Source organism: Mesorhizobium sp. WSM2561, assembly GCF_000513915.1.
Lineage (GTDB): Bacteria > Pseudomonadota > Alphaproteobacteria > Rhizobiales > Rhizobiaceae > Mesorhizobium > Mesorhizobium muleiense.
Genome location: NZ_AZUX01000052.1, coordinates 1 through 41,408, shown reverse-complemented (window position 1 = coordinate 41,408; position 41,408 = coordinate 1). Strand labels below are relative to the sequence as shown.

The window sequence follows — 41,408 nt, the reverse complement described above, 5'->3', positions numbered from 1 at the left end:
TCTGGTATCGGTCGCCGGAGGCTGGAAGCATCTGACCCGCCCGGCCTATGCCGATGCCATCCGCTGTGCAGTCGGCGGTAACGAGCGCGCGGCAGACCTCACGCAATCTGAAGTGCTGGTGCTGATGTGCATCGCCTACTTCCAGCCGATCACCCGCGCCGAGTTGTCGTCTTTCTTCGGCAAGGAGATCAGTCGCGATTTTATTGGTCATCTGCGCGGTGCCGGCCTGATCGCTTCCGGTCCGCGTAGCCCGACGCCGGGGGCTCCCTACACTTACGTCACCACGAAAGAATTCCTGCTGGAGTTCGAGCTCGACACGTTGCGCGACCTGCCGGACTTCGAGGCGCTCGAAGATGCAGGGCTGCTGTCGAAGGAGAAATTGCTGGGCGGTGACATCATGCCAGACTTTTCCGCCGGACAATAGGGTATCGGAGAAGAGGCGGGCGAATAGCCGCGCTGCGTTTGCCTATGATCAATAGATGAGTCGCGCGATATGCCGTGGGGATCCAGCAGACTCGGCCCAGATCATGTGCTGCTCGTAGTCATTATACATACAAAGCGGAGAACTTGCGTGACCCGCACGATAGCTCGTTTGATCATCGCTTGTAGGCGAACCGAGGGGTCCAGCTCTCTTCGAGGGCAGCATCCTCGTCCTCCTCTTCGCCGGGATCATCCGGCAAGAGTTCGCTGCTGAGCACCGTTAGAGTGTAGCCATATTTTCCAAGCCCGATGACTTCTTCATCAAGGGTCAACCGCCTCGGGCAATCGAACCAATCCTTGAGGTTTGTCTCTGCATTGGCACGCCGTGCATGCAGGACATTTGCGGGGCTCCTATTGAAGCGCAATGTCTCGCTGTCGGGCAAAGGCATCCCTTTTCGCAAGAAGGAAAGCTTGTCCAGATCCTTGAAGGTGTTCGACATAAAAGCGTAGGCAATGTGCTCGCCCTGCGAGACGATCACTGCGAGCGGATAAGCGCTGCATTCGGCGGCTCGGATTGCGGCAGCGGTGCATGAGCATCCGGCTTCATCCGCCAGCTTCAGAATGCCGTCTAGGCCGACCTGATTATTCGATAGAAATTTCCGTGTCAGCGCCGTCGGCATAAGCAAGCCGCTCGCGAAATGATCCGCTTCAAGCTCGATTGACGTATTCTGCGTGAAGTCAGCACGGGACAGATGCGCCCCGCCCATCGCTATGATCTCTTCCGGGTGACCTGGTAAAAAATAATGGCCCAGTTCATGGCCGAGGGAGAAATGTTCGAAACCGGCGTTCTCATACTCATTCGAGTAAATGATGGTCACCTTGTCGTTCGCAAAAATAATCGCGCCCGATACGCCTTTCACATCGGCAGGCTTGGCCTGCACTGCAATTTCTTTTTGCCGTGTGATGTCGAACGGATCGACCGGAAACTGATGAAAGCCGAACTCGGCGGCGATTTGTTCGCCGAGCTGTGTTGCCATCTTTAGCCGGAAGCCTGCCACGGATCCTACTTCTTGTCGCCGATCATCGTGTCGATGATGTTCTGGATAAAATTGCGATCCTTTGCGGACAACTTTTCTTCGTCGCGGAAGGCCGTTGTGGTCGTCTTGGTGCCGAGCAGATAGTCAGCGGTGACCTTCAGGGCCTTTGCGAGTGCGCGAACATTATCGAAAGATGGCTTGCGCCTGCCCGCCTCGAAGTGGGCTATGGCCGAAGGCTGCATCCCGGCCTCACGGGCAAGCTCGGATTGGCTCAGTTCTCTTTTCTCACGGATGTCACGCAGGCGGGCGGCGAAGGTGGATGGGATGCTTGACTCGGTCATGACAGATCGTATAGGCTTCCTTACCTAGATCGTCAGCCCCTAAAGGGACTTTTTTTGGGCTCTGCCTATGACAGAACGTACAGAATGATATTACCATTTGCGAATCAGGTCAAGGAAGAAGAAGAGTAGCATGGCTGGTAAAAATCAGCACGTCATCCCCCGTGACAATGCATGGGCTGTCCGGGGAGCCGGGAACCAAAGGGTAACATCCACGCACGGCACCCAGGCGGATGCCGAACGCGCAGCGCGTGAGATCGCAATCAATCAGAGAAGCGAAGTCGTGATCCATCGCCCCAACGGTGAAATTCGCGATCGTAATTCATATGGGAATGACCCGTATCCGCCGAAGGGATGACAATGCCGACGCTGGATGAGAAAACCTCGGAGCCGATCCGCCGGATATTGTGTATCGACGGCGGCGGTATCATGGGGACTCAACCAGCGTCGTTCCTGGCTACGCTGGAAGAAGATATCGGCCGACCAATCGGCGAGTATTTTGATCTCATTGCCGGCACTTCGACCGGTGGCATTCTGGCAATCGGTCTTGCGTTGGGGTTGCCCGCGAAGCGGCTCCTCGATCTCTACGTTCATCGTGGCCCCCATATCTTCGGGCAGGCCGGCGGCTCCATCTGGACCCGCATCGGTGACCTGTTGAGAGAGGTTCGCCACGTCACCGCGCCAAAGCATGACGCGGAATTGCTGCGCGCCGAGCTAGACGGTGTGCTTGAGGGCAAGCGCATTGGCGATGCCAAGACGCGGCTCTTGGTCCCTGCATGGGATGCCGACCTGCGCAGTGTCTATATCTACAAGACGGCGCATCATCGCCGATTGAAGACGGACTATAAGAAGTCTGCTCTTGATGCGGCGATGGCCACGGCGGCGGCCCCCACCTATTTCAAGCGGCATCGTACTGCAGACGATGTCGGCCTGCTTGACGGCGGCACGTGGTGCAACAACCCGATCGCAATGGCAGTCGTTGAAGCCATCACCTTGCTGGGTTGGCCTTCGACAAGCCTGCGGGTGCTCAGCCTTGGCTGTGTGAATGAAGTTTACATGATCGGTGAGGCGCCCGGCTGGGGCGTCCTTGGTTCTGATGTCATCCGTTTATTTATGGACGGTCAATCGCGCAGTGCCATGGGGATGGCAAAGTTGCTCACGGGTCACGAATATGAGCGCGAGGCGCTATTTCGATTCTGCCCGGATGTGCCAAAAAAGTTCTTCAAGCTCGATGACACCCGCAAAATTACTCAGTTGAAGGGGATGGGCGCGGCAGCGGCTCGCCGCGACCGGGCGCGCATCGAACCCGTGTTTCTGACGGAACCGGCAGAGCCGTTTGTGCCATGCTACCAACTGAGCGAGGTGATGAAATGAACGAGCTTGCCAGAAGCCTCGTGCCGCAACGTGTCTTGCTGCGCAAATCCGAGATCTATTCGATATTGGACGAGATCTGTCAGGATCTCGAACTGACCACCGCGCAAATGCAGGCCGCCAAGGCGAGCTATGAGGCGGTCGCAGATTGGTTGTCCTCGTCGGACAATTCTGTTTTGCAGCACATCGATGTTTACCCGCATGGATCGGCGGGGCTTGGCACCTCCGTGAAGCCACTCGGCCGCGAGGATTTTGATGTTGATGTTATCTGCCTTGTTTTCCGATTTGCGTCGGTGCGCCCGCCAGCTGAGCTGAAGAAGATCGTTGGCGACCGACTTCGCGAAAATGCACGCTATGCCGCTATGCTTGAGGAGAAAAAGCGGTGCTGGCGTCTGAACTACGCCCGCGAATTCCATCTGGATGTTTCACCGACAATTGTGAACCCTGGCTGCAACAATGGTGGCGAGTTGGTACCGGACAAGAGCCTGAGCGAATTCAAGCCCACCAACCCAAAGGGATATCGGGCACTGTTCGAGAAACGCGCCTTAATGCGGCCCCGCCTCAAGGTTCAAAAGGCCATCGCATCTGACCGACAGGCAAATATCGAGCCCTTTCCTGTTCACATGAGGGTCAAGGGCATTTTGCGCCGCACGGTTCAGCTGCTGAAGCGCCACCGCGATATCTATTTCTTCGACATTGAGGCAGACATCGCACCAATCTCCATCGTCATTACGACGCTGGCAGCGCAAGCCTACGAGTGTTGCGTGAACACGTTCACCTTTGACTCCGAACTTGATGTCGTCATCGCTACGATCCGGATGATGCCTCACTTCATCGATCGGCCGTTTGTTAACGGCCAGCGGATGTATGTTGTCGCCAACGAAACGACCATCGGTGAGAATTTTGCCGAGCGCTGGAACAAGGAACCTGCGCGGGCCACGGCTTTTTATGCGTGGCACGCCAAGGCGCTCGCCGACTTCGAGAACCTCGCTGAACTCGAAGGCCTCGATCGTATCACCAAGAAACTCGGCGATTCCTACGGCAAGACCGTCGTGGCGCGCGTCATGGATGCCCGCACGGAACAGATTTCAGGCGCGCGTGCGGCGCAAAAGCTTTTTGTTGCGCCGATGATCGGTCTTACGTTGACCAACAGCGCCGCGGCGACCGCTGTGCCGAAGAACACGTATTTCGGTGATTAATGAGCTGGTCAACCCGTCCTGATCTCACGCCCGCACAGCAATTCTTGTTCCTGCGAGCGAACCCGATTTGTGCGGGCGATGGTGCGTTGAATGCAAAAGGCTTGACCTGGGAATATCATGTTCGTCCCACGCCGTTGAGTCGGGACTATCGCGTCCGTCTGAGCTATGAGCGAGGCGGATCAGCGAAAGCTGTCGTGCTGAAACCGGACATTCAGCTTCTTGGTGGCGAGAGGAAATTGCCCCACGTCTACCGTGATCCACTCCGACTCTGCCTGCACCTGCCCAAAGCGCATGAGTGGGTGGGGTCGATGCGCCTGGACCAGACCTTCATTCCATGGATTGCGACATGGCTATTCTACTTTGAAGAATGGCTGGTTTCTGATGAATGGAAAGGCGGTGGCGAGCACCCCGATCCAGATTCGGGCGAAGTCATCCGCCGGGCCGTTCGCCGGGCAACGCGGTAGCAAGGGGAGAAGGCAAACAAGGCCTCACTTTTCGGTATCGGTGCGCGGTGGCAGGGTACCTGCGCGTGCGTGGCGATGAAGCGCAGCAGCCGGTCGACGGGCTCTCAACCTCATCGGGTCAAGGACGATAGTGGCACAAGGTGTCATCTGACCTTTAGCCATGTTTCTGGGCGCGCTTCTCGTACAAGAGCGTTGTCAGATACCTCAAATGCGTTGAACGTGACGGTGTGATCTATGCGGACGGAGAGCGAGATGGGGCTGATAAACCTAAGTCACCGCGAGAAGCAGGCCATCGGCGCGATTAACAGCGGCGAGCTTCATGACTTGGTTAATCAGGCCATCAGTTCAGAGCACCTCGGAAAACTCAGCAGCCTACCACTCTACGACTGCGGAGAGTACGCGGCCACCAAGCTTCGGTACTTCGATCGAGCGCTTGCGGCGTATAGGATCGCGAAGTCGGCCAAGAAGCGCGAAGAGACGCTATATTCCGCTCACAAGGCCGGCAGTGATCTGACTTTTGCGTTCGCCCAGATAAAGCAACGCATGGAGGTCGAGGAACGCGAGAGCCAGCTATTTTTTGTCTACGATCCGACGATGCCTCCATTTGGGCTGACCCAGAACATGAAGGTTCGCGTCAGCTACCGGTGGCGCCGGGCGACCGGGGATGAATGGACTTCCGGGTCCATTGTCTTCAAGCACAAAGTCCGGCCCCGTTTGGACTATCTTGCACTCGCTCAGCCGAAGCCTAAGCGAAAGCCGAGCGCCAGGAAGCTTGCGGAGAACCGTGAGAGTGACCTGCTTTACGAATGGGAGTACTTTGAGCGGTTGGCTCATTGGTCAGTGCGCGACTATTTCCGGGCGGGCCGTGACGGAGCGGGCATTCCAGGTCAGTTTGAGGTTAGGCTCGGTGACGATGACCGGCTGAACAATTTCAGCGCTGATTTCTGGGGGCGCAACGTGAGCTCCTGACGACTAGTCGCCCGCTATCGCCTTCTGCTGAAAATTCGCGGGCTCTCCAGCTGCTATGAACGATCCGGTTGTTTGCAAGAAAGAACTCACCGAGCCCGTCGCGGTCGCCATGGGTTGGAATGCGATGAACCGCCCACGGTCGCGACCTTAGGCGGCCGTCAGGGCCTCTTCGAGCGCCATGCCTTGGTTAATCATGGGCGCGGCGACTTTCCCACACGCTCGCCGAGCGCAAGCTCGACGCGGGAAAACTTCGGCAATCGATCGGGTGCTGCCGGGAGGAGGGCTTGCGCTGCATGAGGTCGCGGGCGCTAACGGGGCCATCGACGGCGCGGCCGCCGCGTTGTGGGCGGCCGGTGTCGCGCCCGAAAGCGCGGCCGGAAGTGCCGACGCAAGGGGTTGATAAACGCCGAGCTTTTCACCCGGTCGGCCTGGAACTGGAGGGCATCCGCTTCCGGCGCCTGGTCGAGATCAGATGGGAGAGAAGGGTGATATGGCGGGATGAGTAGCGGGATGCCTACTCGTCACTGTCCTCGTTGTCGTTTTCATCATCGGACTGGTTGCTCCAACTTGCATCATCCGCTTGCTCTTCAACGTACGCCTGTCAACCCTCGTTGAAAGACCGGCTATCTCCGTCACAATCCCGTTCGTCGGTGATGCCGTTCCTTGCCGCCCAATCATACCCGGCCTCGTGGCCCGAGCAGTCATCGGTGCAATCGTAGCCGTGGAAAGTCTCTTGCGCGTTTGCTGGGGCGGCAAGCAGTCCGGCCAGCGCAAGGGCGCCGGCGGCGGCAAGAATCTTGATCGTCACAAAAATACTCCAATCGAAGCCCCGGTGTCGGGTATTTTGTGACCTTGGCAAAGATGAGGCTCCCGACTCTAGTCCCAATCCTGATCAGGTGTAGCGGGACGGCGATTCCAGCTTCTAACGGCTTCGCCTCAGGCAGTTGTCGAACTCGTTCCCAACGTTCCGAAGCTGCTCAGCCGTCGTGATAGGAACCAGAGCACCCACCTGGTCAAACGGCGGGTCACCGTGGAGGACCTCGAAAACCCAGAAGACGCACACGCGCGCTCAACTGGCTCCAGGAGCGGACAAATGCCTTTATAAACGCACTTCGGTCGCGCATCCGATCGGCGCTTCGCGATTTAGTGGAGGACTGAACTTTGGCGCGCGGCAAGACATTCAGGGATGTGAAGAATCCATTTCGCACTGGGAGGCATGCTCATCGCACCTTAGCAAATTCCTGACGCAAGGCGACGCACGCTTCCACGGGTGAACGGCAGCTTTGCGCCCTCATGTCGGCCGTTGCTGAAGGCGTAGCGAAATGCCAAAGATGACGCTGCCGGCAGAAATCGAAGACGTCGCCATAGTGCCGGTCAGTGTCCTATCGAAGAAGACACTCCAACGGCTGCCAGTATCCAGATTTTCTTGTATAACGGGATAGTGCAGTAGCGTAACTCTCGCGCTTTCCTTAAATTGCAAAAAACGTCATATAAAAACAGGTCTTATGCATACCGCACCTCCTCCAAAAAAAGCGCTTAATGCTTGGCTGAGCGAATATCCGAGCGAGTTCGGAAACTACGGTCACTTGCTTCTTGAAGAGAGGCAAGCGTCAGACGCCAATCTCCAAAGAGATTTCGTCCCTTATTTCGAATCGGCCCATCTGGACGCGAGGGGTTGCTTTCACAAATTGGCTCGCATCAGCCTCCATCCGGACGCGAGCGATGCCGGCTGCGACGCCCAATATCCTGCGTCACTGCCTTTGACCGCTCGTAAAGGTCTCTTCGGCGAGGTGATGTCGGGGATGATGTCGGAGACCTACGACTTCGTTGGCAAACACGAATACCTGATCCCCGTCTTCCTCTTCCGTAATCATGAGGACGCAGGTCAATATATCTACACTCTCAGCCGAGACCCGACACGCACACGCGAGGTCCTTGGGCGCAAAGGCGACGATTTCATCGCGATTGTGGTCGATGAAGAAGACAACATCACGCGCTTCATTGCGGGCGAAGCCAAGTGGCGCGGGATTTGGTCCCCATCGGTCGTGAACACCGTCATGCTCGGCGAGAAGATTGACGATCCGGCTGACAAGACGAAGAGAATCCACAATGGCAAGGGTGTTTGGTACGAGGTCAATCGGGCGCTTCCCGTGCCGCTCGGCTTGGAGCAACTCCACGCCATCTTGGAGGAATGCGAGCCCGATAAGTTCGCCAAGGTTATTGCCTCGCTCGATCGCATCCTTGCGCGGCGCAATCCCAATCCCGTCGAGCGCACCGACATGATCCTTCTCGTCGGCGGCCCCGCCGCCAGCCGAAGCCCCGGTCAGGCGCTCCTCCCCTGGGAGACGGTGCCGGACGAGTATAAGGCTGGCCGCGACCTTCAAGTAGTCGAATTGCTCATCGCGGAAGGTGACGGTTTGATCAACGCGATCTATGCAGGCCTCTGGGCAGAGGAGGCGGCTCTTGCCTGAGTTCGATCAGGACCGGCTCGACCTTGCCCGCGCCATCCAGAACGACCTTGCTCTGGAAAGGACGCTCAGTGCTTTGCAGGCGAGATCATTTGTCCGGTGCCTGCAAACGGATTGGGATGTTGAGACTATTCAATGGAGTGAGAACGATTCCGATACGATCCTCCAGCAGGCGCGGTTCCTGATCCGCGCTGGCAAGGTGCTTTCGACCGTCGGCGAAGGAAGTCCCGAGGAAGCGACACTCGCGTACCGAAGGGCCGGCGAGTTGCTGGAGTGGCTCGCACGAGCGAGAGACAAGATCGGCGAAGAAATTCCGACCGCATTGCTTGCGGCTGGTTGCTACCAGCTTGGTGGCCTGCCGGCGATGGCCTCGGGACTGCTGCGTCAAGTCGTCCCAGACGACCGGGGATCGCGGCTCTTTGCCGATTTTCTCAAGGCCGATTTCGACGCCGTGCTCCGCCGCGTTGCGGGGTTCTGGAACGATAACCGCGACCTGACGCTGCGAGGCGTTGACGAGAGGTTCTTCGGTGAAGGCACCGAAGAAAGCGTCACATGGTTCGGCACCATCGAGCTTGTTCGTTGCATCGGCCTTGCAGCGCAGACTTTGCGGCGGGGCGATACAGCAAGGTTCTCGGTTGCACTCGATCGCTTGCGAGATGTCGAGCGCCTTCTCGTTCGAACGTCGCCCGATGATGTCGCGCTGCTCGCGTTCTTTCTGCGCTCTGCCTGCGAGCGGTTCGGCACGTCCACGATCTACGAACCCTTGCGGCAACTGGGCTTGCTCAACCCCGAAAGGCTGCTCGATGTAAACCAGTTTGCAAGGCGGCAGTATGCGCGTGGCCGAGGCATTCTCTGGCAGTCGCAAAAGCAGGGTATAGAACGGCTCCTCGACAACTCGTCCTTCGCCCTTTGCACGCCGACGGGCTCGGGCAAGACGCTTGTCGCCAACCTGGCGATCCTCAAGGAGCTGCTAATCCTGCGGGACGATCAGGAGGGCCTTGCACCGCTTGGGCTCTATATCGTGCCATCGCGCGCACTTGCGGGCGAAGTCGAAGCGAAACTCACTGGCGAGCTGGGCCGGGACTTCGTGGTGACTGGGCTCTACGGCGGTTCCGACTGGGGAATCACCGATGCATGGCTGACGTCTGACTCACCGACTGTTCTCATCGCGACAGTCGAGAAGGCGGATGCCCTCATGCGCTATCTGGGTCCGATGCTGCTAGCGCGCCTCAAACTACTCATCGTCGATGAGGCCCATCAGGTCGTTCTTGAAGACAATGAGCGCGAGCGCAATGCTCTTGCCGAACATATGAATCGAGCGATCCGGCTCGAAAGCTTTATCTCTCGCCTGCTGCTGCGCAAACCGAATATCGTCCGCATTGCGCTGACAGCCGTTGCAGGGGGCGCTGCTGCACCCGTTGCCCGCTGGATAGAATCTGATCCCGACGCGCAGCCGGTCGGGTCGAACTATCGCAGTACTCGCCAGGCTATCGGCGTGCTCGAGGTGAGCAAGGGATCGCCGCGCATCGAGTTGCACCTGGTCAACGACCATCGGCTCGGCGTGCGGGGCCGCGGCGACGTTTATATTCCGCTTAAGATTGATCCGATGCCGGAGCCGCTTTCAGGCATCCGCAACAGCCTGAATCATTTTACGCAGAATAGCATTCTGTGGACGGCGCTGCACCTCGCAGGCGATGACCGTCGCATCCTAATCTCGATCTCGCAGCGTCCCGAACAGACAATGGGCTGGTACGCCGAGGCGTTCGATTTGGCTGGTTGGGAGGACATCCCGGCTTTCGTCCCTCCCTCAGAGGGTGATGATGCCGCGCTCTTTGCCGACGCGCGCACGGTCTGCATCGATTATTGCGGCGAGAACTCCCACGAACTCCGCCTTCTTAATCGTGGCATTGCAACCAATCATGGCCAGATGCCGCAGCGGCTACGGCGGCTGATGGTAGCTCTCATTGATCGCTCCATCTGCCCGATCACTGTCGCAACAGCGACCCTCACCGAGGGCGTCAACCTGCCCTTCGATATGATTTTTCTTCCCGTCCTGAAGCGAACAATATTTGACGTCGCAACGCAAACTCCGACCGAGTATCCGATGTCGGCGGCGGAGTTCCGCAATCTCTCAGGCCGGGCCGGCCGGCCGGGCGCCGCGAAAGGAATGGAAGGGCTTACACTCGTCGCTCTGCCGATAGCACCATCCACGACAGCCGCAGGGCAACTTGGCACGCATCGAAGGCAAGTGCGCGAACGGCGCAATGAGTACGACAGCCTCATCGCAAGACTGAGGGCGGACGCCGCGGGCGACGGAAATACAAAAAGTCCGCTTGCTGTCTTGCTCCGCGCTATTCGGCAACAGGCGCTGCGTCTGCCTGGTGTCAACGACAACGAAGATTTCCTTCGCTGGCTGGAAGTGACTGCCCCTGCGACCGTTTCAGCCGATGCCGGCCAAGCGCGCGCGACGCCTGCAGCGCGGCTTGCTGATCGGCTCGACGAACTCGACACGATGATCTTGGCGGCCGTCGAGGAGACTGAGGCGATCAGTGCGGTCGCAGCAACCCCGGCCAATGCCGAGGCAATGCTTGCGCAACTTTGGCAACTAACATTCACGCAAGTCGCGCAAGCGACCGAAGAGTGGATGGAGCAGGCCTTTATCAAGCGAGGGCGGGGGATGGTGGAGACGATCTATCCTGATGCGGGAGAGCGAAAGCGCCTCTACGACTACGGCTACGCTCCCCACGTCGGCAGACGCTTCGAGCTGGTCGCACGGACCATTCTCGAGCAACTACAGCAGACTGTAGGCTACGGCACGATGCGCCCACAAGCGCGCCTTGCCGTCTTTATCGCGCTCGGGGAAGCGGTTGCCGATGATGGCGGTTATGGATTCTCCATCCGCGACACAGAAATGGGCCGCACTCTCTACGCCAACTGGCACGAAGTGCTCAGTTGGTGGATGGCGGTGCCGGGCGCTGTGGGGCCGGAGCCGAAAGATCTTCGTGCCTGGCAGATTTTCACCTCAGACAATTTCGAGTTTCGTTTGGGCGTTGCCATCGGCGCTGTTGTCGCGCGGGCGTGGTCGCAAGGGACCGATGATCCGCTCGATACACCTACGATCGACACTTGGAAGGACGTCACCGGACTTCCATGGTACGCCTTTTGGGCAAAAGAGCTGCTGCGCTGGGGGACGCTCGATCCGTTTGTCGCCTTTGCACTCTCGCTCGGCATCGCAAAATCGCGACCCGAAGCTGAAGGCATGCGCGGGCAATATCTCGCATGGCTTGAGGAAGAGATCGAAGATCTGAGCAGCGAGGACCAAATCGATCCAAGCAATTTACTGGCATGGTCTAAGACTCTGAGGACCGCCGAAGCCGCTGCAGCGAGGCGTGCCCCGATCGTTGCAGATCTCTCTGGGACTGACGGCCGGGCGGGGCGCTACCCGGTAATTCCCGTGCGCTCCGAACTGCGCATCCGCTGGCTCGATGCATCGGGCTTCAGGCTCGCGGTGTCGCCGATCCCCAAGGACTTCCCGACCGGGTTCAGGCAGCCTAACGACTATGATCTTCTCATCGAGAACGGCGAACTCTCTGTGGTCAGGACCTATTAGCGACGAATCTAGCGGGACTGGCCGATGAGAGAGCCTGACAGACGGTGGCGGTCGGCTCAATTGCTCGTACAGCCACGATCATGGGACTTTCACATTATGTTCCGGTGTCGCGGGAGCGATGTGCGAACTGAGGGGCAATCATTAATGCAAAGCGATCCGTCCGTTCTTGAGCTGCCATTCGAGAATGGCGACACCGATTCAATCCTATCTTGTCTAACCAAACGAAGGCGGAAACCATTTACGACTTACATCGCTCGCGCCGCATCCTTGGGACGACGTTCGTGAACATCGGTCCGAAGGCTCCGATATCAACCTTGAACGTCCCAGACTGTGGACCTCCCGTCAGCCCTTTTGCTATGCGGGGAGTTTCACAGTTTGGTCCCGCGGTGCAGGAACGTCGGGCTTGGAAATGCGGACAAAAAGGTCGGCGCGAAGTAGACTGATGCTTCCGCCCGCTTCAACCGCCAGGTCCCTTCTTCTGCCTCGCCTTTGCCGCACCGATGGCTAGGCTGCTTCTGAGAGCGAATCATCGCTCGATCATGGAATGGGCCTGAGGAAGCCAACACAATGAACGACGCGGCGTCTCAGATCGCGGCCTCGCTTGCCATCGACCTTGACGCGGGAACGCCGGGCCGGCGCGCGATCGCCGGCTTTCTCGTGCAGATCTTGCGGAGCGTTCACCTCGGCCTCGAGACGAGCATCGCGCTTTCGCCTGTGAACGGCAGCGCCCAGATGATTTTGCATCTCGAACCCTCCGACGGCGGGGACCACAGGCTTCTTCGCGGACCACGCGACATCGTCGAACAGGTGAAGATGCGCACCCGTCGGGGTAAATGGTCCAGCAGTGAGGTCGCCTCAAAGGTGTTTCCCGACTTGCTGCGTGCGGCTCATATCGCTGCCGACCAGACATTTCGCTTCGTCACCAACAACGGGGCCGGCCTTGCTACGCTTCAGGGCTACATCGCGTCGCGCGGGCGGGCTACTGGCAAACCACATCGATGGGGCTCTGAACGCCTGACGACGGCAGAGTTTGAGCGACGCCTCGCGAAATTTGCTGGCCTAGACCAGGTTACCGCTGAGTTGCGCCATCTGCTCGATCGGCTTGAAATCCACGTATTCAATCCAGCGGCGGCCCAAGACGAGATCGACAAGGTGCTTACCCCGCTCATCGAGCCCGGCGAACACGTGAGTGACAAGCGCCATCAGTTGATTGGCCAATTGATGATGCTCGCAACGAATGGGGCAAAGCTGTCGTCCGCAGACCTGCTCGCCCTGGTTAGTCCGCGAGCGCACCGCCTGCTTGCACATATCCAGTCCTTGCCGACGCTGCTCGGCCATCATCTGCAAGAGGACGCCCGCCTCATCGGCTACGCCGTTGAACTACAGGTGCGTCGAGCTCTGCCCGATGTCGTGGCCGATCTCGCCGTCCTCTCGGGCGAGTCCGGACAGGGTAAGACTTGGTCACTCGCACAACTCGCCTTCGAGCAGATCGATCGCGGCGAGCTCGCTATCCTCATGCGCGCGCCCGCGACAATCGAGGAGGTTCTCGACTTCATCGCGGAGCGGATCTGGCAACCGGCGCATCCGGATCGCGCGCCGATCGCGGTCATGGCCAAAAGCCTGCGCGAGGCGCTCCGTCGCGCCGATGGGACGTGGCTCACCCTCTATGTCGATGACGTGCAGGATCGGACCTTCGCGGAGCGGCTCGCGCGAGCCAGGTGGCACGAACATGGTGTGCGCATCGTCATCTCGGCCCAGCCGCGCATTACCGAGGCAATCCGCTCGGTTCGCCAAGATTTGCAGATCATTGAGATCGGCAATTTCCGGAGTGCCGAACTGCGCCGCTTCCTAACCGTACATGGGCATGCCACGGCGCTGGAGACCACGCCCGACGATGTTTTCGAACTGCTTCTGAAGCCGGTGCACGCTAGCATTATTGTTCAGTTACCCAAACGCGATGCTTGGGCGGGCGTATCAGAGTATCAGCTGTTCAACGCCTATTGGGACTACGCGAGCCTGGATGCCCGCGAGCAATTCGACCATCCCAGCGACCGACACTGCCTGAGGTCGCTGGCCGGCCAACTCCTGAGAGGGCAAAGCCACTATCCTTGGCGTATCGGCGAGATGCGGGCCGCGGGGCTCGACGATCCCGCAATCCTGCGCCTTGAGCAGGTCGGGCTTTTACGGCGCGTGGTTGCCGACCGCATCGCTTTCGCCGCGGACCGAATGCTCAACTGGGCGGTCGCGGAATCTTTGGTCGAAGCAATACTGGAGGATGGATTGTCTCCGACGGAAGCCGAGGCCCGTTTTGCCTCGATCGACGTTCTGCGAACCAAGAGTGGCGAAGCGATCGGCACGCGTCTTGGCTATGTCTACTTCGACGCATTGTGGCTGCTCGCTGGCCAGAGCGAGCCCGAGTTCGTTGCCATGCTCATCCGTGAGCATATCGCGCGGATGCACCCGGAAGACCATGCCGAGGATCAGTGGACAAACGGCTTCGGCAGCCTGGGCCCGCGCATCCTTCCCGCCCTGGAATATCTCGCCGCCCACGAGCTCGGTGAAGAGGGTGATACGGAAATCCTGAGGAATCTTCCATTCGCCCTCGCCAGCATCGCAGTCGCGGATGCCCAGCCCGTCGAGGACCTGATCGAGCGCCAGATCACGTCGGGCGTCGAGCGCCTCGTCGACATCGGACTGCGGGCGGCCCGCATGGTGCCGGCTCCGAGAGCGCTTGACTCGATCTGGGGCGAGCACCTTGCGCGCACGGCCGCCTACGACGAGGCCGCAACCACATCGGATGTCGAGGCACGGTCGCTCGCGATTATCCGGCGGGAGTTGAGTTCCGATGCGCTGCGCATCGCCGTTGCCGCAGCTCCGGAGTGGCTCGACAAGAAGCTGGCCGCCGAAACGGACGTGACGGCGATCGACCAGCTGTTGTGGCGGCTCAAGGATGAGAAATCGGTTGACGGAGATACGGCGTCAGCGATTTGGAACAGGCATCGCGAGCGGTTGGTGGCCCTAATGACGTCCTCGAGCGCAGCGCTCGTAGAGGCAATAGGCCATTTCCGCGAAACGTCCTTGAGTACGGTACTTGACGCAGCCGGGACCGGTGCGCAGGAGTGTATGCCAGAGCGCATCTTGCGAAGCCGCGCACGGCTAGCGCCAAGCGATGCCATGCGGCAGCTGGCGGAGGGCAGCGACCTCTACGGCTGGAAAGCCTCCAATTGGTGGTTCGACTTACTGGCAGCGGCCGATCCAAAGGGCCTCGCTGACGCGATCCGCATGCGTGCGAGCAGGAGCGACGATCCACCGACCGAGCTCATCTTCTATTACCGCAACAGACCCGAGGCGATGAATGCCGAAACGCTCGACGAAGTTCTCGACGCTTTCACCGAAAGACTCCGTGTCTTCAACGGGACCGGAAATCCCAACCGGGAGGAGGGGCGACTGCATCACCCCTTGGACTTCCTCCCTCGCCTCTGTGAACCTTGGCAATTCGACAGACTGAGAAGTCGTGCCGGCACGGCGCTCGAGGCCGAATTGCTGACGTTCGCTGCACGGCGTCGCGGCCGCATCGATATGACGCGCGATGTGACCGGCGGCCATTGCGAACGCATTCTGGCGATGATCGCTGGGCCGGGGTTCGATGACTTGGTGGTGGCCGAGCTCGCAAGACCCAATACCTTTGGTCGCCAGGATGGCTTCATCGCCGCCCGCTGGTCTGAGGCACACGCCGTCACGAGGTCGCTGTCGGCAGCCCTGGTGGACCCCGACGCCCAATCCGTTGGCCAGGTCCTGTACATGGAAGCGCTCGCCGTACACGGTTGCGACGCGCACATCGAAAGCATGGTTCGAACCGGCTCCCCCATCTATTTGAATGCTGCGAAGATGCGCTCGTCGAACGGCCGGGACACCTCGGCGCTCCGCCTCCGCATCACGAACCTTCTCGCAGCTGGCGACGCACAATCTCTCGACACTGCCGCAGCTCTGACGGGCTTCCTCCGAGCCGCGGAGGATGCGTCCCGCCTAGTCGCAACCTTCCTGGAACCAGGGACCTCCCGCCAAATCAGAATCAGGATACTGGCGTCGTTTCGGGCGCTGGGCTTCTACACGCCCAGAGTGCTTCCGCTGGCGCGCGAGGTGATTGCCGGGCAGATCCACCAGGAGGCACACCTCGTCGCGACCTACCTCGGCGAACACGGAGACGAAGATGCCCGGCGCGCCGTTATTGACTGGCTCTCGGAGCAGGACATAGGGAGTTCATCATGGTCGGGCCAAGGTTACCTGCGCCCGCTCATCGACCACCCCGAGGGCAGGGCTGCGGTCGTCAGCTTCTTGCGGCGCTCGCGGACCAACGGGCACCTGATCGTTGACGGCGGGCTTATGCGACTGCTGGCCGAGGCGGGCGACAGCCGGGCTCGAGACGAGCTGCTGCGCGCGGCTTACCGCCACTCGGGGTTTGACCGCGGGAACGCGATCGCGGCCATTCGCTATTTGCGGAATGAGGATCCGGACGAAGCCTATTTCGCCGCGCAGCGCTTGCTCACTCGCCACGAGGTACCAGCTTCGGCCGACCTGATGCTTGAGATCGACCCAGATCGCGCCGGCTCGGAACTCCTACTCCGCTACCGAGACGCAAAGCCTTCCCTTCGATTGGAACTCGAGCGGCGTCTTCGGGTGCATCTGGGGGGCGATAGGCTGGCAGCGCTACTCGCCCCGCTGGCGAACTCGCAGCGCTCAAAGGACCGAGTCTTGGCGGCTCAGGTAGCCACCGTCATCCCTTCAGCTGTGATGGTACCTTGGCTTGATCAACTCGCAGCCGAAACTCTGCCGGCCGTAAGTGATGCCGCCCGCGTGGCGCTCCGTCAACGTCACCTTGAAACGGCCGCGTTATTGCATCGCGATCGGCTGCTCGATTCGCCGAAACCTATCCAATGGGCTCGCTTGGTAAAAATCATGGAAATCGTCGATCCTTATTATCTCTGGGCGCGCAACGATCCGGTCAGCCTCAAGGGCGTCTTTGAGACGCTCCCCTATGAGTTTGTCGTCGAGGCCCGCCAGCTCCGTACGCGACTTCTCAAGGACCGAGAGAACGCGGCCTCCAGATCGGACAAGGATCGTTGACGCGCCGCGAGCACAGTTGTGTGCAGCTCGGCTAAGATTGGTTCGATGTCTGGACCCAGATGGAATAAATAGAGACCACTTGGTCAGGTCTGGTTTGTGCTGGTTCAAGCCTTCGCTGCCCGTCACGGGTCAGGTAAGATAAGGCTCGTGGCGACCTCAGAGTCCGCTATTGCCTATTCGAAGTCCACTTCCGGGCAGCAAGGCAGCCGGCTGCAAAGCGCCTCATCTCGGCCTTTCTCACCTGTTTTCAACGAAGCCATAACCTGCCGACCGTTCAGGTGAACTAGAACAAAGTGTTGTGCCCACTTGATCGGGAGGACGACTCCCTGCAAATCATCTCAATGGAGGAACAGGAGTCCAGCTCCGAAATCGCGCGCGGTTCGAGCCCAGCATCGCGGGGGCCAGCCGGTGCCTATATCGAAGGTGAGCTCGGCGCGCTATATCTGCTTGCGCTGCTGACGGGCAATCGGGCACCGGGCTTGCCTGACGCCCGGGTCGTCAGCGTTCGGTTCCAGGGCACGGAGCAGGGATTCAAGCTCGATGACCTGATAGTTTCGGGCGTGGGATCGGCGGGCGACTTCATCCTCGAAATCCAGTCGAAGCGGGATATTACCTTCTCGCCTGGCGATAGCGTCTATCAGGACGTCGCGTCGCAAATTGCGCTGAGCACGGTGGGTCCTGTCCCGGAGGACCGGCATCTTCTCGGCATCGCGACCCAACGGACCAGCCGCAAGATTTCGGGCGCCTATCAGGATGTGCTCAAATGGGCGCGAACTGCGGATAGCGCGACAGCGTTCTTCAACCGCATCGACGCCAAGGGCGTCGCGAGCAAGGACATGCGCGACTTCGTCGCGACGACGCGAAAGCATTTGATCGCCGGCGGTATCGCTGACAATGACCAGGCGATCTGGTTGCTTTTGCGGCGAATGCTCATCCTCGAGTTCGATTTCGAAGCGATGGCGCCGATTGCCCGGGCCCATGGTCTGGCGCTCGCGCGGGTGGCGCTGGCAGACGAGGATGTCGCCCGTGCCGAGGCGCTATGGAGCCGGCTGACCGACCTGTCGATCAAGACCGGAACCACTGGCGGTAACATTGATCGAGATAGGCTCAGGGCCGATCTTGCGGAGGCAGGGTTCCGGCTTGCCGGGGACCGCGATTATGGGCCAGCACGCGCCAGGATCGCCGAGCTCGCACAGAATACGCTTGCCCATATGGGGACGAGCGTGGCGGGTGTGACCTTGCCGCGATTGGAAGCTGTCGCTGCAGTGGACGATGCATCCGAAGTGCACCGGTTCATTGAAATCCGCGGAGATTCCGGTGTCGGCAAATCCTGGGTTCTTCGGCATCTCGCCGAACGCGTGGCGCGTCAGGCGCCGATCATCGTGCTTGACCGCGACGCGACGCCGGCAGGCGGCTGGCTGCCGTTTTCCCACGCGCTCGGCATCCCGGGTTCGGCGGTCGAGTTCCTGACCGATCTGGCCGCGAGCGGCGGCCCGACGCTCTTTATCGACGGCATCGACATGTTCGACGATGGCGGGCGCCAGCGAACGATCATCGAGCTCATGCGGGCGGCGAGCGCGATCGCTGGCTTCAAGGTAATCGCAACCATGCGCGCGGTCGGACATGGCGATGTCGAATCCTGGCTCGACGAAGGGATAGTTGCTGTACTGGGCGGCGCGCACCGCGTAAGCGTCGGGCCCCTGTCAGAAGATGAAGTTGCGATCCTAGTCGATCAGGCGCCGGATCTGCGGTTGCTGCTCGACCCCAAGCACCCCGCCGCCGGTCTTGCTCGTAATCTTTATCGGCTATCCCGGCTGCTGACGGTGCCCAGCGCGACCGAGGTTCGCACCGAAGCGGCAATGGCTGACCTATGGTGGAAGACAGCGGACGGCACGGCTGCCCCCGAGGTGCGCGCAGCGCAGCGGTTGCTGGCCGCACTCGCTGCCAGTGCCTTGAAGGGAAAAGACGGCATCGACCTGACCACGGATTCTTCTGCTCGGTCGCATCTACTCAGGACCCTGACGCTCAAGGAAGTGCGTCGCGACCGGCTCGATTTCTATCACGACGTGCTGCGCGACTGGGCGATCGGGAACTACATCGCAGAGGATCCGAGCCGTCTGACCGAGCTCGATCTGAGTGTGCCGACATCGCCGCGCGTTGCGCGCGGTATCGAGTTTGCCGGCCGCCTCGCGCTCGAGAAAGGGAAAAATTTCAGCGCCTGGACCGATCTGCTCGCGCACCTGTCCCCGCAAGGGGCACACGGATCATGGCGTCGCCAGGCTATCCTCGCCTTGCCCCGGTCGGAGGCCGGCTTCGAACTGCTCGAAACGTGCAGCGCTGGTCTATTGGCAGACGGCGCAGCTCTCCTTATCGAATTGTGCACGGCGATCGCGGCGGCCGAGACCGTGGCGACGGCCGACTTGATCACGATGCCGGACGGCTCCAAGGTCAATCTGCCGCGCTCGTATCGTACAAATATTACCGGGTCGGCAGTTCTAGTCCTGCGCTGGGTGGTGGCGCACGCTGCCGAGATTCCAATGTCGGCGATCGGCGCGGTGGTCGAGCTGGTCCAAATACAGGTCTATTTCCTCAAGCACCTTCGACCGTTCGCCGAGCAGACGGCCATCATGCTGTTTGGCTGGCTGCGTCAGTTTGATGTTCGCGACGCCGAGGTGACGATCCCCGGAGAGCGAAGCCTCGGCCGGGCGGCGAGCGACGCGTCGCGTAGCACGATAGAGCAGTTGCGCCTGATTGCGGTCTTGCTTGGCGAATTCGCGCCTGATCAACTGAAGACTTATTTAAGGGAGCTCGGCGCCGAGAAGGACAGCTACAAGGTCAAGGCGATCCGGCCATTTTCCAAGACTATTGCGCCGGTTGCGCCGGCCGAGCTTGCGGACCTCGTGCTGTCGAGCCTCATTGAGAAGCGGGATCGGCGCGGCCGCCGTGACCGCTCGATGGGGCGAGCGTTCACCTTCGCAGACAGCGACTATCTGCCGGCCTCGCCAGCGCAGCCGCCATTCCTCGATCTGTTGGAGACCGGCGCGACCGAAGGGTTGAGACTGATTCGGACGCTGGTCGCGGAAGCGATTGCGTTCAACACCAACGGGCTTGTGTCGGAAGACGACGGCTACACCGTCGATCTCGGCCATGGCCCGCGCTTCTTTCCCTGGACTTCGAGCTACTTGTGGTCTCGCGATCAGAGCCACGAATATTCGGCGGCCTCCGGACTGAAGGCCCTCGAGGCGTGGAGCCAGCAGCGCCTCGACGACGGTGTCCCTGTCGATGAAGTGCTCACCGACATCCTTGGACCCGAGGGCAGCTGTGCAGCCTATCTGCTGGTCGCAATCGACGTGCTGCTGTCGCATTTCGGTGTAGGCCGTGATGTTCTCGCTCCTTTTATCGCGGCCTCGGAGCTGCTGGCTGCCGACCGTGCGCGTCAGACCCATGATCATATCGGTTCGGGAATCGATTTCCCTATCGGGAAAGAGCCGGATGGAAAGGTCAAACTCGCCGACTTGAAAGCCCGCCCGTCACGGGGTGCGTCCTTGTTTGACATCGTCCCGAATTATATGGGCGACGATAGCATTGCGAACCGTCTGCGTGAGCAGATGAGCGCTGCGGTCGAGAACCTGGACCCCTATGAGCCTTATTCGAACTGGGGAGATGCCCGGTTCATCGCACGCGTTGCCAACAACATGCTCCAGCGGTCGAACTGGACAGACATCGGGGGCGGGGAGTTGGCCTATCAATCGCCGGCGGACGAGGCCGCTCATCTTGCAGCGATGGAGAAGATGCGGGGTGAGTTTGTCCGATCGAGCGAACTCGAGGCGCGCATCAGTTTGGCTATGGGCGGAGAAGGCGAACACGCCACTGCTTCAACGGCACGCGATGCGGTCGAATACGCAGAGGGTGGTCTCCCCGACGACAGTGACACCGATGCTCTCAAATCGCGCTCGACGAGGCTGATCAAGACTGCCTTGCTGGTGGCACGCGATGGGGATGACGAGTTGCTCGCAACGCACGAGAGATGGGTTCGTCAGGTCATCTCGATCGCGTTGGAAGAGCAGTCCGATCGCGGAGGTGGTTCGCAGGATACGCTGCGCTTCAACCGCCCGGCGATCGCGACGCTTGGACTGATTCATCTCTGGGAGCGCAAGGGGAGCAACGCGGACCGAGATGCGCTGATCCGGCTCGCGACCCGCAAGGACCGCAGCGCCGCGCCGGCCTTTTCCGCCGGCCTTGCGCGGATCCTCGAGATCGAGCCCAGGCTCTTCAAAGCGGCGATGCACGTAGCCTTCTCAAGCATGACTTGGCGCTGGAAGAGCTATCAGGAGGAGGACGACGCCGAGCATGCGCGTTTCGAAGCAGAGCGGGCCGCGGCTATCGATGCCGCGGTCGCGGCCGAGATCGCGTGGCTGGATGGCGGCGCCGAACCTGGATGGCCGATTTGGCCCAGGGCGCGTCCACATCTACGCCGCGGCTCGCGCATCCGAGTTCCCGGACCAGTCACACCGAGAGAGTTCGACGATGACGAGGCGATCGAGATCGTCCACGTCGACAGCTCGGCTGCGGCGCAGTGGCTGGCGATGATCCAGGCCGCGCCAAAGGGATCGATCGGCTGGCGGCAGGAGGTGGTCGCGGCCTATGCCGACTGGACCGCGCGAATGAACGGATTGGGGCTATCGGTTGATATCGAGATCGACCGCGATCCCCACGACTGGAACCTGCACTATTATGCGCTGTTCGCCGAGCGACTACTCGACGGCACGCCCGCGTCATTCCATACCGATCTAAAGCTTGTGACCGACTTGCCAGACGAGCCCTTCAGCGACGTTGCGCAGGCGGTCATGCATGCGGCCGACGCGCTCTATTTCAATGATCCCCAACGCCCCGCCTCTCGGCCTGCCGATCTGCGCGCCAAGCTGGTGGAGCGGGTGATCGCGCTCAAGCGGTGGGAATACGCCGGCGATCCGGCCAGCTCGCGGATCGACATGGAAAGTGGCGGCATCATCGCGAAGATGCTCCTCAATACCTACGATCCGTTCAACGGGACGCACAGCTATCTTCCACCATTACTCTTCGACCGTGTCGACCCGCTGCTAGCCACAATGCGCCCTCTGCTGACGGGTGGCCCGACGGTGTTCGTGGCGCTTTGCACTATGAAGCTGCTCCTCGTTGCGCCGCGGGCGCGACACCTCGACTTTGTCCTCGATGCCGTGGAGGCCTGGTTCGATCGCACCCGCGCGGCGGGCCTGTGGATCACCGCTGGCATCGGTGGTCGCGTCGTGCGCTGGTTCGACGCCGCGTTCGCCGAACAACCGAGCCTGCTGATCCCGGCGCATCCCGCGCGGGGCCGGATCGACCGCGCGCTGGGCAATCTGATCGGGGTTGGCGTCGCCGAGGCGCATGAGCTGGAGTTGCGGGTGGAAGCGGCGGCGGGCGACCCACAGGCATCGGTCGCGCATCTGGATGGGAGAAGCTGAAAAGGTCCTCCTACACGATCGGCGCGCAAGGCGAAATCGCGGGATATCAAGCATCGGCTCAAACAGCTCGGCCAGCGGAGGGTAACTCGGATTTGCAGATTAGCTTTCGCGCCAGCCAATGTGTAAATGGAAGTCAAATATCTTGCGCTGGGGTAGATATTGCTCCGCCCGCATAATTGCTGGCTATCTTTCGCTGTGCCAAGGCTGAGCTCGTGGATATTCTCGACTCACAGATCAATGCGCCAAGCAAGTGGCAAACCTTCGAGGACCTGTCTTGCGCCTTGTTCGCGGAAGTATGGAGGGATCCAACCGCGCAGAAGAACGGCCGGATCGGCCAACCGCAGCACGGCGTCGACGTATACGGCTCGCCCGAATGGAAGCCAGGTACATACTTCGGTGTTCAGTGCAAAGGCAAGGACCAGGGCTTTGGCGGAAAGCCAACTAAGGCCCAGTTCGATATCGAGCTCGGCAAAGCAGAGGCGTTCGCACCACCTCTCGGGAAATGGTATTTTGCGACGACTGCCGAGGTCGATGCGGATCTCCAGGAGCACGCCCGCACTGTCTCCGCGGCTCGGGTTGCCGTCGGCAAGTTCGAGGTAGATATTCTTGGCTGGGGTGCTCTCAAGGCCTTGCTGGCAAAACATCCATCGGTCATCCGCCAATTTTACCCTGAGCTTGCGGCAGGCGCCGCCGATCTCGAGCGTGTTGCCGAGGCCGCCGACGCCGCCTTGGGGTCAATCGAGGACCGCTTGTGCCGCGGCAGTGAAAGTCTCCAACTGCCCCGGTCGGATCTCGTTGCGCGCGCGTCGGTCTACCTTGCTGAGCATAATATCGTCCGCGTCACCGGTGAGGGCGGAGGTGGCAAATCGGCTATCCTGAAGCGCCTGGCACTTGAGCACTTGGGTCCGCTTTTTGTTCTGAAAGACAATAGGGTTCGGGCAGGCTCGCTCGCCGAATATCTGGTGCAACTCGGGATCGGCGAGACACCTACAAAGCTGTTGGAGCGCCTCGGGCGCGGTGGCAATCTGCTGGTCCTGATCGACGGGGCCGACCGACTCCTGCTCTCGGAGCGGCGCGGGGTCGTGACCGACCTGCTGGCGCTTGCGGCACGTTATCTGGATGCCGGCAATTGGCGGATGATTACTTCCGCTCGCGCATATCAAGACCGGGACCTGGTGCTCGCCGCGCTCGATGACGCGGGGATCAGCAAGTCGGCGAGCCTTCCGGTCGATGCGATAGACAAGGAGGATTGTGAAGCAGTTGCGGAAGCGTTCCCAGCCTTTGCATCTTTACTCAGACGGAATGATCTTGCCCAGCAGAACCGGCGGCTCTTTCTTCTTCGCGAGCTTTTAAAGCTCGACGTACCGCCCGAGGGGCGTATCACCGAAATGGATTTAGCAGGAAAATGGGCTAATGCAGATCAGAATGATGCCCGCCTAACCGCTTGCCGGACCAAGGCTCTGTCGCAAATGGGGCGGTGGCTTGTCGAATATCCGACGCGCGCGCCTGGGAGCTCCGTTTTCGATCCGGAAGGAGCGCTCTGCCTCATAAGCGAAGGCACGCTGGTTTCAGACCCTCGTGCCGACGCAATCACGCTTGCTTTTGACGTACACGAGGATTGGCTCATCGCCCGTGGTCTGCTGCCCGACTGCGACCGGCTTAGCGAACGTTTGCGCGACAGCGGTGAGCCGTTGTGGTGGCTTCGAGCGGTTAGGCTCCTCGGACAATTGTGTCTCGAGCAAGGCCACTATGTCCGTTGGCGCGAAGTGTATGCGGCACTCGAAGCCGACACCTCAATAGATCCTGCCTGGGCTCGGGCCTGGCTCGTCGCGCCGCTCTATACCGAAGCCTCTAGCGCAATCCTTGACGATCTCGGTTCCGCCCTCGAAGCCGATGACTTCCGGCTGATCCGCCGTCTTCTTGACACGCTCCTCGTATCCGAGACAAGGCTAGACGAAACGCTCCTACACTCGCCTCGCCTTGCCCATTTTAGCGAAAGCCAACGCTACGCGATCGCAAGCTATGGCAAGCAGCCGGTGTGGCGAAGCTGGGTTCCTTTTCTACGTTGGTCGCTGCCGAAATGGTCCAATTGGCCGAAGAGTCTTGTTCCTCAGCTTACCGAGACTGCGCGGGTTTTCTGCCGAGCAACGCTCAACATCCCGAACGCCCATAGCCAGGCCATAGGACAGATCGTACGCCCCTGGCTGGATGAGATCGAGGAATGCCGTCACTTGCTCAGTTGGAGCGATAGACGTGAGCCTTTCGGGATCGATTTGCCGGACCGCGACGCTTGGAAGCTAATCGAAGAGAACCTTCGGGAGGCTCTGATATTCTGCGCTGAGTCGGACGCACGCAGTGTCGAAGCCTATCTCGCGCGTCTGGCTAATGATCAGCGCCTCGGCAGCCCGCGACGCAAGTTGCTGAAATCCCCTGGTTTCCTGCCCGGTAAGTTTCCAGCCACGTGGGCCAAGCTTTGCGCCTGCCATTATCTGCCGCCGCGACGCCGCTCGCGTAACGATCAGTCGATCCTCGGGCGTGAGCTATTTAGTTTTTCCGACGCTCATAGCGCGGGGCTCCCTGACGGTCAGAGTTGCTACCCGCCTGGCCCTTCACGCGCGGGTTTCCTTGAGTTGTTCGAGGCCGACGAAGTGTTGGCGCTGGATCTTTTCCATCGAATCGAACGGCGAGCCTCGGTCTTCTGGCGCTGGTACGCCCGCTGCCGCGACGGGGAACAGCCGCATGCGCTGACGCTCAAAATCGATGGGCATACCATCGCTCTCTGGGGTGACGAGACCGTTTACCGCTGGTCCCGAGCCGTACTCGGATCAAACATCCTGGGTTCGATGCATCTCGCGCTCGATGAATGGATGCATCGGCAAGCATCCAACGGACGGGATGTCGGCGACCTTATTAGGCTCGCTCTACAGCCCAACGGTCTGGTGGCGACGGCGGGTCTGTGTATTTCTCTCCTCAAGGCGCATGTAAACACGCCGGGTGCGATTGATCACGCTGCGCCATTTCTCGGGACGCCGCGGTTCTGGAACTACGACATTCGCAAGCATATCGACGACCAACAACCGACGCATCGCATAAGCTACAGTTTCTCAGAGCGTGACCACCACTTCGATCAGGTCGAGGCGATCTTCGAGCGACATAAGGCGCAGTCGCCGATGTCGCACACGTTGATGCTTCCATTCCGCCTGAAGGCGGGCGAGACAGTCCAAGCCGAGTTCGACGCCTTGCGTGGCACGTGGAGTTTGGAGGATCTCGCCGAAGATGAGCGACAGCCGGCCGATTCATCCTGGGTCGCGGCGAACGGGGAGCGGTTCGCACGCATCCTGTCCGACAGCGACCAGAATCAGGTCGAGATCAGCTACAATGAGGCCAAGCAGCGTATCGAAGCCCATATCAATCCTCCGGCCGAGCAGCTCAAGATTATCGAGGCTGCAGAAGAAAACCGCTGCAGAATGGGACAGGTAAATCGGTTGGCGATGTGGGCGGTCCACTCGCGCGAGAAAGGTGGTATCGAGGAAGGCTTGACCCTCGAAGAGGCTATCGAACTAGCTGATCAAGTGATGGCCGAACCGCCCGAGGATGCCGATGATGGCGGTTTCGGACTGGCCCGAAAGATGACTTCCTTCGCCATTGTTGGAGCAGCAGCAATTGTCGTCGCAAGGGCCGACATGGCGTTTCTCGATGCAAGGCTCGAATGGGCTCGCGAACGGCTTGAGGCGGGTTGTCAGAATCGGCGCTCGCCAGCAGAAGAACACTTTACTGTTGATGAGGCGCTACTCAGCTTCGACCCTCAGGATATCGGAGCATGGGGGCTCGCCGCCTATGCCTGCCGCCAGGGCAACGACGCCATCGAGCGGCGTGTCCTCGAACTTGCCGTCGATCGGCTGCATGGCCTTCAAAAGGCAGTGCTCGATGGACTTCTCTGGGACGCAAACCCGGACTTTGCTCGCCGGGTGACCTTTGCCGCGCTGGACGTGTGCGTGATCGACATCGGTCATTTCTGGTTTGAGGGCAGCCAGGAAAAGGCTGCGAGACGCATGGCAACGAGGCGACTAAAGATTATCAAACGCGCTGCAAAGCCATGTCCGACGAGCCGAGTTCCAGACCTTCCGCCGGCACCCTATCGGTCTCAGTGGGTACGCGGTCGCAAATGGTATCATCCGCCGCGCCGCATTCGGCTGATCTCGCCTGTCGTGCTCGACTGGGGACGCGTGGCGGAAATTCTCACCCGTCTCGACTGGCGTCGCCTTACAAGCGAGACAACGGGGCGCGACGCTTTCGCGGCCTATTTGAAGGGTCTCGTCGAATGGACTCGGGACTATTCGGAGGGCGAGGAGTCGCGGCAGCACGACCGCCGCTATCCCTTCGAGTGGGCGCACAAGATGGCGCGCGAGGTGGGGCGCTTTGCGGCCTTCCACGGCGATGGGGCGATCTGGAACAGTCTGACCCGCTTTGAAGAAAGAGATCACGCCCGGGAACTCGTTGGCAACTATATGGAGGCGATCGCCCACGAACTAATGGTCAGCGAGCGGAGGCCCGACGCACGCTTCTGGTCCGCGTGGAAGCCCGCGGCGGAATGGGTCATGGCGACGGCCATCCCATCTCGGCAAACCAACTATGATTCACTCGACAATTGCCTAGAGGCTGCAGGGTTCGTGGGCCCTCGGTCGACTCCGATTCCGCCCGATTGGCCGCATCTCGCAGATATTCTGGAATGGATCGACACCTGGCAGCAAGCGACGCTTCACCTCCGCCGAGCGGCGTGGTTATCATTGCGTGTGGTCGAACGCATGTCGCTGGACGAACGGGCTTCCATATACACGCGATGGCTTGGCCGCCTTGTCGAGGCGCATGGGCGCAATCCGAAATTCTGGCAATATGATGATCTTGGCGACCGCGCCGCCGCGCTCGCGAAGCCGTTGGCCGATCACGCGGGCTGCGACAGGCCCGAGATCCGGCGCATATTGGCCATTATGGCCGACGCTGGTTCGAACGCTGCGCTTGCGATTGTCCCATTGTTTGCGCAGCGGAAGGGCCGTTAGCCAGGTCGCTAGACATCTCCGCGCTTCCCTAGCCCGGTAGATGTCGCCTGCTAACCTATCCGAAACCGAGCCGTGCTAAACTTAGGCCTGACAAGGATGCTTTAACGGGTATAGTTCAGTCCGGACTGACCGTCGTTCGGCATCGGCCTGAGCAAGGTTGGACGCGGGGCTTTCGAGCAAGCGGAACAGCAGCTAATCGCGCAAAGCGCGCGGCTCTCGATTCCGGAAATCGATGCTCTCGCCGACGGGTTTGCACATGGCACCATCCAGCTGAACGACCTCCTGCATGGGCTGCTGAAATAATGGGACAGGCCAAACAAAAGAAGAGCCGCTACCAGCAACTGCTGGAGGACAACCCGCTGTGCTGCCTTTGTGGAGGCGTGACCAAGCCGTCCACGGTCGATCACATCCCGCCTCAGGCGTGCTTCCCGCGTGGGTTCTTCCCGGAGGGTTTTGAGTTCCCCGCGTGTGAGGCCTGCAACGGCTCGACCAAGACGGAGGACCAGATATTCGGCTACTACATGCAGATGGGAAACCCCGACCTGTTCACCAAAGACTTGTGGTCGATGTGGCGGCTGCAGGATGGCATCAAGAACAACTATCCGGCCGCGCTCCTGAACACCAAGCTCAGCAATCAGGCAAAGGCGGCGGCACTTGCTGAGATGGGGATTCATGTGCCAGCGGACGCCGATTTGTCGAACATGCCGTTGGCTGGTGTGCCTGCAGAGTTCCCTGCGGCGGCCACGAGGATCGGGCGGAAGATGGCGTGTTCGATCTACTACAAGGAAACAGGCGGCAAGTTCCTTACGAAGAAGCACTACATCTGGACCGCAACGGTTCACAGCAGCCATCCGCGCGCGTCGCAGCTAACCGACTACGTGAATAGGATGTTGCCTGAAAAAGAGGTTGGCGGCCGGGGCAACATCAAGGATTACGGCAGGCGGTTCGGTTACCGTTACGGGTACAAGGAGAAGGAGGACTTCATGATCTCCACCTCGCAGTTTGGAGTCGGGTTCATCACGATCTGTACCAGTGGCATCCTTGATAAGGGCAAAGAGCGGATACCACCCGAGGAGCTTCAGACCATTTTCCCGACGCCCAAAGAGCGGGCAGCTGTCGCTGATGCAAAGGAAGCGGAGAAGCCAGCAGCTGCCCCAAAGGCTTGATTGAGCCTAGTCCTCTACGCTGACGCTCACTTTGCCCGGTCCGTCCTCGATATGTCGGCGTATGACCTGCCCGATGTCCGACCTGCCCTGCATCTCAAATGACAACGCGAGCTGTGGCAACTGGTAAGCGTTGCCGTTATCTTTCATGAACTGCACGAAAGCTCGACCAGGTTTTCAATTTGGTCGAACGAGCTGCCAGACGGGGCGTGCGCAATCACTCTTCTGGTGAAGTCTTCGATTTGGACCTGTGAAACGGCAGCAGTTAGCCGCCGCACCGTCTCCGGGCCGGTAAGCAACTGTTCTTGGCATCCGCCTCATAGCTGAAATCGAATTCGATACCGTTCTTGATAGCCGTGTCGGCGAGACGGAGGCCTGCCTTCGCAACCTTCGACATATGCGGCAGCTCAATCAGCGGACTTTGAGGCACCGCATGCGTGCCTTTGAAGAATCCCTTCAGTCCTGATGGCGATCCGGAGGTCCGGAGATGGCGCAGTGCCCGTTCCGGCGGCCAGCTCAAACGGCAAGATCTGACCCTAAGCGGCCTCTTGTTCTTCGATAGGTGAGTGGCAGCTTTGCGCCCAATGTCGGCCATTCAGAACAGTTTCGCGATATCCCAGAAGCTGCCATTCGGCCTAAGCCGACTTTTTGAGATGAAGAGGGTAGTGAACGTAGACCTGCTCCCGTTGGCCCTGAGCTAAGACCGCCTTAGCCGATACGCTGCGGTTTCCCGATCGGAACGCTATTCTGGATCTCTCCGTCTTTGCGACAGAACGCGCTAGTTAGGCACTCGGCGAAGGTCGATCCCTACGATCTTATTCGGTGAATGCTACGGGCACTGCGCGTCCATCAGGTTCAAGCGGTCGAAGAAGACGCGGTTGCGACGCTTGGCATCGGCAAGAAGCCGGCCGTAGTCGATGACCTCGAAATAGATCCCGAAGGTGCGGTGATATCCGTAATAGGAGCGCTGATCCGGCGTCGGCATCGCGTCCGACATCTTCAACTCGGCGTGCATGCTCGGCGTGATGTCGCAGACGACGTAGGCGAAAGCGGGGATTCTGTCCCCCGCAACCGCCAACGGCCGGCCGTTGTCATCCCTGAACTGGCCACCACGAATGAGCTGTATCTGTTCGAACACTTGTCTGAGCGGATTGTCGTCGCCGTTGTAGTCGTCCCGCTGCGGCCGTTTGAACTCGATGACGGTGATGCTATTGAGAGGCATCCCGTCGTCGGGCTTTTCGGAGAACGCAATCTTCCGGTCAAAGATGAAAAGATCCGGCCGCTTCCGTGATTCCGAGTTGAAATCGGTGTGGGAGTTTAGAGGCCGGTCAGAAGCGATGAACGAATGGAAGTTGAGGCGTTCGTCGATGATCCAAAGATTCTGTTGCGAATAGAGGATGTCTTGGTCCGTTGCCCTCATCGGGAACAGGATATTGTGGACTGCCTCTTCGAGTGGATACTTGCCCGTCCGCTTGTCGTTGGAGAGTGCCTTCTCCAGCAGCTCGATGATGATCTTGCGGTGGGATACGTACTGGGCGAGAGCCGAGATGCCGAGTTCGTTAGAACGCTCCATAAATTCTGATAGGCGCTGACGGTACCCTTCGTAGTCCTCCTGCCTGGCTGCCTCGGTCAGTATGCGCGAACCTTCTTTTTTGAGGCTGACCTCGCGTTGATGTAGTTCCCGGTGGAGCGCCAATTCCATGTCCATCTTGGAGGCGTTCGGGGAGATTGAGCCTATGAACTGATCGAGGTAGCGAAGGAGGGGCTTGTACTGGGGAGCTTCCGTCCGGACGTAAACCAGGACCCGCTTCGCTTTCGCGGCGTTAAGGCCGTCGATCAGCTCGGCAAGATCCCGTTGCACGAACGCGAGGCATTCCGTCCTGATGTCCGAACGTCGCAGGTCTTCTACTGGAAGCAGATCGCCTTGTCCGTCCTCCAGTTCCTCGCGTATGTCGAAGTCGGTTCGGAAATTGTTCACTCTGTCGTTGAGGTACTCCCCTTGGACCACCGCGAGATAGACGAAACTGTTTCCCTTCTCGTCCTGTAGCCGCCCGATGAAGTTAGGGATGAATTGGTCGAGCCGTTCGGTGATCACCGCGCGGGAGTTCGCTGCGTAGATGAGGCGATGTTTCGATGCGCGAGGCGAGTGCAGGCGAAACCCGTCGATGCGGAAACTCCGTCCTGCTATCTCGAATATCTCGCTGTGCCCGCCGCGCTGGAAATTCTCATCGAATACCTTGTTGAGGGACAGCTTAATGCCGCCGTCAATAATCTCGACTTCGGGGCATCCCGACTGCATCAGGACGAGGATGAAATGCTCGGCCAGTCGCTGAGCCAGTATCTCGATGTCGACCGGGCATTCTTCGCGATAGGGCGAAAGGAAGCCACCGAGTCTGACCGTGGTGCCTGATGCACCGCTATCGATCTGCGCCGCACTGGCCGCGTCGGGGTCGTAGTCGAATCCGAACTCGAAATCTCGCAGCCAGTGACTTGGCTCGTCGTCGCCGTCCTGGGCTTGGAAAGTCGTCCTGACGTGAACCGTCTCGAAGGCCTTGAGCCACATGAACCGGCCGAGGCCCTTCCCGCCTCGTTCGTACTTATGTTCGGAATAAGCAGTGTTGAAGGAGTCGAAGTTTTCGTCGGTGAAGCCGATACCGGTATCGCGGATCTCGAATCCGACGATAGGGGCGTTGTCCTCGCCAATCAGATCTGCGTCGCGTTCCACGACGATCGTGACACGATGCCGCCTGCGGGATTTTGTATCCTGAATTGCTTGAAACGAGTTCATCACCGCCTCGAACAGCGGAAGTAGCGCCTTCCATCTCGGAAGCTGTGTCTGCCGGATTTGCCCCCTGAGGTTGGTTCGAAGCATTCCCGGCTGCAGGGCGATGTTTTGGTTCATTGGTCCGGTCTATTTTCAGCTTGATCCGCTAGTTCTCTGCCTCCTGCTCGGAAGGCGCAACCCAATGGTATCATCACCGCGAATCGGTTCCAGTTAGGAAGACGCTGTGTTTGCACCGAATATCGCTGCCGTACGAGCCGTGAGAAGAACTGAGGCTGATACGGATTTCAATCCTGTGAAGGTCTGCTAGCACACGAGAGTCACCAGTCTGGTCCGCGCACCTTTTGCAGGCAAAGCTTGCCGTACCCAGCAACGCGCTCTCGAGTTGGCCGTTCAGAAGCGCTGCGCCTACTAAAAAACTCGTCCGCTGATCGGGCAGGGGTAGTCGCATGCGACGCGCCTGCCGTTGCATAACCTTCAGGTATGTCTCTACGCCATGGAAGCCTGGTGCAGGCGCACCTTGTGCTTCTCCCATCGCCTGCAGAACTCGATTGTCCTCTCCACAATCTCGCTGTCCGGATTGATGATGAAGAACGTGCGGCAGCTATATGCAGTTGCCCGAACCGCTAGCGCGGGCATACCAAGCTGACGTAGCCAGTGGTCGACCTCGGCATCGTGGCCGCCCTTAAATCTACTGTTGTGGTGGTAGATTACTGCGCATCGACCCTTGCTCAGAGCAAGAGCCTCAGCCATAGGCATCTGCTTTCCAAATCCTACGGTTCGTCTCCGCCATTCTTCGTCATCGACTAACCCGTTGTCAGGATCGGCAAAAACGAGCTCACACCCTGATAAGCGCGAGCACGCCTTTTTGAACCAAGTATCGCGCGCTGCCGACCTACTTGAGGCGCGCAAGCCAACGGGCAAAACGTCCGCGACAAAGAGCCCGCTACCGTCAAACGCACGACGCAGAGCTTCGATACCCCGATTGCTTCCGCGAACGAGCGCGCTCAACAGATCAAAGACCTCCGCATCGAGGTCCCGCCAGACGGAAGGGTCATGCAAGTACTTAGTGTGGCGACCGTCACCGTTATGAGCCTCGTCCGGGTACAGATACCATAAGACGCCTGTGACTCGGCCAACGGAAAGGGCCCTGAGAAGAGACAGCTTTACATAGTCCCCAACGTCGCCTGCATATCTATTTTGCATCGACGACAGAAACCAGACTCGAGAACACTCTAAGGGCTCCTTGATGCCTGCAGTGCACCCAATTGAACTTCGAGTGCATCTATTCTTTTCCTAATTCTTTCTATCTCGACCATTTGACTTTCGTCGGCTCTTGAGGCAATAAGATCATAAGCTGACTGTGTAAATGTCCGATTTGAATAAATCTCAGTCAGCATTATGACCATGAAGCTGACAAAGAGCGCTAGACCGCTTAGATATCCGACGCGCTGTACTTGTCGGGCCACATTAACTGCCTCTTTGGACCGCCTGTCGACATCAACGAACAGAGGTCTGATAGAACTTCTTACAGGAATCTCGCGCTTTAGATGCTCGTTGTAGGACGCTTTGCGAAGCCAGTTCCGACCATCAGAAATCTTTTTGTAATCGGGGTAATTTCCGTATGGTTCTTTGCGGTCTTGATCGTATGTTGTCCTGGTGAACTCAAGCCAAATGAATCCATCTGTCTTATGTATATAGTAGTCTTCTGAAGTAAGATTGTGGAGTGGGATCAAAAGCTTTCCTCGGAAGCCCGGGTCAACCAGCGGCCCAGTCCCCAATAGAAGACCTCGATGAACGTGCTTGATTTGTAAGTTAAATCTTGCGGCAATATATCTGGGAAGTCTAAATGTTATATCGCTTTCCACAAATGTTATTTCGTTGGCGGGAACTCTGAGATAACCATCCGAGGTTAAGGTTATTTTCTCGAAACCTGAGCGTCCATAGATATAGGAGTTCCCGCCAATGCACGCCTCGTAAGAGGCGTGTTTCAGTTTTTCATTACTGATCGTAAAAGGCGATATCATCGCCGTCTTCTTCACATATTCTACTATATCAGTAGCAGAAAGAAGTGAGGGTGGAATCTTTCGATCTGAATTATGGAAGGGGTCCTTTTCAAAAGTGGACTTGGAAAGCTCGTCAGCCTCTTCGTCGCTCCACCCCAATATCTCTATTTCAGGCAAGTCGCTCATGAGTGAACGGTGCTCCTCTCAACCACCCCTAGAGGATCGAATCCAAGCCAATGAACGGGTGTATTTAGCGATTTTTCAACACCATCTACAAAAGCTGATACTGGGCTATTTGGCTCAGAGATGGATTCCACTGGGCCAATATAATCAAGATGATTGATAACAATTGTATCAGGCCGATTGGCCGCTATCGCTCTGCTTACTTGGCGAGCGTCGAACTGCCCAACCCGCCGCTCCTTGCGGGTCACGGTTGTGAACTCTCTAATATCTTTAGAGATTCCTCCGTCGCGAGCAATGTTTTCCCAAGTTGTTTCCCCGACCAACTTTCCAGAATTTCCGGCGACGCGGATTGGAAAGCTCCGGAGAACAAGTGTAACGTTATCAACATCTCGTGGGCTTAGCCCTGCTTCCGCTAGCGCAGCTGCAGCGGTCGTCGATCGCGCGGTAGCTTTCGGCCAGTAGCCACCGTCAAGCAACGAGAGGCCAAAGCCTTGAGACCCCTCGATCACGATTCGGCGTTCATCCGATAATTGTTCCCTCATCAAGAGGGTTGTGTCGCAGATGAATGGATGAAGTGTTGTAGTATCGCTTGCGTGAATCGCAGTTAGGGGGAAGTTTGTTGCATCGCGGGCAGCTGCCGCCATTACTGCAGCTCCGACTCCCGAACCTGTTGAGCCAATTGCATGAGCTAAAGTTGAATCAACCTCCCACATTTTGTGTTGTTCCGTGACAACGTTAGCATGTTCACTGATATGGATTCGATGTCGGGGGAAGTTAAGTGCTTCCATCTCGTCCAGCAAAAGGTTTACATCGATGTAGGACCCGGCCGGGAACACGACATCGACATTTAAGTCAACGCATGCGGCAGGCATCTGCCTTAAGGCCCACTTTCTTCCATTCTTATCAAAGGCTGTGTGACCAGAATTGGGTCCGCCCACACGAACCGCGGTGACCGGCTCCCGAGTTCGCCGGACGATCTCAAGCGCGACCTTTCCTTTGCCTTCAGATCCGAACTGGCCACCAACTACGATGGAGATTGGCATGTGTTTGGTCTCACTTCCATGATGAGGTTCATCGCGAACGAGCTTATGTCGTCCTTCCGCCCCACGTTTGGAAATACAAGATCGGCCAAAGAACGCATGGAATCAATCTGGCTCTCCACGGCAGATGCCGCTACCGCGTCGAAATCGCCGTCTGCGGCTCTCATTGCATACCTGTTCCGACGGATGCTCTCGTCAGCGTCAACGAACACATGGACGTAGCTGCCGCCTGCCTGTTCGGCGAGATAGGCATGATCCTCAGGAAAACGTAGCCCATCCACTACGATCGCCGGCGCAGCGCCGACTCGTGACAGGGTGCGCTCAGCAAGCCATCGCTGCCTTCCAGCACTATTTATCTCGTCGCCCAAAGCCTGGCGATGATGCCGATCAAGCGGCTGTCCGCGGTTCTCAAGTTCCTGATCGATTACGAGACTGAAGCGGGTATAGGCGAACCCCATCTCCTCGAGAGCCCGGGCCAAAGTTGTCTTGCCAGCCGCGATGGGACCGCTGATTCCGATGATGATGGGGTGTGCATTGCCGTCCAGCTTGGGAATAATCAGTGGCGGCTCTTCAGATGTTCCCATCGCTTCAGTAAGCCCTGACCAGTGAAAAGACCCCACCAAGGCGGAGGTAATTGCATCAAGTTCATCGTGTGACGCCGCAGTCAGATCCCCAACCACCCCAAAATCGGCAAGGCCAAGACGGAGCCATTCGACGCCAGCGCCTTTCCTGGGGATGCGCATAATATCCTGTGCGGCACCAGGATAGCTCTCGATTACCGGGACTCCAAGACGTCTGAGTGACGTAGCCAGGCGGATGCCACGTGCGGTCAGCTTCTGCATGCTGGGCAGCAAGCATGGATAGACGTTGACTCCGCGCCTCTTCAGTTCGCGCTCACACTCGCGCATTATGCCAAAGCGCGTTCTGCCCGGATCGGAATCTTCGACCGACACCCGGCCTGACGGAAGGCAGAGGGGGGAGTCAATCGAAACCAGATCGGGCTTGCCGCTCAGCGTCAGCTCAAGCAGATCTGCGTCCGTAAAAACAGTCTCGAACGATGCCTTCTCGCCATCAAGAAGGCACCAGCCGGATCCGCGGGCCTCAGAGCCCGTCAGATCGATTCCAACAATACGGGCGTTTTCTGCAGGAGTGCCTCCCAGCAACTGGTCGAACGTGGGCGCAGACGACAACTCGGCGCGAGCGCTTTGGAAAGGAGGGATATCCATCCACCCGGAAGGCGCTGCCCAGTCCCTGAAGGCTGCACGCTGCAGAAACAGGTCAGGGTCGATCTGAAACCGATCTATGACGTGATCAAAAATCGCGCCCATAGCAGCGATGTCGGCTCTGTTGTACCGGACTAGCGTTTCCAACGCGGCGACATCACCACGGAGATACCGATGCCACAGCAAGACGGCTGCGAACCCGTCCACGTCCGCGATCTCGCCCCGTAAATCGAGCCCGAGAACGCGTTCGATGGCCTTCTGACCGCCGGTGAGACCCACGCGGCGGCAAAGATACATGAGATCAATGTGGTGAACAGGAAACGCTACGTCAGGGAATTCCTGTCGGATGAATCGCTGGTCAAACCTGATGCCGTTGAAGGTTACAAGGGCAATCGCGTGCCTAGCATCCTCGCGCAAGCGGTCATGACTGTCCCCCTTAACCATCGTGGAAGCCCTGCCGCCAATCGACCAACCGATGACGGTGATCTCGTCGTAGTGGTGGCTGAGACCAGTGGTTTCGATATCGAGAAACAGTACGCGCTCAGGGTACTGGCTGCAGAGGTTCAGTTGCTCCTTCAGGCGGAGGGGGAGGTTGGGCCGGCGTTCCCCCGGAGGCGTCCGGGCGAGCATCACATCGCGGCTCCGGCCACGCCGTGCAGTTCGGGCGTGCGAAAAGCCACCGACGATGAGTTCCGGCTTGCGCGATAGGCCATCGCGGTCTTGAAGACGACGCTCTTTGGCCCGACTGCCAGCACTCTCGAAGCTCCGATTGTTTCCCCGCGCTAGGCTACCTGTTTCAGGTCCTTTTGGCGATTATGATGATTCGTTATACAAGGATATTCCATGTGTTTGAGACATGCACGGTGATCGTTTGAAGCGCAAGAAAACTGAGTATGTGGTCGGAAGGTACGACGTCACGATCGAGTCGATTGTCGACGATTCTTCACGTCTTCACGACTATGGGTTCAGCCGCGCAACGTGGCACCGCGGCGCGCGCTTGCTGCAGCGTTTGGGATCGGACCAGGCACTGGAACTCATGGATACCAGGGCTGATCGAGCGCTCGCCCGGGGCGATCTCAAGATGTGCCATAAATGGCGCGATCTAATGGGCGTTATCCACGCGATTGAGTCAGAGGAACCTCAACCGACAGACAGAATTCATTAGGCTGCCTGAGCATCAGGTATGGCCTTTACGGACCATGAGGCAAACTTCCCGCCGATCAACACAACGAGTTCGGCGCATAGCCTTTGCAGCCTCTGCTCCAGCATCCATGGTGGGTTGCAGACCGCCATGCCGCTGCCCGCCAGTGTGACACCGTCGCGACGGATCGGGCAGAACTCAGCCCGAATTGCATTCTTGAACCCTGCATCCCGGATCGCAGTGGAAACGCGATCGCCCAATGTGGTGTCTTTGATCGGATACCAAACTGCGTAGATTCCTGTGGCCCACTTCCGGTATCCGGATCGAAGCGCCTGGGCTATGCGGTCTGACTCGTCCTTACCTTCGAAGGGGGGATCGATGAACACCAACCCCCTGCGTTCTGGGGGCGGTAGCATCGCTCCAATCGCCTCGTAGCCGTCCCGTAGATGGACATACACCCGACGGTCTTTGCGGTAGCGCTCCCTCAGTGCGCCTCCATCTTCGGGATGCAGCTCACAGACAATGAGACGATCGTTTTCCCGCAGCACTCGCCGGACAAGCTCCGGAGAGCCAGGATAAAACCTTAGGCCCTGCTCGTTCAGCGATTCGAGCACGTTCTGGTATATGGGCGCTGTCGAAATGGGGCGGCCGAACACCTTATTCACCCCGGCGTCCCGCTCGTTGGTCCGCATCGCTTCATCGGAGAGAAGGTCATAAACGCCTATGCCTCCATGCGTATCCAACACCGCAAACGGCTTTGGCTTCTGGAGCAGGTGTTCGAGAATCAGGGTCAACGCCGCGTGCTTGAACACCTCGGTGTGGTTGCCTGCATGGAAAGCGTGTCGATAGTTCATTCTATATCGATTTCATCACAATCTGACGGGGAGCCGCCATATAACTCAGGCCACCCGAAAAAGAATACCGAAGCAAGGGCTGTCTTGCGTGAGCAGCAAGCCAGCCTCTTTCCACTCTGCAATCATTGATCCTTGTCCGACAATCGGTAGCGTAAATAACAGATCTCAGTGGGATCAACTGCGGTCGGGGCGAGTCCCGCCCGGGCGGGCTAGTCGGAGCGACGGCTGCCTCCGATGGCAAGGGTCCCAAAGGGCGACAGAAAGCTCCGTCGCAGTACCCGGCGCTTAACGGCAGCTATCTGGTGCAGACAAATGAAACCTGACAGTCCGGTATCGGCCCCCTTCCGGTCATTCACAAGCCGGCGATAGCCGAAGTGAGTCAGTGCTGTTGACGTCGAGAACACATAGGCCGCCACTACATGTTCGCCTTTTGTGCTCAAAAAGTCGCATAAATGGCAGACTGGAATTCAAACATTCCGGCTCATTGTTTTCGCGGGTTCCGCTCGTGGAAAAGTTGGGTGGCGCAGAACCGTAGGCCTTCCATGAATGCGGATTTCCGCATCGCCTACCCATCGTCGATGCGGAACCTTATCAAACCCGAGAGCATATTCGCGTACACGATTTCGAGTAACGCGGCGATCTTTTGATCCGCAACCTTGCACTTGACGGATGCAGTGGTGCTACGCTTGCGGAGCCCCGGTGTCTCCACACGGCAATCCATCCTCGTGAGCCGATGCTATCGTGAAATCGCAGCACTCCGAGTGGCTAGATCGCCTAAGACAGCATGAAGAAGCGTTCCAACTTCTTGTTCGGCGAGCCCGGGTGCAATTCCTGATTCGGACAGTTGAACGAGAATTGCCTTGGCGGTGCTGCGCCAGAAGGCATTCGCGTCCTCCCCGTGCTTGGATTCCAAGACCCGGGCGATACCTTCGACCAATTTCCGCCGCCGATGCAGCGGAAACGCGCTTATGTTCAAATCACACATCAATCACCTCACGCCTTCAGTCTCGCGAATGAGCATTGGCGGGTTAGAATTGGTTAACAGCGCTTTTTGACATTCGCCAGGCTCGATGGACGGTGCCGCATACAGCCACTGGTCGCGGCGCATGGTCGAGTTCGAGTTCCTGTTCAAGAAGTCATTGGCGATGATGAGCCGCGAGGGATTGCGCAGGGAGTGATTTGGGCAGGCAGGCTCTTGGTCTTGGTCTAGGGCGTGTTCGCCGCCTCCGTCCGCAGCCACGCTGCGTCGCGACGGACTTACTTTCGGCGCCACCGCGGGATTGAGATCGGCTTCCACGGAGTTGCCAACGAGCGGACTGATGGATAAAGGCCGGTGCAAACAAGAAGCGCGGGCACGCTTTATTCTGACCGGGCCGTGACCTCTTCAGCAAACAACTTTCTCTCAAGGAAGAAACCATGAGGCGCCAGACGCGACCATTTATCGTTGAAATCAAACAGAAGCGTGGGCGTCAAAGACGGGTCGGGCCCATTTGGGGTGATTTCGATTTCTCAGCGGCGATCGCCGAGACGACAAGTGAGCTTGAAGAGACAGAGCTGCCAAATTGTCAGATTATTGACTCCAATGTGATATCCGCCGATCGTGAACATGTGTTCAAACTGCACGCGGAGCCTTTTATGCCAGATGTCAAAGACGCTAAACCTATAGAAGCCACCTCTGAGCCGGCTGTCAAAGCGGGGTCGCCAAAGAGGAGAGCCCCGCAATCGCGGAAGACGAAGGCGCAGCCAATGTCATCTGCGCGCACCACTGGAGCCACGCCGGCATCCTCAGCGGCTGAATCATCGGCAGCTGTTCGGAGCGGCCGGAAAATCTACTCCGAAGAGGAGCGGGCCCAGAAGCTCTCTGAGGTCGAAAAGTCGATGAACGGTGGCGCTACTTTGAAGATGGCGGTAAGCCAAGCCGGCATAGCGGAGCAGACCTACTATCACTGGAGGAAGGCCGCGACACCTGTATCGGGCAGCGATGATCTGAAGGACCTTGTCGCGCTCGAGGACGAAAACAAGCGACTGAAGAGCCTGCTCGCCGAACGCCTTCGCAAGGAGAATGCGGAACTGAAGAAGAAGCTTGGATTGGCGTAGCAGGCCGGTGTCGACCGCGCGCCCGGGCTAGAAATGGCTGTGTCAGAAGGGCGTCACGACACGAAAGTGGTGAATCTGTCCGACTTTCTAGAACATACGGTGATCACGCTGCGAGAGTGGATGTTTCTCGCCGCCTTGGCCTGAGGTCGGCGGTCCGTCGGAGTCCAGATGTAATCGCCAGTGAGACTGATAGGCTGGACACCCGAGCGGGGTGATCGGTTTGATCACATCGGGCGGCGTGGCGATGCCTTCCCGGTTGAGCTCGGCGAAGGCCGGCTCGAGATAGAGAGTGTTCCAGTAGGCGATGGCATTGATCAGTAGCTTCAGCCCGGACGGCCGATAGGACGGACTCTCGAAGGTCCTGTCCCGCAATTCTCCGAGACGGTTGAAGAACAATGCGCGGACCAAGGCGTTCTGGGATTCGCTCTTGTTAAGGCCCCCAGTTGCGTTCCTGCGCATTTCGGGTTGAGGCAGGAAGGTGTGGACCGATTGATGGCCGAGATCGCGTATCGCCAGGCCAGTCCGTTCTGACGCGGGAATGCGGAAAGCTTCGCCAGCAGGGGTCGGGGCTGCAATAACGCTCCAGAAGTCCGCCGAACCCCAGATCGGAGCGGCGGCACATCCTCTTCCGATGCGCACCCCACAAGAGGTTCACATGACGAAGCTTCTCGACAATCACGCCGGAATCGTCCAGCCCCGAAGAAGCCGCTCACTGATGTCGGGGCAGCCTGACGCGCATCTTCTTTTCCCTGGCGTTTTCTTGCATCCCTTAGCCAGGCGGCATCCCTCACTTTGCTCCCTCACGCAATAATATTCTCCCGTGCGGCGACTTTCCGAATTGGCTTGACTTCCAAATCTGTAGCTTCGGCCGCATTGCAGACCGCGGAAGTTCCGACCACTCGCTCCAGGGCTTGCCATGGCCTTTCGCCTCTTTGTTCCGATCCTTGCCGGTGCGACGCTACGAGAGCGGCTACTTGCCTGCATCGGCGCCATGATCGGCATCGCATTGACCGGCGCGATCAGTGCGCTGGCGATCGGGCCCGGCGCGCATGTCGCACTGCTGGTGGCGCCTATGGGAGCATCGGCCGTGCTGCTTTTTGCGGTGCCTTCAAGCCCGCTGGCGCAACCTTGGTCGATTATCGGCGGCAATACTATTTCGGCGCTGGTCGGCGTCACTNTTGCGCAGTTCGTGCATGATCAAGTGATCGCATCGGGCCTNGCGGTGGCACTGGCGATCGCGGCCATGTCATTCACGCGTTGCCTGCATCCGCCGGGCGGCGCGGCGGCGCTGACGGCCGTGCTCGGGGGACCGGCCGTGATCGGCGCCGGCTTCCTTTTCCCCTTCGTGCCGGTGGCGCTGAATTCGGCAGTACTGGTGG

At 59.0% G+C, this 41,408-nt stretch carries 24 protein-coding genes and 1 pseudogene; 15 read left to right on the top strand and 10 right to left on the bottom strand.

Going from position 1 to position 41,408, the window contains the following annotated elements:
- A partial coding sequence (locus M727_RS37900; RefSeq protein ID WP_036263830.1) for an SMC-Scp complex subunit ScpB occupies window positions 1–424 on the top strand: 424 nt, incomplete at its 5' end.
- 172 nt (window positions 425–596) lie between these two features.
- Here the strand turns inward: M727_RS37900 and M727_RS0129035 are convergent.
- The gene (locus M727_RS0129035) at window positions 597–1,457 is read right to left on the bottom strand and encodes an ImmA/IrrE family metallo-endopeptidase (protein ID WP_245269037.1); all 861 of its coding nucleotides are present in this window, start codon (window positions 1,455–1,457) and stop codon (window positions 597–599) included.
- Between the two features lie 26 nt (window positions 1,458–1,483).
- Window positions 1,484–1,798 (bottom strand): helix-turn-helix transcriptional regulator, encoded by a 315-nt coding sequence (locus M727_RS0129030; protein ID WP_036263827.1) that lies wholly within the window; start codon window positions 1,796–1,798, stop codon window positions 1,484–1,486.
- Window positions 1,799–1,928: 130 nt separating this feature from the next.
- Between M727_RS0129030 and M727_RS40735 the strand changes: the two genes are divergently transcribed.
- The 6 genes and pseudogenes from M727_RS40735 to M727_RS43335 all read left to right on the top strand — a co-directional run.
- Complete coding sequence (locus M727_RS40735; RefSeq protein WP_084646948.1) at window positions 1,929–2,153, top strand: DUF2188 domain-containing protein; 225 nt, start codon at window positions 1,929–1,931, stop codon at window positions 2,151–2,153.
- A 2-nt stretch (window positions 2,154–2,155) separates the two neighbouring features.
- Window positions 2,156–3,169 carry a CBASS cGAMP-activated phospholipase gene (locus M727_RS0129025; RefSeq protein ID WP_156941669.1) on the top strand — a complete coding sequence of 338 codons (1,014 nt, stop codon included), beginning with the start codon at window positions 2,156–2,158 and terminating at the stop codon, window positions 3,167–3,169.
- Window positions 3,166–4,365: a nucleotidyltransferase gene (locus M727_RS0129020; protein ID WP_027155547.1), complete on the top strand. Its 1,200-nt coding sequence runs from the start codon at window positions 3,166–3,168 to the stop codon at window positions 4,363–4,365. Before M727_RS0129025 ends, M727_RS0129020 begins: the two co-directional genes overlap by 4 nt.
- Window positions 4,365–4,829 (top strand): hypothetical protein, encoded by a 465-nt coding sequence (locus tag M727_RS40730; protein WP_084646947.1) that lies wholly within the window; start codon window positions 4,365–4,367, stop codon window positions 4,827–4,829. The genes M727_RS0129020 and M727_RS40730 overlap by 1 nt, the downstream gene beginning before the upstream one ends.
- Before the next feature lie 252 nt (window positions 4,830–5,081).
- Window positions 5,082–5,798, top strand: a complete 717-nt coding sequence (locus tag M727_RS0129010; RefSeq protein WP_027155545.1) for a hypothetical protein — start codon at window positions 5,082–5,084, stop codon at window positions 5,796–5,798.
- A gap of 253 nt (window positions 5,799–6,051) precedes the next feature.
- A pseudogene (locus M727_RS43335) lies at window positions 6,052–6,159 on the top strand (damage-inducible protein); the annotation flags it as partial.
- Between the two features lie 240 nt (window positions 6,160–6,399).
- Here M727_RS43335 and M727_RS37895 read toward each other — a convergent pair.
- The gene (locus M727_RS37895; RefSeq protein ID WP_051505788.1) at window positions 6,400–6,606 is read right to left on the bottom strand and encodes a hypothetical protein; all 207 of its coding nucleotides are present in this window, start codon (window positions 6,604–6,606) and stop codon (window positions 6,400–6,402) included.
- 697 nt (window positions 6,607–7,303) lie between these two features.
- On the opposite strand from M727_RS37895, the gene M727_RS0129000 reads away from it, so the two are divergent.
- From M727_RS0129000 to M727_RS0128970, 6 genes are all read left to right on the top strand, one after another.
- Window positions 7,304–8,269, top strand: coding sequence for an aminotransferase (locus tag M727_RS0129000; protein ID WP_027155544.1), 966 nt, complete (start codon window positions 7,304–7,306; stop codon window positions 8,267–8,269).
- Window positions 8,262–11,876 (top strand): DEAD/DEAH box helicase, encoded by a 3,615-nt coding sequence (locus tag M727_RS0128995; protein WP_027155543.1) that lies wholly within the window; start codon window positions 8,262–8,264, stop codon window positions 11,874–11,876. The genes M727_RS0129000 and M727_RS0128995 overlap by 8 nt, the downstream gene beginning before the upstream one ends.
- A gap of 567 nt (window positions 11,877–12,443) precedes the next feature.
- Window positions 12,444–17,000 carry an ATP-binding protein gene (locus M727_RS0128990; protein ID WP_027155542.1) on the top strand — a complete coding sequence of 1,519 codons (4,557 nt, stop codon included), beginning with the start codon at window positions 12,444–12,446 and terminating at the stop codon, window positions 16,998–17,000.
- A 341-nt stretch (window positions 17,001–17,341) separates the two neighbouring features.
- The gene (locus M727_RS39355; RefSeq protein WP_051505787.1) at window positions 17,342–22,483 is read left to right on the top strand and encodes an ATP-binding protein; all 5,142 of its coding nucleotides are present in this window, start codon (window positions 17,342–17,344) and stop codon (window positions 22,481–22,483) included.
- A 212-nt stretch (window positions 22,484–22,695) separates the two neighbouring features.
- Window positions 22,696–27,540, top strand: a complete 4,845-nt coding sequence (locus M727_RS0128980) for a hypothetical protein (RefSeq protein ID WP_156941668.1) — start codon at window positions 22,696–22,698, stop codon at window positions 27,538–27,540.
- Window positions 27,541–27,842: 302 nt separating this feature from the next.
- Window positions 27,843–28,706 (top strand): HNH endonuclease, encoded by an 864-nt coding sequence (locus M727_RS0128970; RefSeq protein ID WP_027155540.1) that lies wholly within the window; start codon window positions 27,843–27,845, stop codon window positions 28,704–28,706.
- A gap of 826 nt (window positions 28,707–29,532) precedes the next feature.
- Here the strand turns inward: M727_RS0128970 and M727_RS0128950 are convergent.
- From M727_RS0128950 to M727_RS43330, 6 genes are all read right to left on the bottom strand, one after another.
- Window positions 29,533–31,605 carry an ATP-binding protein gene (locus M727_RS0128950; protein ID WP_027155538.1) on the bottom strand — a complete coding sequence of 691 codons (2,073 nt, stop codon included), beginning with the start codon at window positions 31,603–31,605 and terminating at the stop codon, window positions 29,533–29,535.
- Between the two features lie 1,115 nt (window positions 31,606–32,720).
- On the bottom strand, window positions 32,721–33,677 hold the full coding sequence (locus M727_RS0128940; RefSeq protein WP_027155537.1) for a hypothetical protein: 957 nt from the start codon (window positions 33,675–33,677) through the stop codon (window positions 32,721–32,723).
- Complete coding sequence (locus M727_RS40720) at window positions 33,674–34,717, bottom strand: adenylosuccinate synthetase (RefSeq protein WP_084646944.1); 1,044 nt, start codon at window positions 34,715–34,717, stop codon at window positions 33,674–33,676. Before M727_RS40720 ends, M727_RS0128940 begins: the two co-directional genes overlap by 4 nt.
- Complete coding sequence (locus M727_RS39345) at window positions 34,699–36,567, bottom strand: ribonuclease H-like domain-containing protein (protein WP_051505785.1); 1,869 nt, start codon at window positions 36,565–36,567, stop codon at window positions 34,699–34,701. The genes M727_RS40720 and M727_RS39345 overlap by 19 nt, the downstream gene beginning before the upstream one ends.
- 531 nt (window positions 36,568–37,098) lie before the next feature.
- Window positions 37,099–37,932 (bottom strand): 23S rRNA (adenine(2030)-N(6))-methyltransferase RlmJ, encoded by an 834-nt coding sequence (rlmJ, locus tag M727_RS0128910; RefSeq protein WP_027155535.1) that lies wholly within the window; start codon window positions 37,930–37,932, stop codon window positions 37,099–37,101.
- A 736-nt stretch (window positions 37,933–38,668) separates the two neighbouring features.
- On the bottom strand, window positions 38,669–38,917 hold the full coding sequence (locus tag M727_RS43330; protein WP_084646943.1) for a DUF6074 family protein: 249 nt from the start codon (window positions 38,915–38,917) through the stop codon (window positions 38,669–38,671).
- A 431-nt stretch (window positions 38,918–39,348) separates the two neighbouring features.
- Here M727_RS43330 and M727_RS41885 point away from each other — a divergent pair, with 431 nt between their 5' ends.
- Window positions 39,349–40,029 (top strand): transposase, encoded by a 681-nt coding sequence (locus M727_RS41885; RefSeq protein WP_245269036.1) that lies wholly within the window; start codon window positions 39,349–39,351, stop codon window positions 40,027–40,029.
- A gap of 87 nt (window positions 40,030–40,116) precedes the next feature.
- Here the strand turns inward: M727_RS41885 and M727_RS0128890 are convergent, their stop codons facing one another.
- The gene (locus tag M727_RS0128890; RefSeq protein ID WP_036263821.1) at window positions 40,117–40,488 is read right to left on the bottom strand and encodes a Tn3 family transposase; all 372 of its coding nucleotides are present in this window, start codon (window positions 40,486–40,488) and stop codon (window positions 40,117–40,119) included.
- A 457-nt stretch (window positions 40,489–40,945) separates the two neighbouring features.
- Here M727_RS0128890 and M727_RS37870 point away from each other — a divergent pair.
- Window positions 40,946–41,408, top strand: a 463-nt coding sequence (locus M727_RS37870; RefSeq protein ID WP_036263818.1) for an HPP family protein, incomplete at its 3' end; no start/stop codon positions are given.

Excerpts from the sequence above, each read along its gene's own strand:
- M727_RS0129035 (WP_245269037.1), bottom strand. The coding sequence starts at position 1,457 with ATGGCAACACAGCTCGGCGAACAAATCGCCGCCGAGTTCGGCTTTCAT.
- M727_RS0129030 (WP_036263827.1), bottom strand. The coding sequence starts at position 1,798 with ATGACCGAGTCAAGCATCCCATCCACCTTCGCCGCCCGCCTGCGTGAC.
- M727_RS40735 (WP_084646948.1), top strand. The coding sequence starts at position 1,929 with ATGGCTGGTAAAAATCAGCACGTCATCCCCCGTGACAATGCATGGGCT.
- M727_RS0129025 (WP_156941669.1), top strand. The coding sequence starts at position 2,156 with ATGCCGACGCTGGATGAGAAAACCTCGGAGCCGATCCGCCGGATATTG.
- M727_RS0129020 (WP_027155547.1), top strand. The coding sequence starts at position 3,166 with ATGAACGAGCTTGCCAGAAGCCTCGTGCCGCAACGTGTCTTGCTGCGC.
- M727_RS40730 (WP_084646947.1), top strand. The coding sequence starts at position 4,365 with ATGAGCTGGTCAACCCGTCCTGATCTCACGCCCGCACAGCAATTCTTG.
- M727_RS0129010 (WP_027155545.1), top strand. The coding sequence starts at position 5,082 with ATGGGGCTGATAAACCTAAGTCACCGCGAGAAGCAGGCCATCGGCGCG.
- M727_RS0129000 (WP_027155544.1), top strand. The coding sequence starts at position 7,304 with ATGCATACCGCACCTCCTCCAAAAAAAGCGCTTAATGCTTGGCTGAGC.
- M727_RS0128990 (WP_027155542.1), top strand. The coding sequence starts at position 12,444 with ATGAACGACGCGGCGTCTCAGATCGCGGCCTCGCTTGCCATCGACCTT.
- M727_RS39355 (WP_051505787.1), top strand. The coding sequence starts at position 17,342 with ATGGAGGAACAGGAGTCCAGCTCCGAAATCGCGCGCGGTTCGAGCCCA.
- M727_RS0128970 (WP_027155540.1), top strand. The coding sequence starts at position 27,843 with ATGGGACAGGCCAAACAAAAGAAGAGCCGCTACCAGCAACTGCTGGAG.
- M727_RS0128950 (WP_027155538.1), bottom strand. The coding sequence starts at position 31,605 with ATGAACCAAAACATCGCCCTGCAGCCGGGAATGCTTCGAACCAACCTC.
- M727_RS0128940 (WP_027155537.1), bottom strand. The coding sequence starts at position 33,677 with ATGAGCGACTTGCCTGAAATAGAGATATTGGGGTGGAGCGACGAAGAG.
- M727_RS40720 (WP_084646944.1), bottom strand. The coding sequence starts at position 34,717 with ATGCCAATCTCCATCGTAGTTGGTGGCCAGTTCGGATCTGAAGGCAAA.
- M727_RS39345 (WP_051505785.1), bottom strand. The coding sequence starts at position 36,567 with ATGCTCGCCCGGACGCCTCCGGGGGAACGCCGGCCCAACCTCCCCCTC.
- rlmJ (WP_027155535.1), bottom strand. The coding sequence starts at position 37,932 with ATGAACTATCGACACGCTTTCCATGCAGGCAACCACACCGAGGTGTTC.
- M727_RS43330 (WP_084646943.1), bottom strand. The coding sequence starts at position 38,917 with ATGTGTGATTTGAACATAAGCGCGTTTCCGCTGCATCGGCGGCGGAAA.
- M727_RS41885 (WP_245269036.1), top strand. The coding sequence starts at position 39,349 with ATGAGGCGCCAGACGCGACCATTTATCGTTGAAATCAAACAGAAGCGT.
- M727_RS0128890 (WP_036263821.1), bottom strand. The coding sequence starts at position 40,488 with ATGCGCAGGAACGCAACTGGGGGCCTTAACAAGAGCGAATCCCAGAAC.